We start from the raw sequence: 54214 nt of genomic DNA on the forward strand, positions 1-54214 counted from the left end.
CGGCCGTGACGAGCAAGCAGCAAGCAGGGGCCATCAGCGGGCAAGGGCGAAGATAGAGTCTGTGGGGGGGGGCGACGCGACAGCAGCGAAGTAGCCAGCGAGCAGGCCGATGGCCACGGCGCCGTCGAGCACCGACCGGGCGATATCACCTTGCTTGGCCGGAGGGCGGACGGTGATGCCGGTCAGGTCCGGCGTTTCGCCGTAGAGCGACGGGCCGACGAACAGCACCCTCATTGTCCAAGCACCCGGAGGGCGCGCTGACCCGGCGACCAGTTGACGTTGGTTTCCCGGTCCTCGAGCACCGCGGAAAGCGCCCGCACCACCGAGATGCCGTAGGGGGCGCCGCCCAGTTCGCTCCAGACGATCTCAGCGGTCGGCCCGATGCGTTCCGCCAGATGATCGAGCAGTTCAGGCAATGGTGTGTCGGGGGCGAGCCAGGCGGGGGGCTGGGCCTGGCCCGGGCCATAGTGCTGTAAGAACGCGATCGACTCGTCCGCCTGCTCAAAATACTCGGCCGGCAGAAAATCGTCCCGACCGCCGGCGATGTTGGTGATTCTGGTTTGCGCCGCTTCGGTGATGGCGCGGCCAATGGCGCGGGTTCCCGTTGGGTGGCAGCCGTAACCCGCGGCAATGTCGAACAACCTGGCGGTGTCCGAGCCGCGCTCGCTGATCACCGCCATGACGCACGGGACGCCGAGGTCGGTGGTCTGGTCGAACAGCCGAAGCTCGAGGTCGGCATCGCTGATCTGTTTGCCAAATGCCTTGATCACGGCATCATCCACGGCCTCGATCGGGAACTCCGTCGCGAGCCTCGCGGCATCGGGGAGGAGTGACCACAAGGAGGTGGCGTCTCGCTCCAGCAGCTCGCAGATGGCGTGAAACAGCGCTTCCTCGGTGGTGTTGCCGGAGGCGAGGCCGTTGGTGCTGCGGCCAACTTCCGGCAGGTCGGTGGCGTCCTCGCCGATGGTCAGGGCGTCGCGGGGAATCCAGAGGGGCTCATCGTGGGGCCAGTTGCTTCCCTTGAGCCAGCGGATCGGCACGGCTGTGGGCAGCGGGCGATCGGGTGGCAAGAGGCGGGCTGCATCGTAGTAGGTCTCGCCGGCCAGCCGCAGCGCCTCGGCGGTGGCAAGCCGGTCCGGGACTTCGGATCGTTCGGCAATGGCGAATTCGGCGGCCTCCATCAGCGCCGATGCCATGGCACTGGCATCATCGCGCCCTTTGCCCTGGCTGACGCTGAGGGTCAGTCCAGCGGGCCGAATGGCTGAGAAGCAGGGGATGCCAATACGATCGAGGCCGGTCTGGCGCGCCAGCCGGGTGATGCCGAGCGAGGCAAGGTGCGGCCGCAGCCGCTCGACCGTTTGCACGGCCGGCGTGCTGCGTTCGCCATATTCAAACCAGCTCGACGGCGTCGAAACGGCGCCGTCCACCGATTACTGCCGGAAGAACTTGCGGCTGGGAATTCGGGGCAGAGCCGGAAGGGCCTTGGCAACCTGGGCGACCTTCGGCGAAGCAGATGAAGTGTTCAATTGCAATCCTCCTGATGACACGGCAGGAGGCCCACAATCGAATTAAGACAGAGTTTACGCGCCGCGCGAGAAACCAGCCAAAAGCAAGGCGTCGAGATAGTGCGCCGTGTCGGCCGGATTGGGGGCCGGATAGAGGCTTTGCCACTTTTCAACGGTGAAGGCTGGGTCACGGGCCAGCGCCTGCTCTCGGTACGCTGCCGCGGCTTCTTTGTCGTGAAGCATTGCTGCACAGGCTGCCATCAGTCGCAGCGCCAGCCCTGGGGACTCCATCGCCGACAATCTCGCCAGGGCCTGTTGGTACTCGCCCCGGAAGAAGCTGACTGCTCCGGCGATCCAGTAATAGTCGTCCGGCGCCAGCGGATTGAGGGAAAGCGCCCGCGAGATCTTGGCTTCGGCTTCATCGTGCCTGGACAGATGGGTGAGAACGTCTGCCTGGTCGACAAGCAAGTCAGCATGGTTCGGGGCGAATTCATGGGCGGCTTCGAAAAGCTCCCGGGCGCCGGGGAGGTCATGCAGGTACAAGGTGGCGTGGCCGATCTCGCGCAGGCTGGCGCTGTCGTTCGGTGCATAGCAGTAAGCGCGCTGCGCCAGGTGCCGAGCGTCGTGCAGCAGCGTGCGGTCCGCGCTGCCGCGCTCCAGCCACTCCAGGGTCTTGGTCCGCGCCAGTTGCGCCAGTGCCGGTGCAAAATCCGGCGACAACTGGATCGAGCGCTCCAGCGACTTCTGCGCTCGAAGCAAGGAGGTTAGATCGTTGCGATCCCGCCTTTGCATGGCGATCAGGTAGTGCACATATGCCGATGCGGCGCCGGTGCGTCGGTATTGCTGCAGCTCGTAGGCGCCGATTTCGCCGCAGATTTTGTCGGCGAGTACTGCACAGAAACTGTCATGGATGCCTTGCAGCGCACCTGAGCGCAGCTCGACTTCACTGCGGTAGATGCGCCGGCCGGGGCCCGTTGCGACCACGTCGATGCTCATCAACGCAAATGGCAGTTCTCTCTGGCAAAGCACCACGTCAGTCAGAACGACGTAGTCGGCGGGGAGCATCTCTTCCCAGATTGGGCCACTCGTCAGCTTCATTGCCGAGTGCGGCGCGATTACCTCGTAGAGGCGACTCCTGCACAGGCTGAGTGTAACATCTGTGACCAGAGACAGCGCGATCTTGTGATCTTGCGCGTCAACCAGCGGCGAGCTGTGGCGCGGCGGAACAATCAGAAGACGAGGGATAGTGTCGTTCTTCCGTTCCGCAAATGTTCCGGTGGGCTGTGACAGGTCAGTTCTCACACCAGGAAATCCGATTGAATTGAATGGCCGTCTCCCGTCTCGACGGTAACCGCTATTTCTTGCTCGTGGAAGCGTTGCGACGACGATATTTTGAAGTAATGCACGTTTGTCGGTGCATCGTAGAGCCGCTTCAACTCCGGGCATCGTAGATGCGAGCTTCCGACAGCTGCTGGTGATACAGCTTGCGGTCAGCTGCGGCCAACGCGAAGCCCCCTCACTGCAGATGTCGTCAAGCTGGCCTTTGGCTGTGTTGCATAGCGCCGGCCTTGACTTCCGCCTGCCGGGTTCCGCAAGCATTCGATGGGTGGTGCCGATGCTGGATCTCGAGTCCCACCGCCTGCATGAGTTTTGGAGGAGTGACGGATGCTGCTGAAGCTCGAGGTGCTGGAGGCGATCAAGCGCGGCGACATCACGCTGCAGTTCCGGCGCTGGACCCGCCCAACGGTGAAGCCGGGCGGGACGCTGAAGACCAAGGTGGGGCTGCTGCAGATCGGCCGGATCGACGACATGTCACCGTCAGCGGTCACTGAGGCGGATGCGAAGAAGGCTGGCTTCAAGGATGTCGCCGCGTTCAACAAGTGGCTCGGCACGATGAAGGAAGGGCCGCTGTTCCAGCGAATCGAGGTCAGCTATCTCGGTGACGCGTCGTGATCCGGCTCGCATCCGTCGCACTTGCTCTGCTGCTCGCTGCGCTGCCGGCAGCGGCCGAGGAGGCTTGCCAGACCTGGACGGCGGGAGCGCAGGAGGACGAGGGTGGGCCAGTGTTCACCGTTGCTGCCTGCGCCACGGACCGGCCAGATGCCTACCTGTTCCTCACCTGCTCGAGCGGTGAGGTGTTCATCCGCTACGACCTCGCGGTGGGAGCCGAACGCGCCCCGGAGTCCAACGACGTCAACGATGTCGATTTCACCGTCGGCGTCTCCACGCAGCGGCTGTCGATGAGCTACCAGGAAATGGACGGGATGTTTGCCGGGAGCGTGCCGGCGAACGGACCGCTGATGGCGCTGCTGAAGTCGGGCGAGGGGCTGAGCGTCGTCGATGCGGACAGCCGCTATCCGATTCACAGCTTCGGCCTTACCGGTTCATCGAACGCGTTGTCTCGGTTAGTGCGGCAGTGTGGTTAGGCGCGCAGGCGCTCACGTAGCCAGGGCTGGTCGTCGAGGTTCGGGCCGATGACCGCGAACCGGCTGAGCGCGCCCTCGAGCGTGTGTTGCAGCACAACCAAGGCCCGGACCCACTCGGTGTAGAGCCGGCGCGACCGGCGGACACCGTCGAGCGAAACGCAGCGGGTATGGGCGGCGTGCCAATCGGGGCGGCGCGCCTCGCGGGCGAAGCGGCGGATCACTGTGGCGTGCGGCACGGGCAGGGCAAGTACCGCCCAGTAGACGGTCAACGCGTCCGGATCGGCGCCGGTCGCCGTTTCCACCGACTGGTGGCGAAAGGCCCAGACGAGCAGGTCTTGAATGTCGATCCGTTGAGCCATTTCACCTCGCAGAGGCTTAATCTGAAGGGGAGAAACGGCGGACGGAATACCGAGTTTCCACATTTCCAGGGGATAGCGGAAGGGCTGGTTGACGCGGTGTGAAGCTCAGCGTCGCAGCTTCTGCGCAAATCGATATTGACCCTCACGTAGCGTCAGGGACTATTCCCTCGTCCCGCGGAGAACGCGTGCGATGAAAACACTGACAGTCAAAGAGGTTGCGAGACTATCCGGGGTATCGGTCCGGACCTTGCACCACTATGACCAGATCGGCCTTCTGAGACCCGCGTTCACCGGGCAGAACCGCTATCGCTACTACGGACAGGACGAACTGCTGCGGTTGCAGCAGATCCTGCTGCACCGGGAGCTCGGCATCCCGCTGGGAGAGATCGGCGCCATCCTCGATGCGCCGGGCTTCGACCGGCTGGAAGCGCTGCGCCAGCAGCGCCAGCGGCTGAGCGAGGAAGCCAAGCGCTATGCCCAACTTGTCAGGACGATCGACCGCACGATCGCCAGTCTTGAAGGAGATCGCGCCATGAGAAACGCGGATTTGTACAAGGGCATCTCGCCCGACAAGCAGGCCGAATACGAGGCCTGGCTGGTGGAGCAGTATGGCGGCGACATGCCGGAGCGCATCGCGCTCAGCAAGCACAAGTATGAGAGCCTGTCGGAAGCCGAGAGGCTCGAGCTCAACCAGGAGCTGCACGACATGGAGCAGGGGCTGGCGGAGGGCCTGCGGCGCGGTGTGCCGATGGGCTCGCCCAGCCTCGATCCGCTGCTCGGGCGGCATCGGGCGTGGGTGTCTCAGATGTGGGGCAGGCCGTGCCCGCCCGAGGCCTATGCCGGCCTCGCCGACCTCTATTTGTCGCACCCGGATTTCATCGCCCGTTACGAGACGATCGAGCCCGGGTTCGCCGAGTACCTGTCGGGCTCGATGAAGGTCTACGCCAACCGGCAGGGGTAAGATCATGGCCGCCGGATTAATTCACCCGGCGGCCGGAACGTTTGGCGGCGGGCCGGCATTATCCGCCCCGAACGCTAACCCACGGAGACCGGGAAATGCACAAGGACGAGATCAAGGGCGCCGCCAAGCAGGCACGCGGCAACGTCAAGGAGGCCATCGGCAAGGCCACCGGCGACCGCAAGCTGCAGGCCGACGGCGCCGCCGACAAGGTGGAAGGCTCGGTCCAGAAGACGGCCGGCAAGGTCAAGGAAGCGGCGCGCGACGCGCTCAAGCGCTGAGCTGCCGGTCCACGCGCTAAGGCCGCCCATCGGGCGGCCTTTTTGCATTAGGCTCGCCATATCCAGCATGGAGTCGCGGGCATGATCGGCAGCATCCTGACGGGCGTCATCGCCCTCATTCACATCTACATCCTGATCCTCGAGATGTTCCTGTGGGATAAACCGCAGGGAATGAAGGCGTTCGGCACCACGCCAGCCTTTGCTGAGGAGTCGAAGACGCTGGCGGCCAACCAGGGGCTCTACAACGGTTTCCTCGCGGCCGGGTTGATCTGGGGCATCTGGCTGGGGGAGGCGGGCGATCCGATCAAGATCTTCTTTCTCCTCTGCGTTGCCGTCGCAGGTGTGTTCGGGGCCGTGACGGTCGGCCGCAAGATCTTGTTCGTACAGACAATTCCCGCTGTTGTGGCGCTAGTTGGGGTGTGGCTCGCCTGAGCTTTTGCACAAGCGGGCAGATAGTTGGCTGGGCATAAATTGCCCACGGGAGACGAACTGGCTAACCTTGCCCCTGCGGACGGATCTGAGGGGCGATAGACGATGAGCTATCTGGAGTTGCAGCGGAGGCCACGCCTCCGATCGGGGGCGGTGCCGCCCTATTTCCGGCACATGGCGGGGGTCCTATGACCTCAAGCAAGAGCGTATCCGCCGCATGGGCGGACGAGGCGCCGGCAGCGGCCTGGGAGCCTCGGCAAACTGGGGCCCGATCCACGGTGAAGCAGGTGGTGTTCCTGGTCGATTTCGGCATGGTCAGTCATGGGCTGGCCCCGCTGTTCGTTGACGGCCATGCCACCGAGATCGGCTTCTGGGGCTTTTCCAACGACATTATCCGCCGGTTGACGCGGCTCAACGAGCTCTACGACCGGCAGGTCAACTGGGACAACCCGAACGACCCGACGTGGCGGATCTCCGAGCGCGACCGCAACGAGTTCAACGCGCTGCTGCCGTTCCTCGTCTCGGAAATCCAGATCGCGCTCGGCGACAAATGGGAGATCGTGCTGGAGAGCCAGCCGATTTAGCGTGCTCGCTGGTCTATCCCACACGCGGTGTCACCCCTGCGAAAGCCCACGCGCTAAGTCACGGTCGTGCCCCACCCACCGGGTCATTCCCGCGAAAGCGGGAACCTCTGTTTTCTTGACCTTTGCACGATCGCAAACGGAGTTCCCCGCTTTCGCGGGGATGACACCGAGTTTGGGGGACTTGCAGAGCTAGACTCCCCGCCTTCGCCGGAATTACCTCGCAGACGGAGCCAGGGAGTGCCTACTCAAAACTGTAGTGCAGCCGCACGCAGCCGGTGCCCAGTGTGTGCGACGACAACAGCTTGAGGCGCTTTTCGAAGCCGGTGGCCGGGAACAGCGGGAAACCGCCGCCGAGCAGCTGCGAGATCATGTAGATCTCGATCTCATCGAGCGCGCCGCGCTCCATGAACGCCATCTGCAGCTGGCCGCCGCCGAGCATCCAGACGTCGCCGTCGTCGAGGGCGCGCAGCTCGGCGACCAGCGCGTCGATATCGGTGCGGGTTTCAAGCCGGCCGATCGGCGAGGGCAGGGGGCGCGAGGTGACGACGATGACGCGTTGCTCGCCATAGGGCCACGGGATGTTCTCGCGCACCAGCCAGTCATAGGTGCCGCGGCCCATCACCACGGTGCGGATACGCTTGATGAACAGGTTGTAGTCGAACTCACCCAGTTGCATGTCGCTGCGCTGAGTCAGCCAGGTGAGCGACTCCTGGGGGTCGGCGATGAAGCCGTCGAGGCTCGAAGCGATGTAGCCGACGATGCGGGCCATGACGATTCTCCTTGTTGGTGTCTGCGTAGGCGTTTATAAACGAACATTCGTTTATATTGGAAGCCATGTCCAGACCCCGCAAGATTTCTGACGAGGATGTTGTTGAGGCAGTAGCCGCGCTGGTGTCTCGCGAAGGCCCGGCTGGCCTGACCTTCGCCTCGGCCTCAGTCGCCACTGGCTTGTCACCGGCGACCCTGGTGCAGCGTTATGGCAATCGCGAGGCGCTGCTGCGCGCGGCGCTGCTCTGGATGTGGGGCCAGCTCGATCTCAACGTCGCCGGCGCCGACGCGAGCCATCCGGTCGATCCGGAAGGGGCGATCGCGTTGCTGGTTCGTCTGTCGGCGGGCTATGGCGAGGGTGACGAGGCGGCGCAGGGCCTGCTGCTGTTGCGCGAGGATTTTCGCGATTCCGTGCTGCGGGCGCGTGGCGTGGCGTGGAACCAGGCGATGACACAGGCGCTGGGTCGGCGGCTCAGCCAGGATCCGGCGCGGCAGGAGCTGCTCGGCCGGCTGATGGCCAGCCAGTGGCAGGGCGCCGTGCTGTGGTGGGGGTTTTCGCGCGAGGGGACGCTGCGCGGCTTTCTGAGGCGCGAACTGCGCGAGTGGCTGACGGCGATGGGTATTTCGTAGTTTCCGGGTTCATTCCGCCATCGACCATCACTACATTCAAGCCATGCATTACCGCATGCTCGACACGGCTCTGGGACCAATGGCGATCGGCTGGACCGATGCCGGGATCTCGCGCGTGCTGCTGCCAGGCGACACGGCGGACGAAATGCGGGCGCGGCTCGAAAAGTCCGGTGGCGTCGAGGATGTCGATGGCCAACCTGAGATCGCCGCGCGCATCCTCGCTTATGCCGAGGGAACCAACGACAACTTCGCCGATGTGGCGCTCGACCTGTCGCGGGTGCCTGAGGTCAACCGCCGCATCTACGAACACATCCGCGAACTTGCCTGGGGCGAGACCACCACCTATGGCGCCATCGCCCGTTGGCTCGGCGATGTGGTGCTGTCGCGGGCCGTGGGCGCCGCGATGGGCGCCAACCCCATCCCGCTGATCGTCCCGTGCCATCGGGTGCTTGCCGCCGATGGGCGCACCGGCGGCTTCTCGTCTCCCGGCGGCGTCCGGGCCAAGATGGAAATGCTGGCGCTGGAAAAGGCCGCTTCGCCGACCGGGCAGTTCTCGTTCGGCTTCTAGGCGAGGGCATGCTGCAGGCCTACTGCCCCCGCTTGAACACCTTCAGGTGACCGAGCTGCTTCACTACCTTACTGGCGACGGTTTCGATCGGCTCTTCGATCGAGACGGCCAGCACGTTCTCATCCGGGCTCGGTCGCTCGAGCGTGGCGAACTGACTGTCGAGCAGTTTTGGGCTCATGAACTCGTGGTTGCGGGCCTCGATGCGCTTGCGGATCATCTCGATATCGCCGTCGAGGAAGACAAAGAGGATGGGCTCGCCCGCCTTCTCGGTCAGGTAATCGCGATAGGCGCGCTTCAGCGCCGAGCAGGCGCCGACAGCGACGCCTTTCTGCGCTGCCGCTTCGTGCAGCGCGCCGGCCAGCGTCTCCAGCCATGGCCAGCGGTCTTCGTCGGTGAGCGGGATGCCGTTGCGCATCTTCTCTTTGTTGGCGGGCGGGTGATAGCCGTCGCCATCGAGGAAGGGGGCGTGCAGCCGCCGCGCTATCGCCGCGCCGGTCGCCGACTTGCCCGACGACGACACCCCCATGGCGATGATGATGCGGGCATTCTCAAACGGTGGCAGTGAAGGCGCCGTCGACATAGAGGATGTGTCCGTTGACGAAGGTGGAAGCCTCGGAGGCCAGGAAGATGGCGGCGCCGCCCAGTTCGGCCGGGTCACCCCAGCGGCCCATCGGCGTGCGCTTTTCGACCCAGGAGTTGAACTCCTGGTTCTTCAGCAGCGCCTCGTTGAGTTCGGTGCGGATGTAGCCCGGCGCGATGCCGTTGACGTTGAGGCCGTGCTTCGACCAATCGACCGCCATGCCGCGGGTCAGGTTGGCGATCGCCGCTTTGCTCGCCGCATAAGGGGCGATCGAGGGGCGGGCGAGGTTGCTCATCACCGAGCAGATATTGATGATCTTGCCATGCCTGCGGGCGATCATGCCGCGCGCCACGGCACGGCCGACGATGAAGGCAGAGGTCAGGTTGGTATCGATGACCTGCCTGAACTTTTCGAGCGGCCATTCCTCGAGCGGCGCGCGGTGCTGCATGCCGGCATTGTTGACGAGAATGTCGATCGGGCCGATTTCGGTCTCGGCGTGAGCGATGGCGTCCTCGACGCTGTCCTCGCTGGTGACGTCGAAGGCCAGCGCCTTGACGTTCAGCGCACCGTCGTCAGCGAGACGCGACGCCGCATCGCCGAGCGCTGCCGGGTCGCGGCCGTTGAGGATCACCTCGGCGCCGGCGCCGGCGAGCGCCGCGGCGATGCCGAAGCCGATGCCGCGGCTCGAACCGGTGACCAGAGCGCGCTTGCCGCCCAGATTGAATAGAGAAATCGAGTCCAAAGTCAGTGCCCCTCCCAGGCTCAGGCGGCGCGAGACTAGTAGATGACGCGCGGCTTGGTAAGACCAAGAGACCGAAGCGGCTAGGAACGTGCACAGGGCAGGTGCGTCGGGGCTCCGATGGGGTGGCGTTCGGGCGTCGCCCGTGCCAAAAAGCCGCGCAAAGAAATCCTGATGACTCCCAATGGAGATAATGATGGCGTCTGCCGATATCGGCCTGATCGGGCTCGCAGTAATGGGCTCGAATCTGGCGCTCAACATCGCCGAGAACGGCTACACCATCGCGGTGCACAACCGCACTGCCTCGAAGATCGACGATTTCGTCGCGATGGCGAAACAGCAGGGGCTCGACCAGAAGGTCGTGCCGGAAGCCGACCTGGTGCAGTTCATCCAGGCGGTGAAGCGGCCGCGCTCCATCATCATCATGGTCAAGGCCGGCAAGCCGGTCGACGAGATGATCGAACAGCTGCTGCCGCACCTCGAAGCGGGCGACGCCATCCTCGAATGCGGCAACTCGCTCTATACCGATAGCCAGCGGCGCTACGAATATCTCAAATCCAAGAATATCGGCTTTCTCGGCATCGGCGTCTCCGGTGGTGAAGAAGGCGCGCGCCATGGCCCGTCGATCATGGTCGGCGGCCCCGAGCAGCAGTGGAAGAACGCCCAGCCGATTCTCGAGGCGATCTCGGCCAAGTTCAATGGCGAGCCGTGCTGCGCCTATCTCGGCGAGGGCGGCGCTGGTCATTTCGTCAAGATGATCCATAACGGCATCGAGTATGGCGACATGCAGATGATTGCCGAGACCTATGGCGTGATGCGTGACGGGCTGGGGATGAACCCGGCGGCGGCCGCAAAAGTGTTCAAGGACTGGAACCAGGGTCCGCTGAACTCCTACCTGATCGAGATCACCGGCTATGTGCTCGAGGCGATCGAGCCCAGGACCGGCAAGCCCCTGGTCGAGCTGATCCTCGACAAGGCTGGCCAGAAGGGCACCGGCACCTGGACCGCCATCGCGGCGCAGCAGCTCGCGGTGCCGGCCACCGCCATCGAAGGCGCCGTCGCGGCCCGCTCGATCTCGTCGCGGAAGGAAGAGCGCGTGGCGGCCGAGGCGGCCTATGGCAAGCCCTCGGCCGGCAAGGCCGACGTATCGCTCGATGACCTCGAGCAGGCGCTGCTGGCGGGCAAGATCGTCTCCTACGCACAGGGCTTTGCGGTGCTGTCGAAGGCCTCGGAAGAGTTCGGCTGGAACCTGCCGCTTGCTACGATCGCCAAGATCTGGCGCGCCGGCTGCATCATCCGCTCGCGCTTCCTCGACCAGATGTCGGCGGCTTACGCCAAGGGTGGCGCCACCAACCTGCTGATGGTGCCGGACTTCGTCACCATCATGCAGGACGCGCACAAATCCCTGCGGAAGATCGTCGCGGCCGGGGCCATCGGCGAGTTCCCGCTGATCTGTCTTTCGGCCTCGCTGGCCTATTTCGACAGCTACCGCCAGGCGCAGGGCACGGCGAACCTGACCCAGGGCCAGCGCGACTTCTTCGGCGCCCACGGCTTCATCCTCACCGATCGCGAAGGCGAGCAGCACGGCAAGTGGCCGTCGACGCTGGGGAAGTAAGGCACAGCTCAGTGCATGGGGAGGGTGGCAGGCCCGGTGGCTCCGCACCCCCTCTCTGGCGATTTCTGGGACTTAGCAAACGCTAAGCCCAAGAAATCGCTTTCTCCCCCGCAAGGGGGGAGATGATCGGTGGCCGCCATCCGCATGGGAGCATCAGTCGGGACTCTCCCCCATGGCGGGGGAGAAAGCGAAAACTTGGGCTTAGCGCAGCTAAGTCCTTAGTTTTCGCCAGAGAGGGGGGCGTGGTAAGCCAGCGTGCCTCGCCAGCTACCGGCCAGCCGTTCCTTCACCCACGCCGTTGCCATTCCCGTTCTCGTCATGCGGCGGGGTCTGCTGCTGGCCGGGCTGGGCCATTTCGTGGATGTGGTCTTTCTTGGCCACGCGTGGGCGATGCATCAGGTCGAAGCGGCGCACCGTGTAGATGAACAGCGCGGCCGCGACGAGCACCAGGATGCCGGCGCCGAGGAATGGCGCGCCGGGGAAATAGCCCGGTGTTCCGGGCGCGGCCTGGGTGTAGTAACTGAACAGCTGCGTGGCCAGCAGGGGCCCAAGAATCGAGGCCAGCGAATTGGTGGCGTTGATGGCCCCCTGCAACTCGCCCTGCGCATCGTCGGGCACCTGGCGCGACATCAGCGAGTTGATGGCCGGGCCGGCGACACCAGCGAGCGAGCCGAAGATCAGGAAGAAGTAGAGCGGGATCTCGGAGTGGATCGAGGCCGTGCCGATGAAGGCGATCGCGGCGGCCAGCATGCCGAGCAACACCGTGGACCACTCGCCGATCCGCTTGGTCAAGAGGCCGACCAGCAGCGCCTGGCTGGCGGCAAACCCCAGGCCGAAACACCCGAGTGCGACGCCAATCTGGGCGGAAGAAAAGCTCAGCACTTCGATGGTGAAGAAGTTCCACACCGAAGGGAAGGACTGGCTGGCGAGGACGAACATGCCCAGCGAACCCATGAGCCAGAGGACGACCGGGTTCTTACTCAAGCTCCACAGCACGCCGAACGGGTTGGCGCGGCGGATATCGAACTTGCGGCGTTTGTCCCTGGCAAGGCTCTCGGGGAGCACGAAGAAGCCGAACAGCAGGTTGGCGCCAGCGAGAATAGCCGCGGCGTAGAACGGCCAGCGCGGCCCGAGTTCGCCGAGCAGGCCGCCGATGACCGGGCCGAAAATAAAGCCGAGCCCGAAGGCGGCGCCGATCAGCCCGAAGCGGTGGGCGCGTTTTTCACGCGGGGTGATATCGGCGATGTAGGCGGTTGCCGTCGCCACCGAGGCGCCGGAGATGCCGGCGATGGTGTGGCCGATGAAGATCAGCACCATCGAATTGGCAAAGCCCATGATGGTGTAGTCGATGGTCAGCCCGGCCAGCGCGATCAGGATGATCGGGCGGCGACCGAAGCGGTCGGAGAGGTTGCCGAGCGCCGGGCCGAACAGGAACTGCATCAGCGAATAGGCGAAGACCAGGTAACCGCCGATCACCGCGGCCTGTGCGACGCTGCCACCGGAGAGCTGGCCGATCAGCTGCGGCAGCACCGGCAGGATGATGCCGTAGCCCAGCATATCCAGGAAGATGGTGATGAGCACGCAGGCGAGCGTGAGATTGGATTGCGGAGAAACAGGCATGCGGGGCGATTATTCCCAGTTTGGAGCGGCAGTTGACACATCGCCTTCAACGAAGGCAAGCGGCAACGGTTTAGTGAACATCCTGGCGCGGCGAGCGCGGTGCAGGGGGCAAGCCCTCGGGGTCGGGTGCTGCGTCGTAGCCGTAGAGCCAGCCGAGGCGCTGCAAATGCCCACGCGGCCCCTGCAGTTTCACCACGGCGTTGCGGGCGAGGGTGAACGGCCACTCCAGGTGGAAGGCAAAGCCGTTGGAGCTGGAGAGTTTTCGCACCCGCTCGACGCGCGGTTGGCGGAGCGCGGCATAGCGGCGAAGCGCCGAGTCGGCGTCGGCTTCGGTCATCAGCAGCGGCGCGAGGATGGCGGCATCTTCGATGGCCATCGCGGCGCCCTGCGCCTGGAACGGCAGCATGGCGTGGGCGGCATCGCCGATAACGCCGACTCCGCCTTCGGACCAGGTCGGCGTGGTGACGGTGGAGACCGGCCAATAGCCCCACTGGTCGTCGGCGGCCTCGCGGATGGCGGCGAACTGTCGGCTCTTCAGGGCCGCCCAGGGCAGGTCAGGGGCGCGTGGCGGCTCGGCGCCAAAGGTACGGGCGGCTTTCGACTTGGCGAACAGCGCGACGTTGACCTGGTGACGGTGCGGTAACGGGTAGGTTACGGCATGATAACCCGGGCCCCAGAGTAGGCTGGTGCGATCGGGCGCCAGCACGCCGTCGAGCGCCGACTGGCCGAGGGTGATGCGCCAGGCGACCATGCCGGAATAGGTCGCCTCAGGGCCCATCAGCACGCCGGTGCGGGTGCGCGAGTTGACCCCGTCGGCGCCGATGAAGGCGAAGGCCCGGGCCGAGCGCGATTTGCCATCGGCCTCGTCGACGGTGACCGAAACGCCGCGCGAGTGGCTCACCACGTCGTAGGCCCGGACGCCGAACAGCAGGTCGATATTGGCGAAGCGCTTGCAGGCCCGGTACAGCACCTCGGCGAGATCGGCGCGGTGCATCACGGTATAGGGCACGCCGAAGCGCTGCTCCATCACCCGGCCAAGTTCCAGCGTCAGCAGCGGCTGGTTGGCGCCGTAGGGATAGACGTCGATGCCCTCGGGCTCGAACGCCTTGGCCGCCAGCGCCTTGTCGAGGCCGAGCCGGTTGAGGATCTTTCGCGCGTTGGGGCTGACCTGCAGGCCGGCGCCGACTTCCTGCACCTGGGTGTGGCGCTCGAGCACCACGACGGTGGCGCCGAACTTGGCCAGCGCCAGCGCCAGCGTCATGCCGGCAATGCCCGCTCCCGCGATGTAGACGGTGCGTCCGTTGCCGGACATCGGGGGAATCAGGCGGCTTCGGAGTGATAGACGGCCGAGAGCGGCTCGGAAGTGCCGGGCGCCAGCTGCGGGTTGAACACGTAGAGCGTCGAGCAGTACGAGCAGACCGTCTCGTTGTCCTTGCCCATGTCGATATAGATGTGCGGGTGATCGAACGGGGGCAGGGCGCCGACGCACATAAATTCCTTGGAGCCGACCTCGATGCGCGGCAGACCCTGGGTATTGTGGAAATGCGGGGTGCTCTCGTGCGCCATCGGGTGGTCCTCGGGTTCGAATTCGGCCGGAACATAGCCAAGGCGCGGCTGATTTGGAAGCGCGGGCGCAGAACGATGAACCCCGGCTGAGCAGGTTGGTGGCCGGCGGTTCAGTCCGGGTTGCTACCCATTGCTGGTCGATGCCTGCAACGCATTGAACGCAATGAGGGAAAAATGAAATCACTGGTTCTTGCGGCGGTGCTTGCCGTCATGTCGTCTGCCGCCGGCCTCTCTCCGGTGGTGGCCGGGAGCAACTTCGTTGAACGCAACTATCTGGGCTGCGCCACCAAATCGGAGATGTTCAGCGTGCTCCGCTCGGCCGGCCTGAAGCCGAAAAAGATCGTCAAGGTGGGCGAGTATTTCGTGCTGATCCGCACGATCGAGCCGAAGACCGGCGATCTCTACGACTATGTGGTGCTGCCTTGCCAGTTGATGGTCGACGGACGGTTTCCGGTTAAACGATGAGCGCGGCACCGCGAGCGGTGAGGTGGTTGCCGCCTGCACCCTCGCGGGGCTAGACACGTCCTCCAAACGCTCGAGGCCGATCAGTGCTCCAGTTCAGCTCCGCCGGAATCTCCATCGCCTACGAAGTCCACGGCGAGGGAAAGCCCATCCTCCTGATTCACGGCTTCGGTTCGTCCGGCAAGGTCAACTGGATCGACACCGGCTGGGTGGAGACGCTGGTCGGGGCCGGCTACCAGCCGATCACCTTCGACAATCGCGGCCATGGCGGCTCGCGCAAACTCTACGACGCGCAGCTCTATTTCGCCCACGAGATGGCTCGGGATGCCAAGCGCCTCCTGGACCACCTCGGCATCGTCAGGTCGCCGATCATGGGCTACTCGATGGGCGCGCGGATCGCCGCCTACCTGATGCTGCAGGATCCGGATGCGGTGAGCTGCGCGGTGTGGGGCGGCATGGGACTCAACCTGATCTCGGGCCTCGAGGACAGCGAAGAGATCATCTCGGCGCTCACCGCCGAGTCGCTCGACCAGGTGACCGGGCGCACCGGCCGGCAGTTCCGTATCTTTGCCGATCACAACAAGGCGGACCGCGCGGCGCTCGCCGCCTGCATGGTCAACTCGCGCGAGCCGATGCGCGAGGCCGATGTCCGGCGCATCGCCCAGCCGGTGCTGGTGGCGGTTGGCAGTGACGACGACATGGCGGGCTCGGCGGCGGGGCTCGCGGCACTGTTGCCTCAGGGCGAGGCTTTCACCATCGAGCGGCGCGATCACATGCGCGCGACCGGCGACAAGCAGTTCAAGGCGGCGGCACTGGAATTCCTCGCTCGGCACGCCCAAGAGTAACCATTCAAGGCGAGTTCAGCTGAGGCGAACCAATCTGTGCGCTAAGGGTTGGTATCGGAGCACGTTTTGTCTTATATCGGCATCCGCCGATGGAGAGCCTTATGAGCACGAATTTAAGAACGGCCAATGTCACGGCCATGGACCCGGTGTGGGACGCGGTGGTTTCGGGGGCTCGACGGGTGGTGGCCAGCGAGCCGTCGCTGACCAATCTGCTCTACTCCAACGTGCTCAATCATGACGGCTTCGAGGATGCGCTGGCCCACCGGCTGGCCGAGCGGCTCGACCACCCCGACGTTTCCGCCGACCTGATCCGCCAGGCCTTCCGTGAGGCGCAGGAGTCGCGCCCGGAAATCGGGCTCGAGGCGCGCGCCGATCTCGCGGCGACACTGGAGCGCGATCCGGCGCTGCATAAGGCGGTCGATTGCTTCCTCTACTTCAAGGGTTTCCATGCCATCCAGACGCACCGCTTCGCGCATGCGCTGTGGCTGATGGGCCGCAAGGATTTCGCGCTCTACCTGCAGAGCCGCTCGAGCGCGGTGTTCCAGGTCGACATCAATCCGGCGGCGCGCATCGGCAAGGGCATCATGCTCGACCATGCCACCGGTTTCGTGGTCGGCGAGACGGCCACCATCGGTGACAATGTCTCGATCCTGCAGGGCGTGACGCTGGGCGGTACCGGCAAGTCCGAGGAAGACCGCCATCCCAAGATCGGCAATGGCGTGCTGATCGGCGCACATGCGGTGGTGCTGGGCAATATCCGGGTCGGAGATTGCGCCCGCATCGGCGCGGGTTCGGTGGTGGTCAAGGAAGTGCCGCCGCGAGTGACCGTGGCCGGGGTTCCGGCGCGGATCATCGGCGAAGCGGGCACGCCGCATCCGGCATCGGTGATGGACCAGCTGGCCGTGGTGCAGGACCTCACCGGCTGATTCTGCCGCGGACCGGCGGTGTCTCCGCCGCTTTTTGCGCCCTTCATCGCGGAAAAATGCACAGCACGGGATTGCCCGCCGGGGCGCAATGCCTATTGTGGCGATCCCAAATCGACCTCGCGAATGCCCTTGAAGGAGCCGCCGTGAACCATCCTGAAATCATCAAGCTCCAGAAGTTTCTGCAGCAGAAGTTCGGCAACCGGAACATCGACGTCCGCCCACGCAACAAGCAGAACGACAGCGTGGAAGTGTATCTGGGCGAGGAATTCCTCGGCCTGATCTATGTCGACGACGAGGACGGCGACCGTTCGTACAATTTCCAGATGGCTATTCTGGACGTCGACCTGGACGAGATCCACTAAGCACAGCGCGTTGCGGCGCGCCTCAGAGCGCGCCGATCTGCCCCAGCCTGGCGGTGAGTTCCGCATCGAAATCACGCCAGTGCTGCAGCGCGGGTTCCGGGAAGGCGTAGACCGCCGCGACGCCCGGCCCCAGATAGACGGTCCTCAGGCACTGTCCGACTGCGGCCGAGGCGATCGGCTTCGAGCACTTGGCGACGAACGGCTCGGACGATAGCGGGTCGTACCACACCACTTCATCGGCATAGCCACCATCTGCCCGCAATGGCTTGCCCACCAGACCGGGCGGGCCGCTCAACTGCTCGGGCAGAAACTGGTGCAGGTAGACGCCGTCGAGCAATGCGGCGCTCGGTCGGGCGCGACTGCGCGGCAGCAGCGTCACGTCCACCGGCTCGCTATGGGCGTCGACGCCGAACGGCAACTCGAAGCGCAGGTCGATCTGCTTGGCAAAGCCCTCGATGCGCTGCTCCTCGTAGCGGAACCAGGATAGCGGGATTTCGAGGTCGCGGCCACCCAGCGTACGGGTCAGCGTGGTCTCGGTATCGAGCCGGTGCGCCTGCGTGCGGGCAGTGCGCCCAGCGGCGTCGATCAGGTAGGCGACGCCGATCCCCAAAAGGGCAAGCAGCACGGCGATGGCGCCGAGGTTGAAGCCGATCGAGTGGTGATGGGGTCTGTGGACCTGCGCCTCGCCGGCCATCGCTCTCAAATTAACCAGAGTTGTGTGCGTCAGGTGACAGCCCACTGGGCGCCGGATATGCTTAACAAAGAGTTAAGGTATTGGTGCAGAGGGCGCGTGAATGCTCAGGGAATTGCTGCTGGCCGGCTTGATCATGGCGGTGGGGCTCGCCATCGCCGGCGCCGGCACCTACCTCTACCAGTGGCTGGCCAAGGCGCAGGCGGCACTGCGCTATGATGGCAAGACCTTCGCGCACAGCCTTGGTCACGTGGCGGTGAGTTTCGTGTGCGGCCCGTTCATCATGCTGCAGATGGGCTGGCAGCACGATCGCAACGGCACGTTGTCGATCAGCTTGGCGCTGGTCGCCGCATTTGTCGCTTTCGGCTGGGCCTTCATCACCGGCCTGATGTTCGTCGGCAGCTATTTCGCGCTGATGGCGTAAGCCAGCTGCCGCAGGGCATGGCGCCACCCGTTCCCGTCGAACTGAAGCCGCATGACCGGCTTTGGGCAAATGCCGTTGCGGCGGAAGCCGAACGGCTTGCCGCGACGCTTGGCGAGGAACTGCTGGCCGTCCATCACGTCGGTTCGACCGCCATCCCGGGGATCGTCGCCAAGCCCACGCTGGACATTGTCCCGGTGGTTCGTTCCCTCGACGCGCTCGATGCCATGCGGCCGGAGGTCGAGGCGCTGGGGTATCGATGGTGGGGGGAGTACGGCCTCGTCGGCCGGCGGTTTTGTACGCTCGACGATCCGGAGACCGGGAAGCGCCGCGTTCACCTGCATTGCTACCAGCTGGGTGCCGCCGCGATCGGGCGACACCTGGCGTTTCGCGACTATCTGGTGGCTCACCCCGAGCTCGCCGCCCAGTACGAGGCCGTGAAGCGACGCTGCTTCGAGCAGCATCACAAGAGCTCGCACGACTACAGCAGCTGCAAGGGGGATTGGATCCAGCGCATCGAAGCCGAGGCGCTGGCTGCGCTCGGCTGACGCTTACTTCGACGCAACGAAGGTGGTGCGGGGATCGACCAGGTCGACCCACTGGCCGGCATCGGCCTGCGACTGGCGCTTCAAGTAAGTGTAGGGCGTCTCGTTCCAGACGAGGATGCGGCCATCCTGATTGTCGAGCACCAGGTCGCCGCGGTCGGTGCGGACCATCAGCACGGCATGGCCGGTGCCCTTGGCTTCGCGCACCACGGTGACCAGCAGGGTCGAGGGGTTCCAGCCGGCGGCGATCAGCGCCTTGCGCTTGGCCAGCGCGAAATCCTCGCAGTCGCCGTAGCCGTCATCGGGGTAGGCCCAGTACTCGGCGACCTTGTAGTAGTCCTCGTCGGTGATGGCGGTGATCGCCGAGTTGACGACGTTGTTGACCTGCACGAGCTCGGCCCAGCGCGCCTCGGTCAGCACCGTGGCGCCGACGGCGTGCGGGTTGGCCTTGCATTCGCTGCGATGCGACTTGCAGAACTCGGAGGCGCCCACCGGGATGCTGGTGATGCCGCCGGCCGGGGCGAAGGCGGGATTGGTGAAATCGACCTGGTCGGCGCGCGCCGGCATGGCGAGAATGAATGCCGCCATCCCGATTGCGACTGCCGCTGCGATGAACCCTTTGAACTTCGACATCGTGGTTGCCCCCTGACGGAAGCCACGATGCCCGGGCCAAATTGCCCCGAACGAAAAACTGCAAGCTAGTTTTTATGCGAATTCGAACGGTCCTGGTGAGGACTCGTTAGGCATAGCGAAGCAGTTGGAAATCGGCGGGTTAGTTGACCCGCAGGTTCTGCTGCACGACGGTCAGCATTTCCTGGGCGGAGACGAATTCGACGGCGACGCCGTCGCCGAAGTGGCGGACCACGCGGGCGCGCATGCGGCCCAGGGTCACCGGGGTGCCCATCGCCGGGCGGACAGCAAGTTCGATCGCGGCGCCCGAGAGCGAGATGTCGATGATCTTGCAGTTGTAGCGGCGGCCATCGTCGAGGACGACGGTGGAATGCCGGTTGTCGGGCACCACGCGCTCGTGCCGGCGGTCCTCCGGCAGGTTGAGCAGGTCTTTGTTGGCGAGCCAGGTCAGCTGGGCCGCCATCTTGTCGCGCTTCCGCGAGGTGGCGACGATATCCATCTTGAAGCCGCCGTCGATGACGTCGGTGATGTCGCCCTCGATGCGGCCGAGGTGATCGATATAGGCAATGACGCGCTCGCCGGCGATGCCGGAGATCGGCGCGATGATCATCGCATCGCCCGGCGACATCTCAATCACCTGGCAGGGAAATTCGCGGCGGTCGGTGAGCATGTAGCGGCCGAGCAGCGAAACCCTGACGCGCTGGAAACGCGGCAGCTGCGCATACGAGCGGGCAGGTCGCGCGGAGCGTGTGTTGTCGGTGAGCATCAGAGGGGACCTGCCGGGGCCAAACGATTGATTGGCCTACACTAGTCCGCTCTTGGTTAATCGAAGGTAAGGCTTGAGGCGCGCAATGCGCCAAACCTGCGATTTTTAGCGTCGGCCACCATCGATCACGGCCAGATGAGCGTAGCGTCGCGCGGTTCGCCCGAACACCGTGGCGCTCATCGGGGTAGGGACCGCCGATCCGGCACTGGCGAAAACCAAGTCCTCTGCGGGTACCGATGCCACGACATCGCTCGCCATGTCGGCCAGCGACACGTCGTCCGGCCAGATCAGCCGCAGGCCGGTGATGCGCTGCTCCATGATCGGCTGGACGCCAAACCAATAGGGCTCGTCGATCGAGGTCATGGCGCCGAGCAGGCGGTTCTGGGTGCTGCCGTTGTGACGGAGCGGCAGGAGAATAGTCTCGACCGACAGGCGCGTGTGCACCGCCGTCGTGCCCTGGAAGGTGACGAGGGCAACCGCATGATCCTCGGTGACGGCGCGGACCAGGGTGTCGATAGCGTCGCGGTCACGTTCGTGCCACAGACGCGTAAAGGAGCGGCCCTTCAGCTCGCGGGCATAGGCCGAACAGAGATGCGAGCCGGCGAGGCGGAAATCGAACTCGTTGGTATCGTTGAGCTCGAGGATAAAGGTATTGGCGAGGGCGGAACGGATTCGGGTCGGATCGATGTCGCGCCGATCCGGAGCACTGCGAGAACCGCGGAGCGCATTCCAATAGTCGAACAGCGCCTTGGTGCTGGCCTTTTGCATAGTCTTTTTGCCTTGTTCCCAAACCCCGAGCATCGCATCCCGGAGAAGGGGGCGACCGCCGCAGCACTAAGAGTGACAAAAGCCGTAGCGGAAATCGCCCTTAAACAATTGTTAGGGTTAACGCGGCGGGCCCCGTGTGGATAAGTCGGGGGAATGGGCTACAAAGCCCGGAAAACCGGGAGTTTCCATGTCTGACGAGCGAAATCACCAACAAAATCAAGCGTCTGACGGTCGTCAGCCGGCCATTCTATTGCCCGGCGTGGTGACTGCGCTACTGGGCCTGATGTTGGCCGTACACCTCGCCAGAGCCTTCGTTCTTAACGAACAAGGTGACCTCCAGCTGATCTACTGGCTGGCCTTCATCCCGGCTCGCGGCATCGCTGGAGCGGGGTTCGACGGAGGGTGGATACCGCTGCTCTGGACCCCGTTCACGCACGCCTTTTTGCATGCGGGATGGGAGCACCTTTTAATCAATTGCGCCTGGTTGGCGATTTTTGGCACCCCGGTCGCCCGCCGCTACGGCCCGCGCGCCACGGTGATTCTCTTCCTCGCGAGTGCGGCCGTCGGCGCCGCGGCGTTCGCCGCGACGACACTGCCGTCGGTACAGGTGCTGATCGGCGCTTCCGGTGGCGTCGCGGGGCTGACCGGGGCCGCGTGCCGCTTCATGTTCCAGCCGGTGATCGTCGGGCGCGATCTCGAGACCGGCACCGAGCAGGTGCTCGGGCGCCGGATGGCGAGCATTGCCGAGCTGATGCGCAACCAGCGTGCCGCCTTCTTCATTGTAGTGTGGCTGGTGCTCAACGCGGCCGTACCGTTCCTGCCCATGCTGATCGGGCAATCGATCGGTATCGCCTGGCAGGCACACCTGGGCGGTTTCCTCGCCGGCCTGTTTCTCACGCCGCTGTTCGAGCGCCGTCCTGCCGCCTCTGAGGAGGAAAGCAAATGAGCGATGTCGCCGACCTTACGGCCCGCATGGTCACGCTGGAGACGACGATCGCCTTCCAGGACCAGGCGATCGAGGAATTGAACGCGGCGCTGGCCGAACACTTCAAACAGATCGAGGCGCTGAAGCGTGAGCTCAGCAACCTCGGCTCGCAGCTCCGCGACGTCGAAGCGCATCCGGCGCTGGCGCCGGCGGTCGAACCGCCGCCGCCGCATTACTGAACTTTGTAGACCTCAGCTGGATCGAACAGCCGCGCTTCGCCGCTCTGGCGCAGCGTCTCAGTGTCCTCCACGATGCGGTAGAAGCAGCTTTTCCGGCCGGTGTGGCAAGCGGCGCCCCGGCCGGTCTGCTCGACGAGCAGCAGCACCACGTCCTGGTCGCAATCGGTCCGCATCTCTACGAGCTTCTGGATTTCGCCCGAGCTTTCGCCCTTCTTCCAGAGCTTTTTCCGCGAGCGCGAATAGTAGTGCACCTCGCCGGTTTCGATGGTGAGCCGCAACGCCTCGGCGTTCATGTGCGCCACCATCAGCACGCGGTTGCTGCCGGCCTCCTGCGCCACGGCGGTGACGAGGCCGTGCGCGTCGAATTTCGGCGCGAACAGGGTGCCTTCCTCGAGGTCGGCGTGGCTGAGGGCAGTGGGGTCGGCAAAGGAGGTGCTCATGGCCGGGTTCTATCCCGCGCCCGGCTCGCGCTCAATCCTCGAGCGCGATCCAGATCTCGACCGTGCCGAGCCCGGTGTGCTCGTTGAAGTCGGGCCCGTAATACTCGATGAAGCTCCACGGCCCACGCTTCTTGCGGTACCCGCAGGTCGGCAGCCACTGCGCAAAGATCGCTTCGATGGTCGATCGGATGGTGGTGATGTGGCCGCGATGGGCGAGGCGGGCGTAGCGCTGGGCCGGCACGGTGACCAGCGTGAACTCGCGCGGCAGCTCGGCGGTCTCGCGCACCGCCATGGCGGCCATGTACTCGCACTCGCCGGTTTCGCTGAAATAGCGGCCGGAGAGCCCGTAATAGACGCCCGGGACTTCACCCGGCACGTTGCCGACATAGGGGCCGAAACGTTGCCACTGCGCCGGGATCCCGGCATCGGCATTGGCGGCGTAGCGTGCGACTATCCCCGCCACGCGGATCGGGCCATGATCTTCGATGCGCGGCGGGCAGAGTTCCACCGGCACCTCCGGGTCGATGCGCAGGGGCTCGAGCAAGGGCAGGCCGTCGAGGCGCCGCCGCCGCCGCACCTCCTCCGGCGTCAGGCCGGTCAAGCTGCGGAAGGCGCGGGTGAAAGCCTCATGCGAGCCGTAACCGGCATCGAGCGCGACGCCAAGGATATCGGGCGCGCCACCAGCCAGCGCCTTCGCCGCTTCGGTGAGCCGGCGGCCGCGCAGATACGCGGAGATCGAGTAGCCGGTAACCTGAGGGAAGATGCGCGACAGGTGGAAGCGCGACACCCCCGCATGCACGGCCATGTCCTCGAGCGTCAGCGACATGCCGAAGCGCGATTCGATGATCCAGAGGGTCTTGGCGACGGCGGACATGGGCTCACCCTATGCCCGCCCAGATATAGCAGACTTGATCGCGGTTGCGGTCAGCGCACTGCGCGTGACGTCAGCGCTTGCCCACCATGGCGAAGAAGCGATCCTGCTCGTTGCGATCCTCGGCGAACACACCGGTGAAGCGCTGCGTGATGGTGAGGGCACCGTGGGCGCGCACGCCGCGCATCGACATGCACATGTGCTCGGCTTCGATCATCACGGCGGCGCCGCGCGGGTTGAGGTGCTCGTTCACGGCATCGATGATCTGCGCCGTCATGTTCTCCTGCACCTGCAGGCGGCGGGCATAGACCTCGACCAGGCGGGCGAGCTTGGACAGGCCGACGACGCCGTCATGCGGCAGGTAGGCGATGTGCACCTTGCCGAAGAACGGCACCATGTGGTGCTCGCAATGAGACGAGAACGGGATGTCGCGCACCAGCACGACGTCATCGTAGCCACCGACCTCCTTGAAGGTCTTGTGCAGCACCTCGCGCGGATCGTCGCCATAGCCGGCGAAGAACTCGCGGTACGCTTTGGTAACGCGGTGCGGCGTTTCCAGCAGGCCCTCGCGCGTCGGATCGTCACCGGCCCAGGCGATCAGCGTGCGAACCGCCGCTTCCGCTTCTTCGCGGCTGGGGCGGGTGATTTCAGGGACGAGTTTGACGTGCTGCGGCTTGGCGCTGGCGTCCATCTTTGGTTCCTCGGTCAATAGCAGGCGACAGACGCAATACGTCGCCCCACGGTTCCCGGCATGGTGTCAGTGACGATGGACGCCGCTGACTTGTTGCATCTCCATCACTATATAGGTGGGCAACGACAGCGGCCAAGAAACAGTTTCGCGAAAAAGATGGAACTCAGCGATCTTTATTCGGACCGGATCCTCGAACTCGCCGGCAATCAGCCAAGGCCAGGGCGGCTCAGCGATCCCGATGCCAGCGCCCGCAAGGTCAGCCGGGTGTGCGGCTCGACCATCGAGGTGGATATCACGGTCGAGGACGGGGTGATCACCGGCTACGGCCATGACATCCAGGCCTGCGCGCTCGGCCAGACCTCGGCCGCGGTGGTCGCAACGCACGTGGTGGGCACGCCGATCAGCGAGTTCCGCCGGGTGCGCGACGAGATGACGACGATGCTCAAGGCTGACGGGCCGCCGCCGGCAGGCGAAAAGTGGATCGACCTCAAATATCTCGAACCGGTGCGCGAGTACCGGCCGCGGCACACCTCGACGCTGCTGGTGTTCGACGCGGTGTGCGAGGCGCTGGACAAGCTCGAGGCCCCGCAGGTGGCGGCGATCGGCTGATGCAGCGCATCGCGCAGGTGTTCTGGAGCATTGTCGACTGGCCGTTCAAGCTCGCCTCGTACGGGCTGATCCAGGGCTACCGCTATTCGCTGTCGATGTTCATGGGCCGCACCTGCCGGCACGCGCCCAGTTGCTCGGAGTTCACCCGCGACGCCATCTGGCGGCACGGCTTCTGGCCCGGCGGCTGGATGGGACTGGCACGGATCGTCCGCTGCCGGCCCGGCGGCACGCATGGCTACGACCCGGTGCCGGAGACGGTGCCGGCAGCGGCGCACTGGTATGCGCCCTGGAGCTACGGGCGCTGGAAGTAGCGGTACGGATCGTTTTCCGTCCTCCGCCGTTATGGCTGGCCAGCTGGAATGTTCTGGCTGGTTAGCGACTTAACGGGAAGGAAGACGTGCGATGGCTTTCGACGGCGTGGGTTGGCTTGCCGCCATCATCATTGGCGGCATAGCGGGTTGGCTCGCTGGGCGGTTCATGAACAACAGCAGCGGCGTGGTGATGAACATTATTCTGGGCATCGTTGGCGCGATCGTCGCCAGCCTGGTGTTTGGCCTTCTGGGCATCTCATTCGGCGGCTGGTTCGGTTACCTGATCGCCGGCGTGATTGGCGCCTGTATCCTCATTGCCATCGGCAGGGCGGTGTCCAGCAGGCGAAGCTAGAGCACTTCGTGCGTCCAAGTATTCCGCCTGGGGCCAGTGCGCCCCGGGCGCTTTTGTGCGTGCGCTTGGCGTAGCCCTGCGACACATGCTAGAGACCCCGCCTTGCCGGCACTTCCGCCGGCAATTTCCATTGGAGATGAAAATGATCAAGGTGACGTTCCCCGACGGTGCAGTACGCGACTATGCGCGTGGCACCACCGGGACCACCGTGGTCGAGGGCATCTCCCCAAGCCTCGCCAAGAAGACGGTCGCCATGAAGTGGAACGGGGTCCTCAGCGACCTCACGGATCCGCTCGAGGCAGACGGCACGATCGAGTTCGTGATGCGCGACAGCGTCGACGGGCTCGGGCTGATCCGTCACGATGCGGCGCACGTGCTCGCCGAGGCGGTGCAGGAGCTGTGGCCTGAGACGCAGGTCACCATCGGTCCGGTGATCGAGAACGGCTTCTATTACGACTTCAAGCGTGACACGCCGTTCAGCGAGGATGACTTCGGCACCATCGAAAAGAAGATGGCCGAGATCATCGCGCGCGGCGCCGCCTTCACCAAGGAAGTGTGGTCGCGCGACGAGGCCAAGCGCGTGTTCGCCGCCAAGGGCGAGAACTTCAAGGTCGAGCTGGTCGACGCCATTCCGGCCGACCAGATGATCAAGATCTACAAGCAGGGCCAGTGGTTCGACCTCTGCCGCGGCCCGCACATGCGCTCGACCAAGGACATCGGCACGGCGTTCAAGCTGACCAAGGTGGCCGGCGCTTACTGGCGTGGCGACAGCAACAATCCAGTGCTGAGCCGCATCTATGGCACGGCCTTCGCCAGCCAGAAGGAACTCGACGAGTACCTGCACATGCTCGAGGAGGCCGAGAAGCGCGACCATCGCAAGATCGGCCGCGAGCTCGACCTGTTCCACCTGCAGGAGGAGGCGCAGGGCTCGGTGTTCTGGCACCCCAAGGGCTATGTGCTGTACAACCAGCTGGAAGCTTACATCCGCCGGCGCGTCAACGCCGATGGCTATAACGAGGTGAAGACCCCGCAGCTGATGTCGTCCAAGTTCTGGGAGGCCTCGGGCCACTGGGGCAAGTATCGCGAGAACATGTTCGTGGTTCCCGACGAGGTGCCCGGCACCGAGGAAGAGGGGCCGGTGCTGAGCGGCAAGGGCGAGTTGATGGCGCTGAAGCCGATGAACTGCCCGGCCCATATCCAGATCTTCAACCAGGGCATCAAGAGCTACCGCGATCTGCCGTTGCGGATGGCTGAGTTCGGCTGCTGTCACCGCAACGAAGCGCATGGGGCGCTGCATGGACTGCTGCGCGTCCGCCAGATGACCCAGGACGACGCCCACATCTTCTGCACCGAGGAGCAGATCCAGTCCGAGACCGAGCGTTTCGTGCACCTCTTATATTCGGTGTACGAGCAACTGGGCTTCGACAATGTGGTGATCAAGCTGGCGACCCGTCCGGAGAAGTTCGGCGGTACCATCGAGCGCTGGAACGCCGCCGAGAAGGCGCTGGGCGACGCGCTGCTCGCCACCGGCTACAAGTTCGAGATTGCCGAGGGCGACGGCGCCTTCTATGCGCCCAAGCTCGAGTTCCACATGAAGGACGCTATCGGGCGCTCCTGGCAGGTGGGAACGCTGCAGCTCGACTACGTGCTGCCGGAGCGGCTGAACGCCACCTACGTGGCCGAAGACGGCTCGCGGAAGTATGCGGTGATGCTGCATCGCGCCATCCTCGGCTCGCTCGAGCGCTTCATCGGGGTGATGATCGAGCACTATGCCGGCAAGATGCCGATGTGGCTGGCGCCGACCCAGGTGGTGGTGGCGACCATCGTCTCGGAGGCCGATGACTATGCCCAGAAGCTGGTCGACCGGCTGAAGGCGGGCGGCATCCGGGCCGAACTCGACGCGCGCAACGAGAAGATCAACTACAAGGTGCGCGAGCACTCGGTGCAGAAGGTGCCGCTGATGTTCGTGGTCGGCAAGCGCGAGGCGGAGGAGGGGACCGTATCGGTGCGTCGCCTCGGCACCGAGGGTCAGAAGGTGATCGCCGCAACTGACGCGATCATCGAGCTGATGGCGGAAGCCGTGCCGCCGGACCTCAAGCAGCAGGCTGCATAAGCCCAAGAAACATGAAAGGGGCCGCAGCGATGCGGCCCCTTTCATCTGAGCTGTCAGAGCTTGACGGTTGGTTCGTAGTAGCAGTTGTCGGCGACGAGGAGCGTCTCGCCCGACCGCATCGCGCCCAGCAGGCTCTCGATCACGTAGTTGCAGTCCTTCTCGGACTGGACCAGCGAGCCCTGGTCGAGCTGCTCGCAATAGCCGCCGGGGCGCTTGTAACCCTCGGGGGCACCGGGGCCGCAAAGCGCACTGGCGCTCGAATCGGCGAGTACCGGGGTGGCGACTGGGAATGCCGCCGACGTGGCGAGCAGCAGGGCAATGGCAAGGATCTTCTTCAAGTTTCTCTCCTGAACGGGTTGCCAGCGAACTGGCAGGGAAGCGGGTGTGTGGCCCGCCGATGGGGGAGAGGCTTAATGAGGCCGGCGTGAATTGAAGCCGAACCCGGCATTCAATGTCGGTTCATAATCATAATACGACTTATGACTATTTGCCCCTGACTCGAACTGCAAACGGAAAAGGGCCCGTCCATTGGACGAGCCCTTTTCTTAAATCGGGATCGGTTGCCTAGGCGGCAGCGATCTGGATGGTGATTTTGCAGGCATCACGTGCCGGCTGCGCCGGCGCGGTGCGGCAGAGCAGCCGGGCGGCCTCGTCTCCGACGCTGCGGTAGGCGAACCAGGCCTTGGCGGGGATACGGACGAAGGACCCGGCGCCAACATAGCCGGCCGCGCCGTTCACCATCAGCTCGATCATGCCCTGTTGCACCACGAGGACCGTTTCGGCCGCTTCGTGCTGGTGTGGGCCCACCTGGACCTGCGGCGGCAGCGTGTGCGACTGCGCCTGATACTGGAAACCGGCACCGCAGGGATTGGCGACATGAACGACGCGATCACCAGCGATGAAAAATGCATGCCTCGACATTGCGAGTCCCCCCCAAGGGACGTGTGTCCGAAACGTGCTGCCGTATCTAAGATAGGGCAGATGAATGGCATTTGAATAGGCCGAAAGAGGAAGCGGCCCAAAGACCGCTTCCCGAGAGTTCTCAGACCGCCGCGAACGAGGGCAGCTCGCTGTCGTAGCAGTACTCGACGACGAGGATCGGCTTGGCCGCGGCGCCGAGGAAGAAGCTGGCCGGCACGTACGGCGCGCAACCTTCCTCGGTTTCGATGAGCGACTTGTTTTCAGTGATGGTTTGGCAATAGCCGCCGGGGCGCTTGTAGCCTTCCGGGGCGTCGGGACCACACAGCGTGCTCTTGCTGGCGTCGAAAGCGAACGACGGGGTGGCGACCGGGAAGGCAACAATGGACGCAGCCAGCAAAGCCAGCGCAATGGTCTTCTGCATTCTATTCTCCTGTTAGACGAGCGTTCCGCGCAGGGGCGGAACGTGAGGCGGAACATATCGTCCGCATCAATGGCCGGTCTGATAGGAGGCGGGTTTTGAACGGATCCCGAACTTGCGGTTCAGGCGGAGTTCAGCGAATTACCGGGTCGCGGAATTGCACGCCGAGCTCTTTCACGGAGCGCCAGATGACAATACAGGCCTGCGGGCGCACCTTCTCGACCACGAGGTCGAAGGTCCGCGGAATACGGGTGACTGACGCCACCTCAAGCTTGGCGCCGGTCTCTGACAGGTTGCGGATGATGCAGCGGATCCGCGTGCGGCCACCATCGAAGACGATCGTCGCCTCGATGATGGTGTTGCGACGCGGCGAAAGCCGCTTCTCGAGACGGATATCCAAGCTCAAACCCCCAAAGCCCAGGCGGGACAATGCCGATGCGGTGTTGGAGAACCACTTACAGAATGGATAAAGTTACGCCGCGAGTTGCCTATTGCAATCCGGCCAGTTGCAGGCCTTGCAGATAGCGCGCCAGCAGTGACGGATACATGAAGCGCAGTCCGTCGCCGATCGAGGCGAGGCTGACATCGGGATGCGCGTGCTGGAAACGCTGCAGCGCGTCGCGGGCCGCCGCCAGATCGCCATGATGCGCAAAGTAGACCGCGAGGTCACGATGCGGCCAGGTGAGGCCGGGACGCTCCGACATGGCGCGCTGGGCCCAGTCAATGGCCTGCTGCGGCCGGCCGGCGGCGAAGCTCGCAAGCCCCATACCCAGGTGCACGTTGAAGGCGAACGGATCCATGGGCGAGAGCCGTGCTGAGCGTTCGAAGGCAGCGAGGCCTTCCTCGGGGGTGCCGAGATAGACGTGGCCCCAGCCGCGGCGCATCCAGGCCCAGGCGTGGTTCGGATCCAGCTCCAGTGCCCGATCGGCAAAGGCTACGGCCTGCCGGACATCGCCGCCGAGCATCATCATGGCGGAGGCGAGGGCAGTGAGGGCCGTCGGGTCGTCGGCAACGTGCTGCGAGGCGGTTTCGACCAGGGCGCCAGCGGTGCGGCGCTCGGCGGCGAAATCGGTTGTCCAGTTATAGGCGACCTGCTGGCCGTGCGCCCAGGCGGCCAGCGCCGCGGCGAGGCCGTAATGCGGTTCGAGCGCCAGCGCCCGGGTCAGCAGCGCAATGGCCTCGCGGTTGTCGTCGGGGCTGTGCGACCAAAGGTGGGGCAGGGAGCGCATCACCAGGTCGTAGGCCGCGAGCGTCTCCGGGCGCTTCTTGCGGGCCCGTTCGACTTCGGCGCGGCGAATGGAAGGCTGGATGGCGCTCGCGACTTCAGCGGCCATGCGATCCTGCAGGTCGAACAGGTCGGCGACGGCGCCATCGATCTTGTTGGACCAGATGTGGCTGCCGGCCTCGGTCTCGACCAGCTGCGCGGTAATGCGAACGCGCTCGCCGACACGGCGCACCGAGCCCTCGACGACGTAGCGCACGCCCAGATCGCGGCCGATCTGGCGGATGTCGATGCCGGCGCGGCCCTTGTAGGTGAAGGCCGAGTTGCGGGCGATGACGAAGAAGTCCTTCACCCGGCTGAGCGTCGCGGTGATTTCCTCGACCACGGCATCGGCGAAATAGCTTTGATCGGCCTCGCCCGAGAGATTGTCGAACGGCAGGACAACCACCGAGGGCCGATTGCTCGGCGGCGGGGGCGGCGGCGACTCGGGCTGCTGCGGGCGCGTCAGACCGGCGGGATGCCAGGCGTAAATGCGGACGGTCTTCGAAATATTCTTGAGCTCGGTCGGGCCCATGTCGACGAAGGGCAACTCGATGGTGCCATCGAGATACTGGTACATCCACTTGGTGATGCACATGCCGCCGGCCGGCGAGTGGCTCTGCACCCGCACCGCGAGGTTGATGCCGGAGCCGTAGAGGTCATTGCCGGCCACCAGCACGTCGGCGAGCACGATGCCGGCTCGCACCTGGAACATCTCTCCGCCAGGGGCGTGGATCTTGCGCTCATGGATCTGCCGCTGCAGGTCGGCCGTCCATTGCACGGCGGCGACGACGCTGTTGAACTCAGCCAACAGGCCATCGCCCATGGTCTTGAAGACCTTGCCGCCGGCAGCGCCGATGGTGCGCGAGATCAGCCGATCGTAGACCCGCTGCACGAGGCGCAGGGTCTGACGTTCACTGCGCTCGACAAGGCGGGAATATCCCACGATGTCCAGCGATACGATCGGGACCAATCGGCGGTCGGGTTGAGCCATACTGTATATGCTTCTGCTGCAAGCTCTCGCTCTATAGCACTGTGAAATGTAACGGAGATAGCCGCCGCACGTTCTGCTTAAGAACAATTCATATAAGGGGCGTCGTGGTGCCGCGTCAGGCCGCGGGCTGACAAGCGGCGGCGCGATCTAGCAGGAGGATGCGCTCACGTTCGTTGCGGGTGAGGCCAGCGGCGCGTTCGAACTCGCGCCGCGCCTCGGCCAGCCGGCCGAGTTTCACCAGGAAGTCGCCGCGGACGCTGGGCAGCAGGTGATAGCTCCTGAGCGCCGGGTCGTCGGCAATCAGGTCAAGGATAGCGAGGCCCGAAGCAGGGCCGAAGGCCATGGAATGGGCGACGGCGCGGTTGAGCTCGATCACTGGACTCGGCGTCATTTCGGCGAGCATGTCGTAAAGCGCTGCGATGCGCCGCCAGTCGGTCTCGCCGGCCTTGCGGGCCCGGGCGTGGCAGGCGGCGATGGCGGCCTGCAGCACGTAAGGGCCGGCGCCGACCAGGCTCTCGGCCTTGTCGAGGGCAGCGAGACCGCGGCGGATCAGCATCTGGTCCCACAGGGCGCGATTCTGCTCGAGCAGTAGTACCGGTTCGCCATTGGCGCCGGTGCGGGCGCGGAGGCGTGAGGCCTGAATCTCCATCAGCGCGACGAGGCCGTGCACTTCGGCATCGTCGGGCGCGAGGCCGGCAAGGATGCGGCCCAGGCGCATCGCCTCCTCGCAGAGCTGCGGGCGGGTCCAGTCGTCGCCGGCGGTGGCCGAGTAGCCTTCGTTGAAGATCAGGTAGAGCACCTCGAGCACCGAGGCCATGCGCCCGGCGCGCTCCTCGGCCCTTGGGACCTCGAACGGCATGCCGGCCTCGGCGAGGCTCTTTTTGGCGCGGACGATGCGTTGCGCGATGGTCGGCTCGGCGGAAAGGAAGGCGCGGGCGATCTCGTCGGTGGTCAGCCCGCCGAGCAGGCGCAGCGTCAGCGCCACACGCGCCTCGGGCGACAGCACCGGATGGCAGGAGGTGAAGATCAGCTTCAGCAGGTCGTCGCCGACATCGTCATCGAGCGGGGTATCGAGGTCCGGCGCGGTCGACTCGATCTCGCGGAGGTCGTAGCCGAGCTCGTCGAGCTTGCGCGCCGCCATCTTGTTGCGCCGGAAATAGTCGATGGCCCGGCGCTTAGCGGTCTGCATCAGCCAGGCGCCCGGGTTGCGGGGGACACCGCTGTCCGGCCAGTGATTGAGGGCGACGATCAGCGAATCCTGCGCCAGTTCTTCGGCAAGGCCGACATCGCGCACGATTCGCGTCAGACCGGCGATCAGCTTGGCCTGCTCGATGCGGAACACCGCCTCGATGGCGCGATGGGTTTCTCTCTCGGTCATAGTGACGGATCAGACCAAATCCGATCCGCCGGAGCAAGATGCCGGACGCTCGCACGGCTTACTCAGGCTTGCCGAGCGCATTGCGGGCAGCGTCCCTGCTGGCCATGGCCTCGGTATAGGCGTCGCCAAAATCCTCCTCGGTGAACAGCTGGCGAATCTCGATCTCGACATTGCCGTGGCCGTCGAGCCTGGGCCAGCCTTTGACCCATTCGATCGCCGCCTCGCGCGACGGCACTTCGATCAGGGTGTAGCCGGCGATCAGCTCCTTGGCTTCGGCGAACGGTCCGTCGATGACGGTTGGCCTGCCATTGTTGAACTTCACCTTGGCGCCGCGGGAGGTCGGCATCAGGCCGGAGCCGGCAATGACGATGCCGGCCTTGGCCGCATCCTCGTGGAACTGCGTCATGTCGGCGATGAGCTCCGCACCCGGCATTACCCCGGCCTCGGTCTCGGCGTCCGCCCGGCGGATGACCATGAACTTCATGTCGATGTCCTCGTGTTGTCGTTAGTTGGTGATGGGCTTCTAGGTGGCGTCGCGCCAGGCCTGTTCCTGGGCGACGGCCTCCGCCGGGACGATCTCGGCGAAGTCAGCCGCCTCGAACACGCGCCTGAGCTCGATGGTCTCGCCATCGTCGAGCGGGATGCGCTTGACCCACTCGAGCGCCTCGTCGCGCGACTTGGCGCTGATCACCCAGAAGCCTGCGATCAGTTCCTTGGTTTCGGCAAACGGGCCATCCCTGACGATCAGGCTGCCGCCTTCCGAGGTGACGCGGGCGCCCTGACCCGAGGGGTGCAGGCCCTCGGCAGCCAGCAGCACGCCGGCGTTGATGAGCGCCTCGTTGAAGCGGCCCATCGCCTCGAAGCTTTCGGGCGGCGGCATGATGCCGGCTTCGCTGTCGGCGGTGGCTTTGACGATGATCATGAAGCGCATCTTCGGTCTCCTTGTGCCCGGACGTCGCGGCCCGTACGGCGCGAGTTCATCCTGCTTCAGTGACACGACGAGCGACCGATCGAGAGATCGACACGGGCTGTGAAGATTTTCGAGATGGCCTCAATAGACCGCGGTGAGGACCTCGATCTCCTTGGCCGCACCGGGCTGGACCTGGAACTCGCGGTTGTAGACCTGGTCGCCACGCTTGGCGAAGACCAGGTAGTCGCCTTCGCCCAGTACAGTCGAAGGGAAGGCGCCGATATTGGAGAAGACCGTCTGCCCGTCGGCGGTCTTCACCGTCCAGTCGATATCGGCGATGGCCTCGCCACCGGCCTCACTGACCAGCTTGAAGGAGATCTGCGCCGCGCGATGGTAGAGGGTTGCGTCGGTCAACTGCCCCGGCTCGACGCGCAGGTCCGCGCGCACCACGGCATTCACATCGCCGAAATACGAGACGATGTGATAGGTGCCGGCATTGAGGGTGACAATGTCGTTGGGGCTGAGGTTCTGCGCCACCATGGTCCGGTCTGCCTCGGTGCTGCCGCTGGTATAGATGTCGAAGCGCAGCAGGTTGATCGGGATGGCGACGTCGCCGGTCACCGCCGCGTTGAGACGCATGGCGCCGGCATCTAGGATCAGGGATTTGGAGTTGTTGCCCTCTGCCACGGTCAGCGTGTCGGTGGTCTGGGCGCGACCATAAGCGACGTGCACTACATAGCTGCCGGGCGGTAGTTCGAGATGCGCGGTGGCGTCATCGGATTTCTGCGCCAGCACCAGGTCGCCCGAGGCATCGGTGCGGGTCTCGAACACCCGCCAGGTGACGCCGTCGGGCAGGGAATTGCCGTCCTCGGTGATCTTGGCCATCAGCGTCACGGGCTGCGGCGTGGTGTTGACGGCCTCTGCCTCGGCGGCGGCTGCCGCCGGCCCGGGATCGACGATGGGCGTCTCGGTCGCCTCGGGGGTGGCAATCTCGGCAGCGGGCGCGTTGGCCAGTTGTTCGACGGCCTGCTGCGGCATGCGGTCGGCGCGGCGGGGCAGGGGAACCGGTGGGTCTTCGGCGATTGCCAGCATCGGCGCGAGCATCGCCGCGATCCCGAGAATGCCGATCCAATACCTGAGCTTCACCCTAAGACCCCGCAACCGGCGCCCCGCAGCGCCTCGCTTCAAAATGCCTCGCGTGCCTACGCTTGGATTGGGGAAAAGCTGTGTCATAAGGACCGGACGCTCGCAAGGACCAGACCATGCCCATCAACGCTGCAGTGCGCGACTACCTGAAAACCCGCCGTTCCGTCGGTATCGGCTTCCTCAAGGATCCCGGCCCGACGCCCGAAGAACTGCAGGAAATCCTGACCATTGGCACGCGCGTGCCCGACCATGGCAAGTTCGTGCCGTGGCGGCTGATTCTGATCGAGGGCGATGACCGCATCAAAGCCGGCGAGAAGCTCGCCGAGATCGCGAGGCGTAAGCGCCCCGAACTCGACGAGGCCGGGCTCGATATCGAGCGGCGGCAGTTCCTGCCAGCTCCGGTAACCATCGGCGTGCTGCTGTCGCCCAAGCCGAACCCCAAGGCGCCGGAAATGGAGCAGCTGCTGTCGGCCGGCAATGTCTGCTTCAACCTCTCGCACGCAGCCTTTGCCATGGGCTTTGCCGCCAGCTGGACCAACCGCTGGTACGGCTTCGACACCGAGGCGCAGACCATGCTCGGGGCGCGCGGTGGCGAACGCTTTGTCGGCTTCATCCATATCGGCACCCCGACCACGGTGATCGAAGATCGCGACCGGCCGAACCTCGATGAGGTGGTGACGCGGTGGCAAGGCTAACCATTCGTTAACCAGTCGCAGGCGATTGGTTAACCGAACGTTAGCAACGGACCCTTCGAGTCGATGGGCGTGAAGCCGATATCGGTGCCGCAACCGCTCGCCTATGCCATGGATACGGCAGGGGCGAAGAGCGATGTCGACTTCGACTATCTGCTGCGCACGGCGATCCGCGAAAGCAGCCTCAACCCCGAAGCCAAGGCCCGGACGTCGAGCGCCACCGGGCTGTTCCAGTTCCTCGACAGTACCTGGCTGCAGGTGATGAAGGAGGAGGGGCCGCGGCTCGGGTACGGCCAGTATGCCGACGCCATCAAGGTCGACTCGGACGGCGATTACTATATCGCCGACAAAGCGCTGCGGCAGGAAGTTCTGAAACTGCGTGAGGATCCGCAGATCGCCTCGGATATGGCGGCGGCGTTCACCCGGAGCAATGGCGCCTACCTGTTCGAGAAGTTCGGCCGCATGCCGAGCCCGGGCGAACTCTACATCGCGCATTTTCTCGGGGCGCAGGGGGCGGAAAAACTGTTCAACGCCGGCCTGAAGGATCCCGACCAGATCGCCGCGAAGCTCTTCCCCAAGCAGGCCAAGGCCAACCGGGCGATCTTCTACGAAGGCGGCGAGGCGCGAACCATACGCGAGGTCTACCGGGCGCTGGTCGACAAGCATGACGGCGCCGTCGATCCGCGCTTTACCGCGCAGCAGCTGGCGGTCGATCCAGCCGCGCCGGCGGGCAAATGGGACTCGGCCACGGTGCCGTCGCGCTTCTCGCCTGACGACATGTCGTTCACCTCGTTGTTTGCCAGCGACGGCGAGGTGCAGGCGCGTACGTTGCTGAGCCCGGCATCCGAAGCGCAAGGCAGCGCGCTGTTCACCCAGCTCTATGGGCAGGATGGCACGCTGCCCAAGCCCCCGAAATTATGGTGAACCGTTCCTTAAGCCTTCCCCGCTAGCGTCTTTCTTGGCGACGAGAGCAGGATTGCGCTTCGTGGAATCGCACTCCAGCTCCGCGTTTTTTGTTTGTCGCGAGATCGAACCGGAAAAGCCTGCAACTTTTTCCTGATCTCGCTCGGCGGAGAGGTTGATGGTTGCGTACCAGGATTTTGTCGCGCTGAGCCAATCGCGCGACAGTGAGGAGCGGGGGCAGGCGGCCCACCTCGCTGCCATGGCCTATCTCAACCATTATGGCCCGGCCGATGAGCACGCGGCGCTCTATGCAGCGCTGATCGGCTTCCTCGACGATCCCTCGGTGCGGGTACGCGGGGCGCTGGCCTATGGGCTGCTGCACGCGGTGGAGGCGCCGCGGCCGATCCTGTTGGCGCTGCTGCAGGATAGCCCGGTGATCGCGCGGGCGGTGGTGCAATACTCTCCCGCGCTGGTTGATGCCGACCTGATGGCGCTGATCCGCGGCGCCGACGAGGCCATGCTGATGGCGACGGCGACGCGCGAGCGACTCAGCCAACGGGTGGCCGAGGCGCTGGTGGCCAGCGGCGGGCGACCGCTGCTGGCCAAGCTGCTGGATCGACCCGACGTACCGTTCTCCCCAGCAATGCTGCGGCAGGTGGCGGATCGCGATGGTGCCGAGGATGCCGAGCTGCGTGGGCTGCTGCTGGCGCGCGACGATCTGCCGGCCGATGCGCGGCTGGTGCTGGTGCAGGCCGTGGCGGCGGTGCTGCGGCGCACCCGGATGGTCAGTGGCGCAGTGGCGCCGCATCGGCTGGAGCGGCTGCTGCGCGACGCGACCGATACGGCGCTGACGGCGATCGGCGAGCAGGAAGCGGCGGCGGGCCGGGCGCCCTACGCGGCGGAACTGGTGGATTCGGAGTTTGTGTCGACCCGGGTGATGCTGCACGCCATCGTTCAGGGACATGTGCTGTTCTTCGCCGATTGCGTGGCGCAGCTGTCGGAAACGCCGCGGGAGAAAGTGTTCACGCTGCTCGAGCATGGCAGCCGGTCGACCCTCAACGCGCTGTTCTCGCGCTGTGGGCTCAGCCAGGCAGTGCGCAACATGCTGGCCCGGCTGATCTTTCACGCCCGGGCCGCGGACCTTGCGGACGACCTCGCGGCGCGGCATTTCGTGGTGACGGCGCTGACCGAAGAGCTGATCGTCGAGCATGACGGGGTGATCCCGCCAGACCTCGAGGAGGCGTTTGCCTATCTCAGCGAACAGAACGTCATTCTCGCCCGACGGGCGGCACGCGGCGTAATGTCGGCCTTTGCCGGAATGACGCAAACCGAGATGGCGCTGCCGCAGCTCGAAGCCGAAGCACGGCTGGCACTGCCGGCGGCCTGACAGCCAACGGGCTAGTAGCGGAACTGTTCGCTCAGCACGCGCTCGTCGAGCCCGGTGCCCGGGTCGAACAGCAGGGTTACCCTCTGGGTACGGTTCTCGCGCACGGTCACCTCGATCACCCGCTGGAACTCGACATTGTCGGCCACCGCGCTCACCGGGCGCTTGTCGGCCTCGCGGGTGCGGAAGGTGACGACGGCGCGGTTGTTGAGGATGGCGCCACGCCAGCGGCGCGGGCGGAAGGGCGAGATCGGGGTCAGCGCCAGCAGCGGCGAGTCGATAGGCAGGATCGGACCATGCGCCGACAAGTTGTAGGCGGTCGAGCCGGCCGGCGTCGACAGCAGCACGCCGTCGCAGATCAGTTCGGCGAGCCTTGGCTGGCCATCGACGAGGATTTCGACCTTCACTGCCTGATAGGTCATGCGGAACAGCGACACTTCGTTGAGCGCCAGCGCCCGGTGTTCCGAGCCGTCGGCGAGCCGGACGTTCATTTCGAGCGGATAGATGTGCGTCGGTTTGGCGGCGGCGAGGCGGGCGGACAGGCCGTCGGCGGAAAACTCGTTCATCAGGAAGCCGACCGAGCCGAAGTTCATGCCGTATACCGGCACGTTCCTGCCCATCTTGCGATGCAGCGTCTGCAACATCAGCCCGTCGCCGCCGAGGGCAACAACGGTGGTAGCCTGGTCGAAGCCGCTGTCGCCGTAGCGCTCGCGCAGCAGGTCGGCAGCGCGATCCGCTTCCGGCGTGCCGCTCGATACGAAGCTTACCCCTTCGATACGTTCCGTCACAGCCAGCCCCTCGCTACCAAGCCCGCTGCCTAGCATGGGCGGGTGACGCGGGGAAGAACGGGTTGATTGGGCCCTTCGTCTCAACTACATGAGCGGCAACGGATTTGAGGATAGAAATGCGCGCCGAAATCATCAAGGTCATCGCCGAAATCGAGCAGGTCGTAAGCCTGCTGAGGAGGCATCTTTGACTGGGATACAGCTGAAGCCCGCCTCGACGATCTGACTGCACGTACCGAGCATCCCGACTTCTGGGCCGACCCGGACAAAGCGCGGCCGATCATGCAGCAGCGCGATGAGCTGGACGTGCAGGTGAAGGCGGTAAAGGCCTTCGAGGCTGCGGTGCGCGACAATACCGAGCTCATCGAAATGGGCGAGGCCGAGAACGACGCCGATGTGGTCAAGGAGGCCGAGCAGGCGCTGCACGAGACGCTGAAGGAAGCCCGTTCGGCGCAGGTCGAGACGCTGCTGTCCGGTGAGGCGGATGCCAACGACTGCTACCTCGAAATCCACTCTGGCGCCGGTGGCACCGAGAGCCAGGACTGGGCCAACATCCTGTTGCGCATGTACACGCGCTGGGCGGAGCGGCGGAAGTTCAAGGTCGAGACGATGGAAATCCATGACGGCGAAGAAGCCGGGATCAAGTCGGCGACGATCAAGGTCACCGGCCACAATGCCTATGGCTGGCTGAAGACCGAGAGCGGTGTGCATCGCCTCGTGCGCATTTCGCCCTATGACAGTGCGGCGCGCCGGCACACCAGCTTCTCGAGCGCCTGGATCTACCCGGTGGTCGACGACACCATCAACATCGAGATCAACGAGAGCGACCTCAAGGTCGACACCTATCGTTCGTCCGGCGCCGGTGGCCAGCACGTCAACACCACCGACTCGGCGATCCGCATCACGCACATCCCGTCGGGCATCATCGTTGCCTGCCAGCAGGAGCGCAGCCAGCACAAGAACCGTGCGACTGCCATGGCAATGCTGAAGGCGCGGCTCTACGAGGCCGAGCTGCAGAAGCGCGAGGAAGCGGCCAACGCTGAATCGGCGGCCAAGACCGATGTCGGCTGGGGCCACCAGATCCGCAGCTATGTGTTGCAGCCGTACCAGATGGTGAAGGACCTGCGCACCGGGCACGAAACCTCGAACACCTCGGCGGTGCTCGATGGCGATCTCGACGACTTCATGGAAGCCTCGCTCGCGGCGCGCGTCACCGGCTATGCCGATAAGGTATCGGACGCCGAATAACGAAGTTGGCCGGTGGCTCTGCCACCGGCCAACAACCATCCGAAGACCCGAAAAATCGAGATGAGCGCCCAGGGCCACCTTGGCGCAGGTAAACTGTTACCGGTAACGTCTTGCCGACGCATGATGCATTTGAACTAATGCGCGGTGCCGTGAGTTACGTCACTCAACAGGCATCTGCCATGGGGAAGCCGCCGATGGAGGACGACGACCTGGTCGACAGGATCTACGAGGCCGGGGCTGTTCCCGATCTCTGGCCGAGCGTGCTCGAAAGGCTGGGCGATCTCGCCAAGGTGGCGGGCACCGTGCTGTTCGCCATCCGCGGTGAGGCGGCCCACTGGACGGCGTCGCCGGGCTTGCACGAGATGTCGCGGGGCTATTTCGAAGGCGGCTACCCCGGGCATGACGATCGCACGGCGCGCCTGCTTGCCTACGATCATCCCGGCTTCGTCACCGACCTCGACGTGTTCAGCCGCGAGGAGTGGGAGGCCGATCCGATCCGCAGGGAATTCTTCGTACCGCGCGGGTTTGGTTGGGGCGTCGCGACCGGCATCAAGGTGCCGACCGGTGACCTCTTGATCTTCCACGGCGAGCGCCGGCTCGAGGATGGTCCAGTGGAGCGGCAAGTGGTGGAGCGTCTCGACCTGCTGCGGCCACACTTGGCGCGGGCGGCGCTGATGTCCGCACGCATCGCCTTCGAGCGCGCCCAGGGCGCCGTCGCGGCGCTCGAAATGGTGGGCATACCCGCCGCAGTTCTCGGACCGCGCGGTGCGGCCATCGCGACCAACAGCATGCTTGAGGCGCTGACGCCGTCGGTGGTGCAATCGCGCCCGACACGGCTGGCCCTCGCCAACCTGCGGGCCGACGAAATGCTGAGCACAGCCCTCGAGGCTGCGGAGGCCGGGCTGCATACCGGGCCGGTGCGTTCGATTCCCATTCCCGCAGGGAACGACAGTCCGGCGATGGTGGCCCACATACTGCCCATCCGTGCATCGGCTCGCGAAGTGTTCACCGGGGCAGCGGCGGTGTTGCTGATGACACCGGTGACCTTGCGCGAGTTGCCCGATGCCACGGTGATTCAGGGGCTGTTCGACCTGACGCCGGCGGAAGCGCGGATCGCTCGCGCGCTCGGCGGCGGCATGACCATCGGTCAGATTGCCTCGAGCACCGGCGCCAGCGCGGCGACCGTGCGCAACCAGGTGCAGGCAGTGTTCGGCAAGACTGGAATGCACCGGCAGGCCGATCTGGTCGGCCTGCTGCAGGGGCTGGTGCCGACGGCTAGCGCCCCGATCCCACCGTCGCGATTGCCGCCGCGTAAGTGATGCCGCCACCGAAGGCGACGAGGCCGAGCCGGTCGCCCGGCTTGGTGCTCGGCAGCGCATCCATCAGCGCCAGCGGAATGGTCGAGGAACTGGTGTTGCCGAGGTTGCGGATGATCGAATGCGCCGGGCGGCCAGAGCGGCGGGCAATGGCGTCGATGATGCGCTGGTTGGCCTGGTGCGGCACCATCAGGTCGATATCGTCCATGGTGATGCCTTCGGCGGCGCAGGCCGAGGTCAACGTCGCCGACATGGCGCGGACGGCATCGGCGAACACCTCGCGGCCATTCATCTTGATGTAGCCCTCGCCGGCGCGCGGCACGCTCAGCAGCTCGCCGGATTCCGGCGCGCCGGCAATGGTCGGCTGGGCGAAGGTGAAGAGGGTCGGCTGTTCGTGACCCGTGCCCTGCACCAGCGAAGCGGTGGCGGCATCGGCGAACAGCACGGCAGTGTTGAAGTCGTTCTGGTCGAGCAGCGGCGAGAGCACTTCCGACGTCACCACCAGCACGCGGGCGCTCGGGTTATTGGTGACGTAGTCGCGGGCCTGCGCCAGGGCGTAGAGGTAGCCGGAGCAGGCGGCGTTGATGTCGTAGGCGGGCAGGCTGGTCCGGCCGACGGTGCTGACGGCATCGGCGACGCGGCAGGCCAGCGACGGGGTGATCACATCCGGCGTGCCGGTGGCCGCGATCACCAGGTCGATGTCGCCGATCTCGAGCTGCTGCTCGTCGAGCAATTTCTGTGTGGCCGAGACGGCGAGGGAGAACACTGTCTCGCCGGGCTGTACCCAGCGACGGCTCTCGATGCCGGTGAGCTTGACGATGTCGCCGGCGTCGCGGGTCTGCCAGTTGCCCTTGAGGTCGGCGTTGTGCACCTTGCGGGCGCCGGTCACCCCGGCAATGCCGGCAACGCCGACGGAAACCTCGGCGCGGCCGATGCTGACGGGGGCAGCCTGCGGCGCGCTGCGGCGCTTCAGGATGGCTTTGTCGATGCGTTCGGCGGTGACGGTCGCCTGCTGCCGCGCCACCGAGGCGTCGGCTTCGACGAACATCAGCGGGGCGCCGACGGCGATCTTCTGCTTGGGTTCGACCGGGATCGACAGCACCTTGCCGGTAACCGTCGCCTGGACGTCGACGGCGGCCTTGGTGGCCTCAACCACCGCGACCAGATCGCCGGTCTTGATCATGTCGCCCGGCTTCACCAGCAGCTCGACAACCTCGACTTCGTCGTCGGCCGGGCCGGAGCCGATGGCGGTAATCGCGGCGGGACCGGTGTCGAGCTTGGGCGCTTCCCACGCGAGATCGAACTCGAGCAGCGCCGCGGCGGCTGCCATGATCCGGCGATAGGAGGGCAGGGTATCGATCTGCCGCTCGAACTGGAACGGCACGTGGATGTCGTCACGGGTGACGCGCCTGGCGCTGACCGGGATGCCGGCCTTCTCCATCACCGTCGCCATGACTTCGGCGCCGAAGCCGGCAGTGTGATTGTCTTCGTGCACCACCAGCAGGCGCTTGCTGCGGCGCACCGAGCGGAGCACCGCGTCCTCGTCCCAGGGCGAGATCGAACGGAGGTCGATCACATCGAGCTCGGCGCCGGCGCCGGACAGCGTCTCGGCGGCGAGCAGCGACTGGGTCAGCGGGTTGCCCCAGGTGACCAGCGTCAGATCATTGCCCTGGCGCACCGCGCGGGCCTTACCGGGCACCACGAATTGCTTGGCCGTATCGTCCGAGGTGCGGCGGTCCGAGAGGTTCAGGCCGCTCTTGGGGTAGAGAAACACCGTCGGGCGCTTGCTCTGGAACGCGGCGTTGAGGAGGCCAGCGGCGTCGCCGGCGCTCGAGGGCATCACTACATCGATGCCGGGCACATGGGCGAGGATCGATTCGAGGGTCTGGGCGTGGAACGGGCCGAGGCCGGCCTTGTAGCCGCCGCAACTCACCATCAGGATCACCGGCGCCTGCCAGCTGCCATCGGTGCGCCAGTACATCGAACCGAGTTCGGAGATGATCTGGTTGAAGCCGAGCGGCAGGAAATCGGCGAACTGGATGAACGCCACCGGCCGCTGGCCGGTCAGGGCGCGGCCGATCGAGGTGCCGACGATGGTCGATTCGGACAGCGGAGCGTTACGGACCCGGCCCGGGAAGGCGGTCGACAGGCCCTTGGTGACGCCGAACACGTCTCCCTTGGGGTCTTCGATGTCCTGGCCGAGCAGGTGCACTTCGCGGTTGGCGGCAAGCTGGTCGCGCAGCACCCGGTTGAGGGCCTCGCGCATCGTCAGGTTGGGCGCCTTGGCGTCGCCGCGATATTCCTTGGCGTGCGCAAATTCGGCGGGGTATGGCGCCTTGGCCGCGCCGGCGGTCTCAGGCACCGCTTCGGCGCGTGCTTCGACCACAGCCGCCGCCACTTCGGCGATCAGGCTGGTTTCGAGCTGCGCCAAAGCCGCATCGCCCATTTGCGACTCGCGCAGCGACTGCCGGATGGCTTCGAGCGGATCGCGGCTCTTGCCCGATTTCAGCTCGTCGGCAGCGCGGTACAGCGCCTGGTCATCGGCATTGGTGTGATCGGAGAGCCGCTCCAGCTCCATCAGCAGCAGCGACGGGCCGCGGGTGGCGCGGGTATGGGTCACCGCCGTTTCGAAGGCGGTGCGGGTGGCGGCCAGGTCGACACCGTCGACGCGACGGATCGGCAGACCGAGGAAGCTGTCGGCGGGCCCCGTGGGCAGATCGAAGAAGGTCTGGCCCGGGGTCTTGGTCGAAATCGCCCAGTTATTGTTCTGGATGACGAAGACCACCGGGGCGCCGGTGCGCACCGCTTCGCCGACCGCCTCGAGGAACTCGCCCTGCTGGGTGGTACCGTCGCCGACGCAGCAGATCACCACCGGAGAATCAGGGTGGAACTTCACGGCCTGGGCGTTGCCCACGGCATGCAGCGCATTGTTGCCGACCGGGCCGACCATCGAGGCGACATTCAGCTCGCGGGCCGAATAGTGCGCGCTCATCTGGCGACCGGCGGAATGCGAGGGGCCGGTGGCGAGCAGGCTGCGGAAGAATTCAACCAGTGGCAGGCCACGCGCCAGAAGCAGCGCCTTGTCGCGATAGTGCAGGTGCAGCCAATCCTGCTGGCCGAGATAATCGGCGATCAGTGCGGTCGACTCGTGGCCGGCGCCGGAGACATGGAAATGCGCAAGGCCCTGCTTGACCAGGTCTTGTTCCACGCGGTCAATCTCACGGGCGAGAAACATCGCCCGGTGCAGCCGCAGCATCGTCGGAATGTCTGAGGTCATCAGCATTGTGGCGGGAACCTAAACCCGTCCCCGGCGAAAAACCAGAGCAACTAGCTGGTCTTGGGTGAATGCATGGCTGATTTGCCGGAGGCGTTGCGGCGTTGCAATTTCCTGGAGGCGCCCTACGCCCCGAGGAAGTGCGCCAGCCGCTTGCCAGCAGCGAGATACTTGCCGGGATCAACCGCCACATCCTTGCGGCGCACCTCGAAATGCAGGTGCGGACCGGTGGAGCGGCCGGTGGAGCCGACCTTGGCGATCGGCGTGCCGGTGTTCACCACCTGGCCCTCCTTGACGAGAAAGGCGCTGAGGTGGCCGTAGCGGGTGACGAGGCCGGTCAGGTGGGTCACCTCAACCAGGTTGCCGTAGCCCGACTTCTCGCCGACGAAGGTCACCTTGCCGTAGCCGGCGCTGAGCACGGTGGTGCCTTTGGGCGCCGGGAAATCGAGGCCGGCATGGAAGGCGCGGCCGCCGGTAAAGGGGTCCTTGCGGTTGCCAAAGGTCGAGCTGATGCGGCTGAGCGAGTCCATCGGCTTGTGGATCGGCGCCAGGTCGATGGCGCCGCGCGCCGCCTTGAAACGTGCGAGCGCGAGATAGACGTCGTTGGCGTCATCGACGATGCCGCTGCTATCGCTGCCATCGACCGGGGGCTGATAGGGGCCGCCCACGGCGTCGGTCAATCCATCCGGCATGTTCGGCTTGATGCCGAGGCCGCCAAGCACGTCGAGGATGGTGTCGGTCGATTCGGTGGCCGAGACCGAGAGCGCCGCCAGCGCCATGCGGCTATCGTCCATCATGTTCGCCATCGAGGCGCTGACCTCGGCGAGGTCGCCGGTTGCGGTAACGGGGGCAATGGCGGCGAGCGGCGCGACATCGTCGTCGGTCGTCGGGTCGGCTGCGGCGGTTTCGATACCGAGCTCGGCGGCCTTGGCGGCGAGTTGCTTTACCAGTTGATGCTGTTCGAGCAGCACTTCCTGCTGCTGGGTCAGTTCCTGCAACTGCAGGTTGATGTCGCCGGCCTGGGCGAACTGCCGTGAATGGAGGCGATCCACCTCGACGCGCAACTGGGCGATGCGGTCCTCATAGGCGGAAACGACCACGTTGTTCTGCCCATTGAGCAGCGCGGCGATATCGGGAGCCATCAGGAAACCGACGAGCGTCAGGACATTGGTGCCGAACAGCGCCGCGAAGGCCAGGTAGAACAGGCCGGGCCGGATGCCGGGCGCCCGTTTCGCTTTCTGCGGGGGAGCGCCGAACACTTTGGAGACCGGCTGGGCGGCCGGCTGAACGCCACTCGATTTCGCACGCACCGCCATAACTCCGGGACGCCACTTTCACTGGTCCCGATCATGATCTGTTAGGGTTAACAAACGCGAAAAGCCCGGTCGCAGGCGACCTTAGGCTCCGGGCTCATGCCTTGGCGCGTTTAGATTTAGTGGGCGGGACCCCGGTTTTCGCGACCAGCGCACGCGTCGCGGCGAGCACTTTTTCGGCGTGGCCCTTGATGCGGGTGGCGTGGAAGACTTCGGCGACCTTGCCGTCGGGGTCGACCAGCACGGTGATGCGCTTCACCCCCATATACTCGACGCCCCAGAGCTTCTTCAGCTGCCAGATGCCATAGGCCTCGATGGCTTTGCGCTCGGGGTCGGCCGCAAGGATGACGCCGAGATTGTACTTGTCGCGGAACGAGCAGTGCTTTTCCACCGTGTCGGGCGAGATGCCGACGACGACGGCACCGAGCTTCTTGAATTCAGGCATCTGGTCGGTGAACTCGATGTTCTCGAGCGTACAGCCCTCGGTGTCGTCCTGGGGGTAGAAATAGAGCACCACCGGGTGGCCAAGATGATACGACAAGCGGAACTTCTCGTAGCTGTCGGTGACAAGTTCAAAGTCGGGGGCAGGGGTGCCGGGTGTGGGAAGGGTCATGTGGTCCGGTTCGGTAGACGGGAAAACGCCGGAAAAGCCGCGCATCCAATGGGTGTTAGTGCCATATTACAGCCGGTATCATCTGGCAGTGAACCGCTGCTCGGTTTGATTCTAAGATAGGGCGGCAAAGCGAGCGGCCTCAAGTCGGAAAGCAGTGAAACCTACTCCAGCCCCTGGCTCCCAGCTCCGCAAGCGCTCGGCATGGCGCATCCTGGGTAGGATCGCCGCGGCGGCAGTCGCTGCGCCTGTCATCCTGCTCGTCGTCATGTACGCCGTGCTGCTCGTCACCCCGATCCCGCTGCCGTTCGTCAGCTCGCAGGTGCGGAACTTGGTGCTCAACTCCATGCCGTCAGGCAGCAAGCTCGAGCTGGGCGACATGGCGCTGGCGCTCGAGGGCTTCGTCTGGCCGGTGATCCAGTTCAAGCCGGTCACCTTCACCGATGTGAAGACCGGCGGCACGGTGAGTATCGACGCGCTCGAGGTTGGGTTCTCGCCGCTGAGGGCGTTGGTCGGGCAGCCTGGCGCCACGGTGACGATCGTCGGTCCGCACCTGCAGGTGAACCAGGACCTGTTCGGGCCGCGCCTCGCCAAGTTCGAGTATGTGGACGAGCCCGATGGCGGCCGGACGGTGCGGATCATCGAGGGGCAGGACCAATTCCCCGAGGTGAACCTGTCGCCTGATGGTGTCGACGTGAAGGGGCAGGTGCCCGATGCCAATCTGGGCATCCGGTCGGACAATGACTGGCTGGTCTATAACCTCGAAGCGGCGGCCAAGGGCATCGCGGGCATCGTGCAGCAGGCCAAGCTCGGGAATTTCTCGAGGCTGGTGGTCAAGCGCGGCGCGCTCGACATGAACGATGCGCTCTATGGCGTGCTCCGGCATTTCACCGAAATCAATATCGACATCGCCCCGAACGCCGATGGCAAGTCGGCCTCGGGCAATTTCTCCGCCGGGATCGGCGGCTCGGTGATGAACGGCATCCTCGAGTGGGTCGAGACCGATGATGGAGGGGCGCGCCTCAAGGCCTCGATTACCAACCTCGACCCCGGCGCCTTTGCGCCGTTCGTGGGCGAGCAGGAGACCGCGATCTCGGTGGTGGGCACCGCGTCGGTGTCGATCGATGTCGGCTTCACCGACACGCAGAAAATCACCGACGGGCTGTTTCATGTCGACCTGACCGGCATGGATGTGCGGGTCAACGGCCAGTTCTTCCCGATCGCCACGTCGATCGCCGAAGTGGTGTGGGATCCCTCGATCGGCCAGTTCACCATGGGCGAAATGCAGGTGAGCGTTGCGGGCAGCACCGGCTCGGTCAGCGGGGTGTTCAAGCTCGGGCTCGACCCCCTCTATGGCCCTATCGTCGGCATGAAGGTGGCGGCGCGCAACGTCTCCATCGCCAACGAGCAGGGGGTGCCGGAGGCGCCGTTCTCGGAGGTGAACTTCCAGGGCTGGTCGGCGCCGCTTTACGGCGCGACGGGTATCGACCAGTTCGAGGCCAAGAAAGCCGACGGCAGCAAGCTGGTTTCGACCGGGCGCATCGACATGGTGCGGCGCGGCACCGGCTTCGAGATGAACATCGCCGGTGACGGGTTGTCGGCCGACGACCTCAAGCGGCTATGGCCGGCATTTCTGGCCAGCGAGTCGCGGGACTGGTTCGTCAAGAACGTGGTGGGTGGCCGGATCAAGAAATCCACCATGCGCTATGATTTCCCAGTCGGCTCGCTCGGCGAGCCGGGGGAAAACAAGCCGATTCCGAAGAATGCGATGTCGATCGATATCGTCGGCGTCGGTGTACAGATCAAAGCCCTCGACACGATGGATCCGATCACCATCGAAGGCGAGATGCGGCTGAGCCTCAAGGACAACGACATCCAGATTTCCGGTGATGGCGCGACGATCCCGACGTCCAAGGGCAATATCTCGATTGCCAATGCCGGCTTCATCATGGGCTCGAACAGCGATACCGAGGCGGTGTACGAGATCTCCGGCGATCTGTCCGGCGGCATCCCGGCACTGATCGACTGGGTCAAGACAAACCAGCCCGACGCGCTGAAGCAGGCGACGCTGCCGATCGACCTCGACATCCTCAAAGGCCAGGTTTCACTGGGCCTGGTGGCGACCTTCGTCACCGACAAGAAGACCAACAAGCCGCGAACCATGGACTATGTGGTCAACGGCACGCTGCAGGATCTCGAGACCGCCTCGCCGATCGAAGGCCACACCATCGGCAAGGGGCAGTTGCAGTTCCGCCTGACCCAGGCCGGGTTCAATATCGGCGGTACGACGGAACTCGACGGGGTGCCTGCTGCGATCTCGGCGATGGGGACGCTCGATCCCAAAAAGCCTGACGTGGTGCTGACGGCGAAGGTCGATTCCGACGCGTTCAATAAGTTCGGCGTCGATACCTCGGCGTTCCTCAACGGGCCGCTGACGGTTTCGGTGAAGCCGCTCAGCGATGGCAGCATGCAGCTTGTCGCGGACCTCAAGGACGCCAGCCTCAGCGTCAAGGACCTCGGCATCAGCAAGGCGGCGGGGGTCAAGGGAACCGTCGCGGCACAGATCAAGCTTGCAGGCGACGCTGTCACCATCGAGGACCTCGATCTCGGCTTCGGCGATGTGAAGCTCGCGGGCGGCCTCGATTTCGATCTCAAGGAAGGCCTGCAGTCGGCCGAGTTCACCTCGTTCGCGCTCAGTCCCGGCGACCAGGCGCAGATCTCGCTGACGCCGATCCGCAACGGCTACCAGGTGCGGCTGCGCGGCGATCAGCTCGATTTGAAGCCGATGCTGCAGCGTTTCTTCAGCCTCTCAGGCGATTCGACCGGCGGCCCGCAGGCGACCGCGGTCAACAACCAGACCATTGCTGTCGATCTCGAGCTGAAGCGAGCGCTGGGTTTTTACAAGACCACGGCGTTCAACGTGAACCTTGACCTGGTGCTGCGCGGGGCGGACCTGCAGCGGGTGAACCTCCAGGCCAATCTCGGCGGCAACCGCAGTGTCTCGGTGACCACCAATCCAACGCCGGACGGCAAGGTGATGTCGGTGGCATTCAATGACCTCGGCACGCTGCTGCGGCTGATGAATATCTACCCCAATGTCGAGGGCGGCGCCGGCAGCCTGGTGGTCGAGACGGTCAAGGAGCAGAAGATCGATGTCGGGCAGTTCTCGCTACGCAACTTCGCCTTCGTCAACGAAGGCAACGTGGCGCAGATTCTCGGCAACGACTCCCAGTCCCGGCAGATGATTGCCCGCTCCAACAAGCTGGAGTTCAAGAGCGCCGAGGCGGAGTTCGTACGGCGCAGTGACCGAGTGGAGATCACCGATGCGGTGCTGGCCGGCGCCACGGTGGGCGGCACGGCACGCGGCTTCATCTACACCGACAAGCGACAGTACGACATTACCGGCACCTATGTGCCGCTGTTCGGGCTCAACAACGCGTTCTCGAAGCTCTTGGGACCGCTGGCCGGGCGCGACGGCGAGGGGCTGTTCGGGGTGACCTTCGCGGTGCGTGGGCCGCTGGACAAGCCCGATTTCAAGATCAACCCGATGTCTGCGCTGGTGCCCGGGGCGTTCCGCCGGATGTTCGAATACCGATCCAAGGAAATCCCGCGCGTCGAGTGACCGGCCGGATAGTTGATTTCGATCAAAGTATAGGTTGGCGCAACGGCTTACGATCTCCACATCTGGGGTCTCGGAGGTACGTCAAATGTACGCACATATTCTCGTCGCAACGGATGGTTCGGAACTCGCCTCGCGGGCGCTGGACCATGCGCTCGGTCTCGCCAAGGCGCTCGGCTCGGCGGTGACCATCGTCACGGTCACTGAGCCCACCGCGGTGCTCGGCGGCGGTTACGCCACGGTCGCCGGTACGGCGTTCGACCCCATTCCGGAATTGATCGAGGCGCAGGAAACCGGCGCCAAGGAACTGCTGGCTAAGGCTGAGACTGCAGCCAGCGCTGCCGGCGTCGCGGCCAAGACGGTCTATGTCAATGACAGCTTTCCGGCCGACGGCATCATCTCGACCGCCAATTCGGTGGGCGCCGACCTGATCGTCATGGGCTCGCATGGCCGCCGCGGGCTTGGCCGGCTGCTGCTCGGCAGCCAGACCAACAATGTGCTGGCGCACACTGCCATCCCGGTGCTGGTGACGCGTTGAGGTGAGAGGTGAAGTGCGGTTCGTTGAACCGCACTTCAGTTCGCTTAGACCGGCTTCAGCAGGGCGTGCTTCTTCTTGCCGACCGAGAGCTTGATCACGCCTTCCGGCAGCAGAGCGGCCGTCCCCAGGGTAGCGCGGTCATCGGTTACCGGTTCATCGTTGACGCGCACCGCACCCGATTGAATGTGCCGGCGGGCCTCGCCGTTGGATGCGGCAAGACCGGCGGTGACCAGCGCGGCAAGCAGCCCGATGCCGGCGTTGAGGTCGGACTTCGAGACCTCAGCAGTCGGCAGCGACAGGTCGAGCGACCCGGCCTCGAAGGTCGCGGCAGCGGTCGACGCCGACTGCTCCGCGGCCTCGCGGCCGTGGACGATCGCCGTGACTTCCGTCGCCAGCACTTTCTTCGCCTCGTTCAGCTCCGAGCCGCCCAGCGCCGCGAGCTTTTCGATCTCGGCGAGTGGCAGACGGGTGAAGATCTTGAGGAACTTGCCGACATCGGCGTCCTCGGTGTTCCGGAAATACTGCCAGAAATCATAGGGGCTGAAGAGCTCGCCATTGAGCCAGACGGCGCCCGAGGCCGACTTGCCCATTTTCTCGCCGGAAGCCTTGGTCAGCAGTGGCGTGGTCAGGGCGTAGAGCTGCGGGCCGCCCATGCGGTGGCTGAGGTCGACGCCGTTGATGATGTTGCCCCACTGGTCGGAGCCACCCATCTGCAGCACCGTGCCGTAGCGCCGGTTGAGCTCAGTGAAATCGTAGCCCTGCATGATCATGTAGTTGAACTCGAGGAAGCTCAACGATTGGTCGCGATCGAGCCGCAGCTTCACCGAATCGAAGCTCAGCATGCGGTTGACCGAGAAGTGGCGGCCGACATCGCGCAGGAATTCGACATAGTTGAGCTTCAGCAGCCAGTCGGCATTGTCGACCATGACGGCGTCGGTCGGGCCGTCGCCGTAGCGGAGGATGCGCGAGTAGACCTTCTTGATGCTCTCGATGTTGGTCTTGATCTTCTCGACGCTGAGCAGGCTCCGCTGGTCGTCGCGGAAGCTCGGATCGCCAACCATGGAGGTGCCGCCGCCCATCAGGCTGATGGGGCGGTGGCCGGTTTCCTGCAGCCAGTAGAGCATCGTCACCGTGATCAGGTTGCCGATGTGGATGCTGGTCGCCGTCGCATCGTAGCCGACATAGCCGGTGATGCGTTCCCTTGCCGCGAGGGCATCGAGGCCCTCGGGATCGGAGATCTGGTGGATGAAGCCTCGCTGATCGAGGACGTTCAGGAAATCGGACTTGAACTTGGCGGCCATCGGCTTGCCCTATGTAATCGACCGGCTCGTCATGGGGGTACTTTACCCCCATGAGGACCTCATCCCCGAGCCTTCCGAAGGAGGAGGTCCGGGGCGTATGGCTAGCGCCCCTTGCCCGCCGCGATTTCCGCGCGGCGCCGGTCAAGATAGTCGGCGCAGCGTTCGGTGAGTTCGTCGATCTTGCCTTCGTAGAAGTGGTTGGCGCCCTCGACCTGCTGCTGCTCGATGGTGATGCCCTTCTGGGTCTTCAGCTTGTCGACCAGCTTCTGCACCGATTGCGGCGGCGCAACGCGGTCCTTGTCGCCATGGATGATCAGGCCCGAAGACGGGCAGGGGGCGAGGAAGGAGAAGTCGTAGAGGTTCTCCGGCGGGCTCACCGAGATGAAGCCCTCGACCTCGGGGCGACGCATCAAGAGCTGCATGCCGATCCAGGCGCCGAACGAGAAGCCGGCGATCCAGCAGCCGCGCGACTCGCGGTTGAGCGACTGCAGCCAGTCCAGCGCCGCGGCAGCGTCGGAGAGTTCGCCGATGCCGTGATCGAACAGGCCCTGGCTGCGGCCGACGCCGCGCGAGTTGAAGCGCAGCACCGAGAAGCCGCGCTGGGCGAACATGTAGAACAGGTTGTAGACGATCTGGTTGTTCATCGTGCCGCCGAACTGCGGATGCGGATGAAGCACGATCGCGATCGGAGCGTTCGGGTCCTTGCCCTGCTGGTAGCGCCCCTCGAGGCGGCCTTCGGGTCCGTTGAAGATGACTTCTGGCATTAGGTCGTTTCCTTGACCGTTCTTTCTGGGGCCCCGCCGAGCCTCTATGCGCTGGGCTCATGCCTCGCGCGCGGGCCGGTCTCTCGGCTTGACGAATGCTGCGCCGCTGCCTAAAACATGGGCCGAAAACTCCAGTTTCGAATAATTCTAAACTGGGTTTTCGAAGGCGGCAGTTGGTGGTCCAACCGCTTCCGGTTGCTGGTGAGCGCTCCTTGTAGTGAAAGTGAGCGCCCGATTTCAAGATTTGTTTCAGGCACGTGCGGCGCCTTGGCGTCGCGGCTGGCCTTTCGGAGCGGATGAGGCAGGCCTCGGATCTATGGCGCGACAGTCGATCTATCTCGATCACAATGCGTCGGCGCCGCTGTTGCCGGAGGCCCGCGCTGCCCATATCGGGGCGCTCGACCTCGTCGGCAACCCCTCGTCGGTGCATGCCGAGGGTAGGGCGCTGCGTGCGGTGATCGACAAGGCTCGGGCCCAGGTGGCGCGGCTCGCCGGGGCTGAGCGCGACCAGGTGGTGTTCACCGGCTCGGCCACCGAAGCGATCACCCAGGCGATTGTCGGCGGCGCCAAGGCGCTCAACGTCGATGCCATCGTCGTTTCGGAAGGCGAACACGCCGCCGTGCTCCGGGCGGCCGAAGCGACCGGACTGCCGATCAAGAAAGTCGGCCTCGATGCCGATGGAGTGATCAAGCTCGAGGAGATCGCGGCGGCGCTGGCCGCCGCGGACCTCGTGGGGATGCGGCTCCTGGTGGCGGTGCACCTCGTCAACAACGAGACCGGGGTGATCCAGCCGGTCGATCGCATTGAAGTGCTGGTCGGCCCGAGCCCGCATTATCTTTTTGTCGATGCGGTGCAGGGCTTTGGCAAGGTGGGGCTCGAATTTGCCTCGCGCGCACCCGATATGATGGCGGTCAGTGGCCACAAGATCGGCGGTCCCGCCGGCATCGGCGCGCTGCTGATGAAAGGCCACGCCGACCAGGTTCGACTGATCCCCGGTGGGGGCCAGGAGAGCGGGCGGCGCGGTGGCACGGAATCAGCGGCGGCAATCGCCGGGTTTGGCGCCGCGGCAGAAGTGTTCGCCGAGCGGTTCTACCAAGCCAATGTCAGCGAACTGGTACGGACGGCCGAAGACGGCATGCGCGTGATTGCCCCGGACCTGGTGGTCTTCGGAGAGAAGGCCGACCGGATCGGCAACGTCAGCAACTTCGCGGTGCCGGGGCTGAAGAATGCGGTGGCGATGATGGGGCTGGACCTGCTTGGTCTTGCCGTTTCGTCGGGTTCCGCCTGCTCGTCGGGCAAGGTTGGCCCGAGCCATGTGCTCGCCGCCATGGGTGTGCCGGCAGAGCTCGGCGAGTGTGCAATGCGTGTGAGCTTCGGCTGGTCCTCTTCAATCGAGGACGTCGAGGCTTATCTGAAGGGTTTTAGCGAAGTCGTCGGGCGTCATCGCGCTCGCCACGGCGTCGCAGCATAGGAAGAAGACGATGGCCCGTTACGACATCCCGACTTTGAAGGAAGAGATCGAGAACGATACCGTTGAGAAGGTACTCGCGCTCGATGTCGAGAAATACAAGTACGGGTTCGAAACTCAGCTCGAAGTCGACAAGGCTCCCAAGGGCCTGAACGAAGACACGATCCGTTTCATCTCGGCCAAGAAGGACGAGCCGGAGTGGATGCTGGAGTGGCGGCTGGATGCGTACAAGCGCTGGCTGACCATGGACGAGCCGACCTGGGCCAAGGTGCACTACCCCAAGATCGACTTCCAGGACATGTACTATTACGCGGCGCCCAAGAGCTCGAACCGGCCCAAGAGCCTCGACGAGATCGATCCGGCGCTGCTCGAAATG

At 64.9% G+C, this 54214-nt stretch carries 62 protein-coding genes (1 of these 62 cut by a window edge); 30 read left to right on the plus strand and 32 right to left on the minus strand.

Annotation, left to right across the window (positions count from 1 at the left end):
- Positions 1-33 precede the first annotated feature (33 nt).
- From VW23_RS04345 to VW23_RS04355, 3 genes are all read right to left on the minus strand, one after another.
- Positions 34-228, minus strand: coding sequence for a hypothetical protein (locus VW23_RS04345; protein WP_069908367.1), 195 nt, complete (start codon positions 226-228; stop codon positions 34-36).
- A gap of 2 nt (positions 229-230) precedes the next feature.
- On the minus strand, positions 231-1427 hold the full coding sequence (locus VW23_RS04350; protein WP_069908368.1) for a YcaO-like family protein: 1197 nt from the start codon (positions 1425-1427) through the stop codon (positions 231-233).
- Positions 1428-1580: 153 nt separating this feature from the next.
- Entirely contained in the window at positions 1581-2807 is a 1227-nt protein-coding gene (locus VW23_RS04355; RefSeq protein ID WP_069908369.1) for a tetratricopeptide repeat protein, read from the minus strand.
- Positions 2808-3170: 363 nt separating this feature from the next.
- Here VW23_RS04355 and VW23_RS04360 point away from each other — a divergent pair, with 363 nt between their 5' ends.
- Both VW23_RS04360 and VW23_RS04365 read left to right on the plus strand, forming a co-directional pair.
- Positions 3171-3458, plus strand: coding sequence for an ASCH domain-containing protein (locus VW23_RS04360; protein WP_069908370.1), 288 nt, complete (start codon positions 3171-3173; stop codon positions 3456-3458).
- Positions 3455-3931, plus strand: coding sequence for a hypothetical protein (locus VW23_RS04365; RefSeq protein WP_069908371.1), 477 nt, complete (start codon positions 3455-3457; stop codon positions 3929-3931). The genes VW23_RS04360 and VW23_RS04365 overlap by 4 nt, the downstream gene beginning before the upstream one ends.
- Here VW23_RS04365 and VW23_RS04370 read toward each other — a convergent pair.
- A complete protein-coding gene (locus VW23_RS04370) occupies positions 3928-4290 on the minus strand; it encodes a hypothetical protein (protein ID WP_069908372.1) in 363 nt (120 codons plus the stop codon). The two genes, VW23_RS04365 and VW23_RS04370, sit on opposite strands and share 4 nt — an antisense overlap.
- Before the next feature lie 190 nt (positions 4291-4480).
- On the opposite strand from VW23_RS04370, the gene VW23_RS04375 reads away from it, so the two are divergent.
- The 4 genes from VW23_RS04375 (at position 4481) to VW23_RS04390 (ending at position 6542) form a co-directional block, all read left to right on the plus strand.
- Positions 4481-5251, plus strand: a complete 771-nt coding sequence (locus tag VW23_RS04375) for a MerR family transcriptional regulator (protein WP_069908373.1) — start codon at positions 4481-4483, stop codon at positions 5249-5251.
- 95 nt (positions 5252-5346) lie between these two features.
- Positions 5347-5529 (plus strand): CsbD family protein, encoded by a 183-nt coding sequence (locus tag VW23_RS04380; protein WP_069908374.1) that lies wholly within the window; start codon positions 5347-5349, stop codon positions 5527-5529.
- 81 nt (positions 5530-5610) lie between these two features.
- A complete protein-coding gene (locus VW23_RS04385) occupies positions 5611-5961 on the plus strand; it encodes a DUF1304 domain-containing protein (protein WP_069908375.1) in 351 nt (116 codons plus the stop codon).
- Positions 5962-6146: 185 nt separating this feature from the next.
- Positions 6147-6542 (plus strand): hypothetical protein, encoded by a 396-nt coding sequence (locus tag VW23_RS04390; RefSeq protein WP_141728218.1) that lies wholly within the window; start codon positions 6147-6149, stop codon positions 6540-6542.
- Positions 6543-6783: 241 nt separating this feature from the next.
- Here VW23_RS04390 and VW23_RS04395 read toward each other — a convergent pair whose 3' ends face one another.
- The gene (locus tag VW23_RS04395; RefSeq protein WP_069908376.1) at positions 6784-7311 is read right to left on the minus strand and encodes a dihydrofolate reductase family protein; all 528 of its coding nucleotides are present in this window, start codon (positions 7309-7311) and stop codon (positions 6784-6786) included.
- Positions 7312-7376: 65 nt separating this feature from the next.
- On the opposite strand from VW23_RS04395, the gene VW23_RS04400 reads away from it, so the two are divergent.
- Positions 7377-7940 carry a TetR/AcrR family transcriptional regulator gene (locus tag VW23_RS04400; RefSeq protein WP_069908377.1) on the plus strand — a complete coding sequence of 188 codons (564 nt, stop codon included), beginning with the start codon at positions 7377-7379 and terminating at the stop codon, positions 7938-7940.
- Positions 7941-7995: 55 nt separating this feature from the next.
- Complete coding sequence (locus tag VW23_RS04405; RefSeq protein WP_201788013.1) at positions 7996-8508, plus strand: methylated-DNA--[protein]-cysteine S-methyltransferase; 513 nt, start codon at positions 7996-7998, stop codon at positions 8506-8508.
- 19 nt (positions 8509-8527) lie between these two features.
- Here VW23_RS04405 and VW23_RS04410 read toward each other — a convergent pair whose 3' ends face one another.
- A complete protein-coding gene (locus VW23_RS04410; RefSeq protein WP_084645526.1) occupies positions 8528-9088 on the minus strand; it encodes a gluconokinase in 561 nt (186 codons plus the stop codon).
- The gene (locus tag VW23_RS04415; RefSeq protein ID WP_425285193.1) at positions 9057-9836 is read right to left on the minus strand and encodes a glucose 1-dehydrogenase; all 780 of its coding nucleotides are present in this window, start codon (positions 9834-9836) and stop codon (positions 9057-9059) included. Before VW23_RS04415 ends, VW23_RS04410 begins: the two co-directional genes overlap by 32 nt.
- 187 nt (positions 9837-10023) lie before the next feature.
- Here VW23_RS04415 and gndA point away from each other — a divergent pair, with 187 nt between their 5' ends.
- Positions 10024-11442 carry an NADP-dependent phosphogluconate dehydrogenase gene (gene gndA / locus VW23_RS04420; RefSeq protein WP_069908380.1) on the plus strand — a complete coding sequence of 473 codons (1419 nt, stop codon included), beginning with the start codon at positions 10024-10026 and terminating at the stop codon, positions 11440-11442.
- A gap of 267 nt (positions 11443-11709) precedes the next feature.
- On the opposite strand, the gene VW23_RS04425 is transcribed toward gndA, so the two are convergent.
- The 3 genes from VW23_RS04425 to VW23_RS04435 all read right to left on the minus strand — a co-directional run bounded on the left by VW23_RS04425 (position 11710) and on the right by VW23_RS04435 (position 14628).
- On the minus strand, positions 11710-13062 hold the full coding sequence (locus VW23_RS04425) for a TCR/Tet family MFS transporter (RefSeq protein ID WP_069908381.1): 1353 nt from the start codon (positions 13060-13062) through the stop codon (positions 11710-11712).
- Positions 13063-13132: 70 nt separating this feature from the next.
- On the minus strand, positions 13133-14374 hold the full coding sequence (locus tag VW23_RS04430) for an FAD-dependent monooxygenase (protein WP_069908382.1): 1242 nt from the start codon (positions 14372-14374) through the stop codon (positions 13133-13135).
- An 8-nt stretch (positions 14375-14382) separates the two neighbouring features.
- The gene (locus tag VW23_RS04435) at positions 14383-14628 is read right to left on the minus strand and encodes a zinc-finger domain-containing protein (RefSeq protein WP_055882046.1); all 246 of its coding nucleotides are present in this window, start codon (positions 14626-14628) and stop codon (positions 14383-14385) included.
- Between the two features lie 174 nt (positions 14629-14802).
- Here VW23_RS04435 and VW23_RS04440 point away from each other — a divergent pair, with 174 nt between their 5' ends.
- From VW23_RS04440 to VW23_RS04455, 4 genes are all read left to right on the plus strand, one after another.
- A complete protein-coding gene (locus VW23_RS04440) occupies positions 14803-15093 on the plus strand; it encodes a hypothetical protein (RefSeq protein ID WP_069908383.1) in 291 nt (96 codons plus the stop codon).
- Positions 15094-15176: 83 nt separating this feature from the next.
- Positions 15177-15935, plus strand: a complete 759-nt coding sequence (locus tag VW23_RS04445; RefSeq protein WP_069908384.1) for an alpha/beta fold hydrolase — start codon at positions 15177-15179, stop codon at positions 15933-15935.
- 101 nt (positions 15936-16036) lie between these two features.
- A complete protein-coding gene (gene cysE / locus VW23_RS04450) occupies positions 16037-16861 on the plus strand; it encodes a serine O-acetyltransferase (RefSeq protein ID WP_069908385.1) in 825 nt (274 codons plus the stop codon).
- Between the two features lie 143 nt (positions 16862-17004).
- The gene (locus tag VW23_RS04455; protein ID WP_055049303.1) at positions 17005-17223 is read left to right on the plus strand and encodes a DUF3126 family protein; all 219 of its coding nucleotides are present in this window, start codon (positions 17005-17007) and stop codon (positions 17221-17223) included.
- Positions 17224-17245: 22 nt separating this feature from the next.
- On the opposite strand, the gene VW23_RS04460 is transcribed toward VW23_RS04455, so the two are convergent.
- A complete protein-coding gene (locus VW23_RS04460) occupies positions 17246-17917 on the minus strand; it encodes a hypothetical protein (protein ID WP_069908386.1) in 672 nt (223 codons plus the stop codon).
- Positions 17918-18017: 100 nt separating this feature from the next.
- Here VW23_RS04460 and VW23_RS04465 point away from each other — a divergent pair, with 100 nt between their 5' ends.
- Both VW23_RS04465 and VW23_RS04470 read left to right on the plus strand, forming a co-directional pair.
- Positions 18018-18338, plus strand: coding sequence for a DUF6949 family protein (locus VW23_RS04465; protein ID WP_069908387.1), 321 nt, complete (start codon positions 18018-18020; stop codon positions 18336-18338).
- 17 nt (positions 18339-18355) lie between these two features.
- A complete protein-coding gene (locus VW23_RS04470; protein WP_084645528.1) occupies positions 18356-18883 on the plus strand; it encodes a GrpB family protein in 528 nt (175 codons plus the stop codon).
- A 3-nt stretch (positions 18884-18886) separates the two neighbouring features.
- Here VW23_RS04470 and VW23_RS04475 read toward each other — a convergent pair whose 3' ends face one another.
- From VW23_RS04475 to VW23_RS04485, 3 genes are all read right to left on the minus strand, one after another.
- Entirely contained in the window at positions 18887-19513 is a 627-nt protein-coding gene (locus VW23_RS04475) for a transglutaminase-like cysteine peptidase (RefSeq protein ID WP_069908388.1), read from the minus strand.
- A 139-nt stretch (positions 19514-19652) separates the two neighbouring features.
- A complete protein-coding gene (locus VW23_RS04480; protein ID WP_069908389.1) occupies positions 19653-20276 on the minus strand; it encodes a PilZ domain-containing protein in 624 nt (207 codons plus the stop codon).
- Between the two features lie 105 nt (positions 20277-20381).
- Positions 20382-21044, minus strand: a complete 663-nt coding sequence (locus VW23_RS04485) for a PAS domain-containing protein (RefSeq protein ID WP_069908390.1) — start codon at positions 21042-21044, stop codon at positions 20382-20384.
- 187 nt (positions 21045-21231) lie between these two features.
- On the opposite strand from VW23_RS04485, the gene VW23_RS04490 reads away from it, so the two are divergent.
- Together VW23_RS04490 and VW23_RS04495 are read left to right on the plus strand one after the other, a co-directional pair.
- Positions 21232-21990, plus strand: a complete 759-nt coding sequence (locus VW23_RS04490; protein ID WP_069908391.1) for a rhomboid family intramembrane serine protease — start codon at positions 21232-21234, stop codon at positions 21988-21990.
- Complete coding sequence (locus tag VW23_RS04495; protein ID WP_069908392.1) at positions 21987-22208, plus strand: SlyX family protein; 222 nt, start codon at positions 21987-21989, stop codon at positions 22206-22208. Before VW23_RS04490 ends, VW23_RS04495 begins: the two co-directional genes overlap by 4 nt.
- On the opposite strand, the gene hisI is transcribed toward VW23_RS04495, so the two are convergent.
- From hisI to folE, 3 genes are all read right to left on the minus strand, one after another.
- Positions 22202-22648 (minus strand): phosphoribosyl-AMP cyclohydrolase, encoded by a 447-nt coding sequence (hisI, locus tag VW23_RS04500; protein ID WP_069908393.1) that lies wholly within the window; start codon positions 22646-22648, stop codon positions 22202-22204. The two genes, VW23_RS04495 and hisI, sit on opposite strands and share 7 nt — an antisense overlap.
- A gap of 31 nt (positions 22649-22679) precedes the next feature.
- A complete protein-coding gene (locus VW23_RS04505; RefSeq protein WP_069908394.1) occupies positions 22680-23522 on the minus strand; it encodes an AraC family transcriptional regulator in 843 nt (280 codons plus the stop codon).
- 70 nt (positions 23523-23592) lie between these two features.
- Complete coding sequence (gene folE / locus VW23_RS04510; RefSeq protein ID WP_069908395.1) at positions 23593-24210, minus strand: GTP cyclohydrolase I FolE; 618 nt, start codon at positions 24208-24210, stop codon at positions 23593-23595.
- A gap of 156 nt (positions 24211-24366) precedes the next feature.
- Between folE and VW23_RS04515 the strand changes: the two genes are divergently transcribed.
- The 4 genes from VW23_RS04515 to thrS all read left to right on the plus strand — a co-directional run bounded on the left by VW23_RS04515 (position 24367) and on the right by thrS (position 27595).
- Complete coding sequence (locus tag VW23_RS04515; RefSeq protein WP_069908396.1) at positions 24367-24819, plus strand: iron-sulfur cluster assembly scaffold protein; 453 nt, start codon at positions 24367-24369, stop codon at positions 24817-24819.
- Positions 24819-25130 carry a membrane protein insertion efficiency factor YidD gene (gene yidD, locus VW23_RS04520; RefSeq protein ID WP_069908397.1) on the plus strand — a complete coding sequence of 104 codons (312 nt, stop codon included), beginning with the start codon at positions 24819-24821 and terminating at the stop codon, positions 25128-25130. Before VW23_RS04515 ends, yidD begins: the two co-directional genes overlap by 1 nt.
- Before the next feature lie 91 nt (positions 25131-25221).
- The gene (locus tag VW23_RS04525) at positions 25222-25482 is read left to right on the plus strand and encodes a GlsB/YeaQ/YmgE family stress response membrane protein (protein ID WP_069908398.1); all 261 of its coding nucleotides are present in this window, start codon (positions 25222-25224) and stop codon (positions 25480-25482) included.
- Between the two features lie 142 nt (positions 25483-25624).
- A complete protein-coding gene (gene thrS, locus VW23_RS04530; protein ID WP_069908399.1) occupies positions 25625-27595 on the plus strand; it encodes a threonine--tRNA ligase in 1971 nt (656 codons plus the stop codon).
- A 53-nt stretch (positions 27596-27648) separates the two neighbouring features.
- Here thrS and VW23_RS04535 read toward each other — a convergent pair whose 3' ends face one another.
- From VW23_RS04535 to VW23_RS04575, 9 genes are all read right to left on the minus strand, one after another.
- Entirely contained in the window at positions 27649-27933 is a 285-nt protein-coding gene (locus VW23_RS04535; RefSeq protein ID WP_069908400.1) for a hypothetical protein, read from the minus strand.
- Between the two features lie 226 nt (positions 27934-28159).
- Complete coding sequence (locus VW23_RS28845; protein WP_069908401.1) at positions 28160-28516, minus strand: cupin domain-containing protein; 357 nt, start codon at positions 28514-28516, stop codon at positions 28160-28162.
- A gap of 121 nt (positions 28517-28637) precedes the next feature.
- The gene (locus VW23_RS28850; RefSeq protein ID WP_069908402.1) at positions 28638-28937 is read right to left on the minus strand and encodes a hypothetical protein; all 300 of its coding nucleotides are present in this window, start codon (positions 28935-28937) and stop codon (positions 28638-28640) included.
- A gap of 130 nt (positions 28938-29067) precedes the next feature.
- The gene (locus tag VW23_RS04550) at positions 29068-29334 is read right to left on the minus strand and encodes a PilZ domain-containing protein (RefSeq protein ID WP_244513379.1); all 267 of its coding nucleotides are present in this window, start codon (positions 29332-29334) and stop codon (positions 29068-29070) included.
- A gap of 88 nt (positions 29335-29422) precedes the next feature.
- Positions 29423-31189, minus strand: a complete 1767-nt coding sequence (locus VW23_RS04555) for an adenylate/guanylate cyclase domain-containing protein (protein WP_069908403.1) — start codon at positions 31187-31189, stop codon at positions 29423-29425.
- Between the two features lie 115 nt (positions 31190-31304).
- Complete coding sequence (locus VW23_RS04560; RefSeq protein WP_069908404.1) at positions 31305-32567, minus strand: RNA polymerase sigma factor; 1263 nt, start codon at positions 32565-32567, stop codon at positions 31305-31307.
- Positions 32568-32625: 58 nt separating this feature from the next.
- Complete coding sequence (locus tag VW23_RS04565) at positions 32626-33051, minus strand: YciI family protein (protein WP_069908405.1); 426 nt, start codon at positions 33049-33051, stop codon at positions 32626-32628.
- Positions 33052-33090: 39 nt separating this feature from the next.
- Complete coding sequence (locus VW23_RS04570) at positions 33091-33498, minus strand: YciI family protein (RefSeq protein ID WP_069908406.1); 408 nt, start codon at positions 33496-33498, stop codon at positions 33091-33093.
- Positions 33499-33618: 120 nt separating this feature from the next.
- Positions 33619-34623, minus strand: coding sequence for a hypothetical protein (locus tag VW23_RS04575; RefSeq protein WP_084645533.1), 1005 nt, complete (start codon positions 34621-34623; stop codon positions 33619-33621).
- Positions 34624-34739: 116 nt separating this feature from the next.
- Here VW23_RS04575 and VW23_RS04580 point away from each other — a divergent pair, with 116 nt between their 5' ends.
- The 3 genes from VW23_RS04580 (at position 34740) to VW23_RS04590 (ending at position 37605) form a co-directional block, all read left to right on the plus strand.
- Complete coding sequence (locus tag VW23_RS04580; RefSeq protein ID WP_084645535.1) at positions 34740-35318, plus strand: nitroreductase family protein; 579 nt, start codon at positions 34740-34742, stop codon at positions 35316-35318.
- A 69-nt stretch (positions 35319-35387) separates the two neighbouring features.
- Positions 35388-36239: a lytic transglycosylase domain-containing protein gene (locus VW23_RS04585; protein ID WP_141728219.1), complete on the plus strand. Its 852-nt coding sequence runs from the start codon at positions 35388-35390 to the stop codon at positions 36237-36239.
- 157 nt (positions 36240-36396) lie between these two features.
- A complete protein-coding gene (locus VW23_RS04590; protein ID WP_069908408.1) occupies positions 36397-37605 on the plus strand; it encodes a DUF2336 domain-containing protein in 1209 nt (402 codons plus the stop codon).
- Between the two features lie 11 nt (positions 37606-37616).
- Here the strand turns inward: VW23_RS04590 and VW23_RS04595 are convergent, their stop codons facing one another.
- Complete coding sequence (locus VW23_RS04595) at positions 37617-38390, minus strand: NAD kinase (RefSeq protein ID WP_342029914.1); 774 nt, start codon at positions 38388-38390, stop codon at positions 37617-37619.
- A 116-nt stretch (positions 38391-38506) separates the two neighbouring features.
- Between VW23_RS04595 and prfB the strand changes: the two genes are divergently transcribed.
- Both prfB and VW23_RS04605 read left to right on the plus strand, forming a co-directional pair.
- Positions 38507-39635, plus strand: a protein-coding gene (prfB, locus tag VW23_RS04600) for a peptide chain release factor 2 (protein WP_141728220.1) whose coding sequence is annotated in 2 segments (ribosomal slippage) — positions 38507-38575 and positions 38577-39635 — 1128 coding nt in all. Because the reading frame shifts where the segments join, the coding sequence is not laid out codon by codon here.
- 194 nt (positions 39636-39829) lie between these two features.
- Complete coding sequence (locus VW23_RS04605; protein ID WP_084645538.1) at positions 39830-40954, plus strand: helix-turn-helix transcriptional regulator; 1125 nt, start codon at positions 39830-39832, stop codon at positions 40952-40954.
- Here the strand turns inward: VW23_RS04605 and VW23_RS04610 are convergent.
- The 3 genes from VW23_RS04610 to VW23_RS04620 form a co-directional block, all read right to left on the minus strand.
- Positions 40911-44234 carry a beta-ketoacyl-ACP synthase 3 gene (locus VW23_RS04610; protein ID WP_141728221.1) on the minus strand — a complete coding sequence of 1108 codons (3324 nt, stop codon included), beginning with the start codon at positions 44232-44234 and terminating at the stop codon, positions 40911-40913. The two genes, VW23_RS04605 and VW23_RS04610, sit on opposite strands and share 44 nt — an antisense overlap.
- Before the next feature lie 116 nt (positions 44235-44350).
- Complete coding sequence (locus VW23_RS04615; RefSeq protein WP_176730325.1) at positions 44351-45535, minus strand: M23 family metallopeptidase; 1185 nt, start codon at positions 45533-45535, stop codon at positions 44351-44353.
- A 100-nt stretch (positions 45536-45635) separates the two neighbouring features.
- Positions 45636-46151 (minus strand): peroxiredoxin, encoded by a 516-nt coding sequence (locus VW23_RS04620; RefSeq protein WP_069908439.1) that lies wholly within the window; start codon positions 46149-46151, stop codon positions 45636-45638.
- Positions 46152-46305: 154 nt separating this feature from the next.
- On the opposite strand from VW23_RS04620, the gene VW23_RS04625 reads away from it, so the two are divergent.
- Positions 46306-49770, plus strand: a complete 3465-nt coding sequence (locus VW23_RS04625; protein ID WP_141728222.1) for a hypothetical protein — start codon at positions 46306-46308, stop codon at positions 49768-49770.
- Between the two features lie 85 nt (positions 49771-49855).
- The gene (locus tag VW23_RS04630; protein ID WP_069908414.1) at positions 49856-50305 is read left to right on the plus strand and encodes a universal stress protein; all 450 of its coding nucleotides are present in this window, start codon (positions 49856-49858) and stop codon (positions 50303-50305) included.
- Positions 50306-50349: 44 nt separating this feature from the next.
- Here the strand turns inward: VW23_RS04630 and tyrS are convergent, their stop codons facing one another.
- Together tyrS and VW23_RS04640 are read right to left on the minus strand one after the other, a co-directional pair.
- Positions 50350-51606 (minus strand): tyrosine--tRNA ligase, encoded by a 1257-nt coding sequence (tyrS, locus tag VW23_RS04635; protein WP_069908415.1) that lies wholly within the window; start codon positions 51604-51606, stop codon positions 50350-50352.
- 101 nt (positions 51607-51707) lie between these two features.
- Positions 51708-52370, minus strand: coding sequence for an alpha/beta hydrolase (locus VW23_RS04640; protein ID WP_055049272.1), 663 nt, complete (start codon positions 52368-52370; stop codon positions 51708-51710).
- 316 nt (positions 52371-52686) lie between these two features.
- On the opposite strand from VW23_RS04640, the gene VW23_RS04645 reads away from it, so the two are divergent.
- Positions 52687-53841, plus strand: a complete 1155-nt coding sequence (locus tag VW23_RS04645; RefSeq protein WP_069908416.1) for a cysteine desulfurase family protein — start codon at positions 52687-52689, stop codon at positions 53839-53841.
- A 10-nt stretch (positions 53842-53851) separates the two neighbouring features.
- On the plus strand, positions 53852-54214 hold the 5' end (the start) of the coding sequence (sufB, locus tag VW23_RS04650; protein WP_069908417.1) for a Fe-S cluster assembly protein SufB. It continues 1137 nt past the right edge of the window; only the first 363 of its 1500 coding nucleotides appear in the window; its start codon is at positions 53852-53854; its stop codon lies beyond the right edge, outside the window.

It is taken from the genome of Devosia insulae DS-56, from assembly GCF_000970465.2.
Lineage (GTDB): Bacteria > Pseudomonadota > Alphaproteobacteria > Rhizobiales > Devosiaceae > Devosia_A > Devosia_A insulae.

Excerpts from the sequence above, each read along its gene's own strand:
- VW23_RS04565 (WP_069908405.1), bottom strand. The coding sequence starts at position 33,051 with ATGAAGTTCATGGTCATCCGCCGGGCGGACGCCGAGACCGAGGCCGGG.
- VW23_RS04505 (WP_069908394.1), bottom strand. The coding sequence starts at position 23,522 with ATGTCCGCCGTCGCCAAGACCCTCTGGATCATCGAATCGCGCTTCGGC.
- VW23_RS04385 (WP_069908375.1), top strand. The coding sequence starts at position 5,611 with ATGATCGGCAGCATCCTGACGGGCGTCATCGCCCTCATTCACATCTAC.
- VW23_RS04470 (WP_084645528.1), top strand. The coding sequence starts at position 18,356 with ATGGCGCCACCCGTTCCCGTCGAACTGAAGCCGCATGACCGGCTTTGG.
- VW23_RS04620 (WP_069908439.1), bottom strand. The coding sequence starts at position 46,151 with ATGACCCTTCCCACACCCGGCACCCCTGCCCCCGACTTTGAACTTGTC.
- VW23_RS04425 (WP_069908381.1), bottom strand. The coding sequence starts at position 13,062 with ATGCCTGTTTCTCCGCAATCCAATCTCACGCTCGCCTGCGTGCTCATC.
- VW23_RS04560 (WP_069908404.1), bottom strand. The coding sequence starts at position 32,567 with ATGACCGAGAGAGAAACCCATCGCGCCATCGAGGCGGTGTTCCGCATC.
- VW23_RS04630 (WP_069908414.1), top strand. The coding sequence starts at position 49,856 with ATGTACGCACATATTCTCGTCGCAACGGATGGTTCGGAACTCGCCTCG.
- tyrS (WP_069908415.1), bottom strand. The coding sequence starts at position 51,606 with ATGGCCGCCAAGTTCAAGTCCGATTTCCTGAACGTCCTCGATCAGCGA.
- VW23_RS04360 (WP_069908370.1), top strand. The coding sequence starts at position 3,171 with ATGCTGCTGAAGCTCGAGGTGCTGGAGGCGATCAAGCGCGGCGACATC.
- thrS (WP_069908399.1), top strand. The coding sequence starts at position 25,625 with ATGATCAAGGTGACGTTCCCCGACGGTGCAGTACGCGACTATGCGCGT.
- VW23_RS04645 (WP_069908416.1), top strand. The coding sequence starts at position 52,687 with ATGGCGCGACAGTCGATCTATCTCGATCACAATGCGTCGGCGCCGCTG.
- VW23_RS04390 (WP_141728218.1), top strand. The coding sequence starts at position 6,147 with ATGACCTCAAGCAAGAGCGTATCCGCCGCATGGGCGGACGAGGCGCCG.
- gndA (WP_069908380.1), top strand. The coding sequence starts at position 10,024 with ATGGCGTCTGCCGATATCGGCCTGATCGGGCTCGCAGTAATGGGCTCG.
- VW23_RS04515 (WP_069908396.1), top strand. The coding sequence starts at position 24,367 with ATGGAACTCAGCGATCTTTATTCGGACCGGATCCTCGAACTCGCCGGC.
- VW23_RS04605 (WP_084645538.1), top strand. The coding sequence starts at position 39,830 with ATGGAGGACGACGACCTGGTCGACAGGATCTACGAGGCCGGGGCTGTT.
- VW23_RS28845 (WP_069908401.1), bottom strand. The coding sequence starts at position 28,516 with ATGTCGAGGCATGCATTTTTCATCGCTGGTGATCGCGTCGTTCATGTC.
- VW23_RS04485 (WP_069908390.1), bottom strand. The coding sequence starts at position 21,044 with ATGCAAAAGGCCAGCACCAAGGCGCTGTTCGACTATTGGAATGCGCTC.
- VW23_RS04380 (WP_069908374.1), top strand. The coding sequence starts at position 5,347 with ATGCACAAGGACGAGATCAAGGGCGCCGCCAAGCAGGCACGCGGCAAC.
- VW23_RS04460 (WP_069908386.1), bottom strand. The coding sequence starts at position 17,917 with ATGGCCGGCGAGGCGCAGGTCCACAGACCCCATCACCACTCGATCGGC.
- VW23_RS04400 (WP_069908377.1), top strand. The coding sequence starts at position 7,377 with ATGTCCAGACCCCGCAAGATTTCTGACGAGGATGTTGTTGAGGCAGTA.
- VW23_RS04395 (WP_069908376.1), bottom strand. The coding sequence starts at position 7,311 with ATGGCCCGCATCGTCGGCTACATCGCTTCGAGCCTCGACGGCTTCATC.
- VW23_RS04640 (WP_055049272.1), bottom strand. The coding sequence starts at position 52,370 with ATGCCAGAAGTCATCTTCAACGGACCCGAAGGCCGCCTCGAGGGGCGC.
- yidD (WP_069908397.1), top strand. The coding sequence starts at position 24,819 with ATGCAGCGCATCGCGCAGGTGTTCTGGAGCATTGTCGACTGGCCGTTC.
- VW23_RS04430 (WP_069908382.1), bottom strand. The coding sequence starts at position 14,374 with ATGTCCGGCAACGGACGCACCGTCTACATCGCGGGAGCGGGCATTGCC.
- VW23_RS28850 (WP_069908402.1), bottom strand. The coding sequence starts at position 28,937 with ATGCAGAAGACCATTGCGCTGGCTTTGCTGGCTGCGTCCATTGTTGCC.
- folE (WP_069908395.1), bottom strand. The coding sequence starts at position 24,210 with ATGGACGCCAGCGCCAAGCCGCAGCACGTCAAACTCGTCCCTGAAATC.
- VW23_RS04580 (WP_084645535.1), top strand. The coding sequence starts at position 34,740 with ATGCCCATCAACGCTGCAGTGCGCGACTACCTGAAAACCCGCCGTTCC.
- cysE (WP_069908385.1), top strand. The coding sequence starts at position 16,037 with ATGAGCACGAATTTAAGAACGGCCAATGTCACGGCCATGGACCCGGTG.
- VW23_RS04370 (WP_069908372.1), bottom strand. The coding sequence starts at position 4,290 with ATGGCTCAACGGATCGACATTCAAGACCTGCTCGTCTGGGCCTTTCGC.
- hisI (WP_069908393.1), bottom strand. The coding sequence starts at position 22,648 with ATGAGCACCTCCTTTGCCGACCCCACTGCCCTCAGCCACGCCGACCTC.
- VW23_RS04410 (WP_084645526.1), bottom strand. The coding sequence starts at position 9,088 with ATGTCGACGGCGCCTTCACTGCCACCGTTTGAGAATGCCCGCATCATC.
- VW23_RS04590 (WP_069908408.1), top strand. The coding sequence starts at position 36,397 with ATGGTTGCGTACCAGGATTTTGTCGCGCTGAGCCAATCGCGCGACAGT.
- VW23_RS04405 (WP_201788013.1), top strand. The coding sequence starts at position 7,996 with ATGCTCGACACGGCTCTGGGACCAATGGCGATCGGCTGGACCGATGCC.
- VW23_RS04555 (WP_069908403.1), bottom strand. The coding sequence starts at position 31,189 with ATGGCTCAACCCGACCGCCGATTGGTCCCGATCGTATCGCTGGACATC.
- VW23_RS04480 (WP_069908389.1), bottom strand. The coding sequence starts at position 20,276 with ATGCTCACCGACAACACACGCTCCGCGCGACCTGCCCGCTCGTATGCG.
- VW23_RS04610 (WP_141728221.1), bottom strand. The coding sequence starts at position 44,234 with ATGCTGATGACCTCAGACATTCCGACGATGCTGCGGCTGCACCGGGCG.
- VW23_RS04525 (WP_069908398.1), top strand. The coding sequence starts at position 25,222 with ATGGCTTTCGACGGCGTGGGTTGGCTTGCCGCCATCATCATTGGCGGC.
- VW23_RS04475 (WP_069908388.1), bottom strand. The coding sequence starts at position 19,513 with ATGTCGAAGTTCAAAGGGTTCATCGCAGCGGCAGTCGCAATCGGGATG.
- VW23_RS04435 (WP_055882046.1), bottom strand. The coding sequence starts at position 14,628 with ATGGCGCACGAGAGCACCCCGCATTTCCACAATACCCAGGGTCTGCCG.
- VW23_RS04465 (WP_069908387.1), top strand. The coding sequence starts at position 18,018 with ATGCTCAGGGAATTGCTGCTGGCCGGCTTGATCATGGCGGTGGGGCTC.
- VW23_RS04570 (WP_069908406.1), bottom strand. The coding sequence starts at position 33,498 with ATGCGCTTCATGATCATCGTCAAAGCCACCGCCGACAGCGAAGCCGGC.
- VW23_RS04490 (WP_069908391.1), top strand. The coding sequence starts at position 21,232 with ATGTCTGACGAGCGAAATCACCAACAAAATCAAGCGTCTGACGGTCGT.
- VW23_RS04375 (WP_069908373.1), top strand. The coding sequence starts at position 4,481 with ATGAAAACACTGACAGTCAAAGAGGTTGCGAGACTATCCGGGGTATCG.
- VW23_RS04440 (WP_069908383.1), top strand. The coding sequence starts at position 14,803 with ATGAAATCACTGGTTCTTGCGGCGGTGCTTGCCGTCATGTCGTCTGCC.
- VW23_RS04495 (WP_069908392.1), top strand. The coding sequence starts at position 21,987 with ATGAGCGATGTCGCCGACCTTACGGCCCGCATGGTCACGCTGGAGACG.